The organism is Microcoleus sp. S28C3 (assembly GCF_036700785.1).
Taxonomy (GTDB): Bacteria; Cyanobacteriota; Cyanobacteriia; order Cyanobacteriales; family Microcoleaceae; genus Microcoleus; species Microcoleus asticus.
Window position 1 is genome coordinate 1 of the sequence record NZ_JAUBPO010000037.1, and the last position, 57671, is coordinate 57671.

Sequence of the window (57671 nt, forward strand, 5' to 3'; positions counted from 1 at the left end):
GGAATCTCTCTCTAAATTCACCATAATTTCTACTCAGCTCCTTCTGAGTAAATTTGTGCTTAGTCTAAACTCCAGTTACTACTGACTGATGAATCTAATTGTCGTCATCCGATTGTATAAATCCGGGGCGGTGCGAACAATTTTTCTCAGGAGTTCATCCGTCACCCAAAAGACGACGGGAAAGGAAAATGTTTTGCTGAATTCGCTGCATAGTAGGTTGGTAGAAACGAGCAATCTATCGATCGCCTGCACTGATTCCAAACCGAGGATCATTAAAGCTGTAGGCTGTTCCCCATCTAGTTCTGCTGCTATTGTCCTGTAGAGAGTTGTTGCCGATTCGGGCAAAAACAGTTGCCGCGGTTTGACGGCACAAGTTGCTTGCAGCCGATCGACTATTTGCTGCCGCAAAGCCAGCGAGTTGCAGTGGACTAAAACGAAAGAAAAGTAACCTTGGGAAAGACGGAGTGCCCGCATTAAAGTTGAGAACGACCGCTCGTTATATTTAGCTGAGTCGTACTTAGCTGCATCGTCTTTAGCTGTATTTTCTGAGCTTTTGTGGACCATAAATTGCAGGTCTTTCATCTAGTTTTATAGATTTTCTAGATTAAATGCTATTTCTAAATAAAATGTGAAAATGTTTTTTTGTAGTAAAAACATTTTGGTTACTATAGCACGGTTTTAAATTAATATCAATAGTTCGATCGACTAATTTGGTCCCGGCCGCTCAAAAAGCCGCCTTCGACCGTACAACCAAAGTAGAGCAGAAGGCAGGAGGCAGAAGGAAGAAGGAATATTTCGCAACGGTTTCAGCAATTAAGAAGGTTCTAAATGTCGGGCGCTGTTGTTAGATTAAATGTAATTAAACATACAAAAAAATTACCGGGAATTCTCAGCCAGCGGCAAAGTAAACCAAAAAGTTGCCCCTGCACCTGGACTGCTAATTACCCCAATTTCCCCGCCGTGAGCGCCAATAATTTGTCGGCAAAGATATAGACCCAAACCCAAACCAAGGGAGTGTCGGGATTGATAACCCCTAACGTAGAGGTCAAAAAGATATTCGCACTGTTCCGGCAATATTCCCACCCCGTCATCTTCAACGGTACAGTAAATCATGCTACTTGGAGAATTAGGGATTGGGGATTGATAATTAGGGATTGGGGATTGTGGAGTGGTAATCGGTAATTTGTCGGTGTCTTGTTTTGCTTGTTTTTGATTTACAATTAATTTTTCCGCCTTGATTACTTGAGCGGAAACCGTTAAATTCAGTCCGGGCAGATTGTGTTTTAAAGCATTAGAAATTAAATTATAAAACACACGCCTTAACTGAGTAGTGTCAGCATTCACGGCGGGAAAATCATCTGGTACCAAATTTTTAAAATTAGCTTGAGCCTCATTCATTAAAGGCTCCAAATCGGCCGCAGCAGCTTCAACGACCCCCCTCAAATCAACCCGATCGCAGTGCAAAACAAAACCGCGCAATTCCCCAGCGTGAACTTCCAAAAGCGAATTTATCAACCGCAACTGCTGCTCGCTACCTTGAATCATCCGCTCCAAAACAGAACGGGGAATTGCGATCGAATCCCCAGTTTTCGTCTGCCAATTTTTCAGCACCATTAACATTCCCGCTACCGGGTTTCGCAAGTCGTGAGAAAGAGCGTGGATAAACAGCCGCAGCGATTCTTGTGCCTGTTTGCGCTGCGTGATATCCTCAATTAAACCCTCATAATAAAGCAGAGAGCCGCTGTTGTCCCGTACCGCCCGCGCCTTCTCGGAAATCCAGACAATACTGCCGTCTGAGCGGTAAATTTTAGATTCAAAATCGGATACTATCCCGCTTTCCTCGATCGATCGCAAAAACTCATTTCTGCGAGCCGGATCGACGTACAACTGCCGCTCAATATCAGTAAACTTTGCCGTCACTTCTTCCGGGGAATCGCAGCCGTAAATCCTCGCCAAAGCTGGATTTGCAGTAATATAACGGCCATCGGGAGTGCTTTGAAAAATCCCCTCGCCCGCATTCTCAAAAATGCTGCGGTACTTCGCCTCCGCCTCTTCCAACTGCTGGTAAGCAGATTCCAACTCGCGCCTGGTACTAAACTCTTTCCGTTGCAGACATTCGTACCAATAAACCGACAAATCGCAAATCAAACAAAACCAAAACAAATATAAGTACAACCCGGTCAACTTAAAAGGAGTATACTTAGCAAAACTTAGATTTAAAACCAAATTTATCCCGACGTGGCAACACAAAACGCCGAGTTGAGAAATCAGGTGGAGGCGCCAGCGGACGGGCATCAGCGTAGCTTGGATCAGAAACGCTAAAATCCAGGTAAAAATTGGTAATTCCCCGGCTTGTGCGACAGCTAGCCCAAGCTGTACAACCACCGTCAGCGACCACGAAAAACCCAAAAACAGCAAACCGGGATAGCGCTGTCCGAAGGAGGTCTTTTGCAACACAAAACAGGTCAACAAACCCAATTCTACAGCAGCACTCGTGTACAAATAAACACTTTTAAACTCCTGGCGAGCGAAGAATCTTTCGCCCAGAAAATAGACCGTTATTGTGAAGGCAAAAAAGATGGCAATTCCGACAGCAGGGCGCAGCCGTTCTCGGAGGAAGCGATCGCGCCACACCTCGTAAACCGTTGACGCCTGAACTGATTTTGCATTGCCCAAATAGCTCATACCATTTTAGATTTTAAATTTTAGATTTTAGAGTGGGAAAGAGGGATCGTCCGAGTTGACAGCAGGTAGCGAAAACCAGAAAGTCGAGCCTTCTCCGGGAGTGCTTTCGACGCCGATGGAGCCGCCGTGAGCTTTGATAATTTGCTTGGAGAGGTACAGTCCCAAACCCAGCCCTGTTAATTGTCGGCTATTAGGGTCTTGAACGTAAAGTTCAAACAGAGATTCCCGCTGTTTGGCGCTGATTCCCACTCCATTATCTGTTACAGTACAGCGAACCATTTTTACGGTGACTCCGGGCAATTTGCTGCCGATATTGCCAATTTGGCCCTGATAGCGGGGCATTTTGCAACTGCCGTCGAGGTTGAATTTGGCCAGGGTTTCCTGATTTTTCTGGGTGGTATCGCACATCCTAGGACGATCGCCCGCAGCAGATATCCCGTTAGCGATACAGCGGGCAAGCGGATTATTGGGCGAGGTTAAAGCCTGGGAATTTCCTTCATAACTTAGCGCTGTTTCAACTGCAATTACCTCGGCTTTAAAAGTTATATTGACTCCCGGAGGATTGTGTTTAATAGCATTAGTCAACAGATTTTCTAGCACTCGCTGCAAGTGTTGGCGATCGGCATTGACTTGTGGTAAATCCGCCGGGATTTCCTGAGTCAAAGTTGCTTGATTTTTGGCCAGCATCGGTTCTAAATCGGCAATAAGGGCTGAAGCTAAAGACGGCAAATGCAGCGGTACAGTATTGATAACAATACCTTTGACCTCGCTAGCGTGAGCGTCGAGCAGGGCATTAACCATAGTCAACTGGTGTTCGCTGGCCTGAACGATGCGCTGCAAAATCGATCGAGAAACCGGAACATCTTGTAGAGATTCTGAGGGCGATTTGTTGAGCAAATTTTTTAGCAGTATTAACATTCCCATAACTGGAGTGCGGAGATTGTGAGAAACTGCGTGCAAAAATAGGTCTTTCAGGCGGTTGCTTTCTTGCAGTTCGTGCATTTTTTGCTGTAGTTGGCGGGTGCGTTCCTCCACTTGAGATTCCAAGTTGGCATTGAGATCTTTAACCTGCTGCAAAAGTTGGGCTTGCTGGAGAGCGATCGCCACTTGGGTAGCGAGTTTTTCCAACAAATCAATTTCAAATTCCTGCCACTGGCGGGGCCCCGAGCACTGGTTGACGGCCAAGATCCCGAACAATTGATCCCCCAGAAAGATCGGCACATTTAACGTCGCGCGAATTTGATAGTCGCTGTACAATTGGCCAATTGGAACGCTGAGTTGAACGCTAGCAGTATCGGAGATAGCTCGGACGCGGTTGTTAGCATAAAAAGTTCTCTGGGTTTCGAGGTGATTCTCGTCAGCGAGTGCCCACCCCAAAAGAGAACGGCATTGGGCATCCACAGACTCGGCCACAACCTTACCGTACACCGGGCTAGGAAGATGTACCCCCTCCACGTCCATAATACCGATGAAAGCGCGGTCTGCCTTGAAAAATTGCCGGACTTCGGCAACAGTAGTGTTGAGAATTTCTTCGATGTTGAGGGAGTGGCGAATTCGCAGGGCGATTTCTGAGAGCAAGCGATCGCGATCGGAGGACGCCCGCAAAGCCTCTTCCGCGCTGTGGCGTTCGGTAACGTCTTGGACTGTGGCGGCGATCGCCCCTGACTCAATTGCCGACTGTTCGCAGACAGTGCGTTCGGACCCATCTGCCAGCACAATTCGGTAGTTAATGCAATAGGCTTGGCGCTCAAACATAGCTTGGCGCTGCGATCGCGCCACCAATTCTCGGTCTTCTGGATGTACCGCCTGCAAAAAAACTTCTGGTGTGGGTTTGACAGTTCCCGGAGCAAAACCCAAGAGGCGGTAAAGTTCGTTTGACCACAGCAATTCGATATTGGATATATCATGTTCTGCGGATTCTTCGCAGTTGTCAGTTGCTGTGAGGGCGGCGCAATTTAAATCCCAATTTCCCAAGTGAGCGATGCGCTGAGCGTTGGCTAAACTAGCTTCGCGATCGCGAAGCATGGCGGCTGTGCGGCGCACCTCCACCAGCGCTTGCTGGCGTTCTGCTACGGCGGCGGCCAACATCAGAGCCACAAGGGCGATCGTACCGGTAAAAGCTTGTAAAAACAAAACTGCCTGTTTGAGATTATCGCTTTTGGCCAAAAACGGGCCGCCTCCCTGTACTGCTCCCCAAATCGCGATGCAAGAGACGATCGAATAAGCAAAAATAGCTCCCGCCGGTTGAAACCGCAGGGCTGCCCAAACTATTAGAGGAAAAGGCAGATACTCCAGCGGATACTGAGCGATCGCCGCCTGTGTTTTTGAGCAAAAAAACAGCCAGCTCACGCTCAGCAATAGAGTCAGCCACAGCGCTATTTCTGAATAATTAATAATTAAAAATATTAGATTATAACGGTTTTCAGTTGCAGAAAATGTGTGTCTGCGATTACTAATTGGTAGTTGATTATTCTGTCTGTTAAAAAATGCGATAAAAGTTGAAATAATGCGGGATTTTATTGGAAATTTAAAACTGTTAACGGCGTGGTTCAAAGTCAGCAGCACGGGCGTCACGATCAAAATTCCCATCCCGTCTCCGAGCCACGTAGTCCACCAGTTCTGAGAGAAATTGCTCCACTGATCCCAACCAAAAATGCACGTTCCCAAGTTGCCGAGGGTAGAGCCGATGAAAGTAGACCCGATGACAGCGCCGGCCACCAAACCCAGAACATCTCGCAGTCGATCGAGTTTGGTAGAAAATCCGCTCTCCCTCAGCAAAGCCTCTCCAGCCAGCGCTTGCAAGGTGACACTAAATGCCGATGTGACAATGACGGCGGACGGTATACTGGCGGTAGAGTTTAACAGCACCGAACCGAGGGCAATTCCCGGCCACATCCGTCGCCCTTGCAGTAGCAGCGCCGCTAGAGCAATACCGGCAGGCGGCCACACGGGGGAGGCTTCGGCTTTTACCAGCCCCAGCATCGACGCTGCGAGTTTTCCGGTAACAAAGTAGGTCAGAGCCAGGATACCGGCGTAGAGAAGCGGTCGAGTGCGGCGGTTGAGCAGTTTCATGTTTAGATGCGATCTAATCCTCCATTCCTAGTTTTTAATTTAGGCTGCTTTGGGGCGATCGTGCTTCCTCCTGGCGACTCACCTGACTGGGGGAGTGGGGAGTAGACTGTTGACTGTTGACTGTTGACTGTTGACTGTTATTCGTAGCAGCTACCCACTAACTAATGACTACTGACTAATGACTACTGACTACTGACTACTGACTACTGACTACTGACTAATGACTTCTTAAAATCCAAAACTCCGTTTGCCATCCGGCTTAACAGTAAGCCAATTGGTCTTTGCCATTGCCAATTGTTCCTCAGAAACTGTAGCGTTGGTAAGATTCGCCCCGCACAAATTTGCTCCCCGCAAATTCGCCTTAGCCAAATAAGCCCCCGTCAAGTCAGCACCTCGGAAATCCGCGCCTTCAAAATTGGCAGTGCTGCAATAAGCCTCAGTCAAGTTAGCATCTCGCAAATTCGCCTTAATTAACCTCGCGTGACCCAAATTTGCCCCCGACAAATCCGCTGCTTGCAAATTAGCCTTCACCAACCTGGCCTGATAAAAATTCCCCCCCGCTAGCTGCAATTTTTGCAGTTGCAGGCCAGACAGTTCGCAGTCAGCAAAATCGCGCTTGCCTTTAAAATATGCCGCTCGCAAGCTGTTGGTGTCCCACTTAACAACAGCTTTCGTTACCTTTGGCCCTGCTAAATTGTCGCTGGAAGGTGCAACCGTTCCGAAAGTTCTGCCGGACTCAGCCAGAGTTCGGGAAACTCTGGGCTGCATCCCCGTGTTCCCGGATTGGCTAAAGGAAGTTCTACCAATGCGGCTTTGGTTCGATCGTAAATCTTGATTGATTTTGTTCTGAGGCGGTGACCACGAAGAACCCGCGTCATTAAATATTGTCGGTTCTTCAACGGTACGAGAAGAGCCGTTAAATTGAGTTGCCAAACCGTCCATCAGAGTTGGGTCTTCAAATTGGCCCGAGAGAGCTCTGAGGACATCTGCTGCCGATTGGAAGCGGTGTCCAACCATCGGCTTGAGCATTTTTTCGAGAATCCGTGCAAAATTTGGGCTTACCTGAACGTGGGGCTGCCAAACAATTTCGCCAGTTACTCCATCAAAATCTAAATCCTTGGGCGACTTTCCTGTGAGCAAGTACAAGCAAGTCATGCCCACAGCGTAGATGTCGCTGGCAAATATCGGCCGCAGTGCCATTTGTTCCGGGGGAGCGAAACTAAATGTGCCGACTGAAAATTTCGTGTTGGCGCTTTGGTCAGCAGGGTCTAATAATATTGTTTGGCTGACTTGATCTTTTACCGCTCCGAAGTCAATCAGAACTAAGTGGCTGTCTTGAACTCGGCGAATAATATTTGCGGGTTTGATGTCTCTGTGAATTACTCCTTGGCTGTGGATATATTGCACTACTGGCAGAATTTCTAATAGAAAATTTTTAACGTCCGATTCGTTGAAACGGCCTGACTGCTTGACTTCTTGTTTCAAAGTCGAGCCTTTAACATACTCTTGAACTAAGTAAAATTGCTGTTCGGTTTCAAAATAGTCTAGCAGCCTCGGTACTTGCGGGTGGTCGCCCAGTTGGCCGAGGGTTTTCGCTTCTCGCTTGAATAATTCCCGCGCCATTTCTAAAACTCGCGGCGACGAACTACTGGGTCGCAGTTGCTTAACCACGCAACTCGGTTGACCGGGCAATGATATGTCTTTTGCCAGAAATGTAGCTCCAAAACCTCCTTGTCCTAAAGGTTCAGTGACTCGGTAGCGAGCGCGCAGCAATAACCGCGCACCGCAAGTCTGACACTGAAGAATAGAGTCAGCAGGGTTTTGAGGATGGGGACAGCCCGGATTTACGCAGTAGCTCATGTTAATTGAGTTTGCCTATGTTTTTCTGATTTTGCCAGCGTCGCTTGACTGCACAAATTGCCTGTTCCTGCTTCTGGTAGAAATACTGATCTATCAGTTGTCGGATGGCCGTGCGTCCGGTTGCGAATTGGAATTGCACCTAAGTCTTTTAGGCAGATATCTTTTCCCTATTTTGATTATCTAGCTGCTGTGAGTTTTTTCTGTGGATGATCCTTGAAAATAGTTTAAAGACTTGCTAAATTTGTCCTTTTTTGTGTAAAGTCTTCCTACACTTAGGTGAGCTTTCAAGAGTCCGGACAGTTTTTAGTTAGTAATCTGACACCCTCGATTTTCCGTTGGTAGCGAACTTGCCGAATCGCCTTGAAACCCTTATTCTAAGGTTGGCAATCAAAAACTGTCCGAAATATAGATCTTTGCACTGTGAGATATTTCTAGCATACCTCATTATCTGAATGAGAATGTTACTAATCGCCCCAGCAGCCATCAACATAAGTGACCGATCGCTCGTTTTTGCTTATGTATACCACAAAACTATTGACAAAATTAAATTATTATGGTAATAAAGGCTTTGCCGAATCAATTCTGTGACTGCACAGTCGAAGCCTGCCGGCGCAGACTAATGACTAATAACTACCGAGCACTGACAACTAACTACTGACTAAATTATGCGTATTTCTCTAAACTGGCTGCGGGAATTGGTGGATGTGTCGATATCCCCGGAAGAATTAGCCGAAACCCTGACAATGGCCGGGTTTGAAGTCGAAGATATCGAAGACCGCCGCCCTTGGGCAAGCGGTGTAGTTTTGGGCAAAATCATCGCCTGCGAACAGCATCCGAATGCAGACAAATTGAGAGTTTGTCAAGTGGATGTCGGCTCTTCACAAGCTTTGAATATTGTTTGCGGCGCACCCAACGCTAGAGCAGACATTTACGTGCCTGTCGCTGTTGTCGGAACTTTTCTGCCGACTATTGATTTAAAGATTAAACCTGCTAAATTGCGGGGCGTTCCTTCCGAAGGAATGATTTGTTCTCTGGCAGAATTGGGACTGGCTAAAGAGTCAGCAGGCATTCACATTTTCGAGTTAGAAAATCCCGAATTGGGCAGCGATATTCGCCCGCTTTTGGGTTTAGACGACGTGATTTTAGACTTGACAGCAACTGCCAACCGTGCTGACGCTTTGAGCATGGTGGGCGTGGCGCGGGAGGTGGCGGCGCTGACTGGGGCGAGTTTGAGAATTCCCGAAGCGAATGGTGTGGCGATTCAGGGCAAAGAAAGTCCTGCTTTGGCAGTAGAAATATCGGAACCGCAAGGATGCCCGATTTACATCGGCACGGCAATTGAAGGTGTGAAAATTGCTGCTTCTCCAGCTTGGTTGCAGCAGCGGTTGCAGGCGGCGGGAGTGCGGCCGATTAATAATGTGGTTGACGTGACTAATTACATTTTGCTGGAATGGGGCCAGCCGCTGCACGCTTTCGATCGCGATCGCCTACAATCTTTCACCGGTACTCAAGATATCAGCATCGGCGTCCGCTTTGCTTCATCAGGGGAATCCTTCAAAACTTTGGACGGACAAAACCGCAATTTGCAAGCTCAAAATCTGTTAATTACTGCTAGCGACAAACCTGTTGCCTTAGCTGGGGTAATGGGCGGCGAAGATACGGAAGTTCACGAAGGAACGCAAAATTTAGTTTTAGAAGCAGCGATTTTTGACCAGGCAACGATTCGCCGTTCTGCGCGCGCTCAAGGCTTGCGGAGCGAGGCATCGATCCGCTACGAACGGGGGGTGAATCAGGCGGCTTTGACGACTGCTTGCAACCGCGCTGTAGCTTTAATTTTGGAGTTGGCTGGAGGCGCTGCGACGGTTCAGAAAACGGCGAGTTCGGGCGATGATTTGAGTTTTTCGCGATCGCTCGAATTGCGTTTAGACCGAGTAAATCTGGTTTTGGGCCAGTTGAAAAGAGGAGAAACGGGCGGTTCTAAATATCTGGAACCGGAAGAGGTGAAAAACATTCTCACAGCCTTGGGATGCGAAGTTGTTCCAACGGAAAAAGAACGGGTGTTTGGGATAACAGTTCCTCCTTACCGCTACCGCGATTTAGAAAGGGAAATCGATTTAATTGAAGAAGTTGCCCGACTCCACGGTTATGACAATTTCTGCGATACTTTGCCCAGCAAAACGGAACCCGGTTATCTGTCACCAGAATATGCGGCAATTCGGAATGTGCGATCGGCTTTTCGGGCGGCCGGGTTGACGGAACTGATGCACTATTCTTTGGTGAAAACTGAGGGAGACAATCAGGTGGTGCTGGCGAATCCGCTGTTTGTGGAGTATTCGGCTTTGCGGACTGAGATGCTGTCGGGTTTGATTGATGCTTTCGGGTACAATTTGGAACAGGGAAATGGGGCGCTAAACGGTTTTGAAGTCGGCCGCATTTTCTGGAAAGATGGGGATGCAATGAAGGAAGCCGATGCAGTTGCGGGAATTATCGGCGGCGATCCGACTGTGTGGAAATGGCAGCAGTCCGGGCGCGATCGACCTTTGAGTTGGTTTGAGGCAAAAGGTATTTTGGAAAGCGCATTTCAAGAGTTGGGTTTGTCGGTGGAATATCAAAGCGATTCCTCGAATACACGCTTGCATCCGGGCCGCACTGCTGCGTTATCGTTAAACGGGAAACATTTAGGAGTTTTTGGACAGTTGCACCCGCAATTGCAGCAAGAAAAGGATTTGCCTGAGCAAGTTTACGTGTTTCAATTAGATTTAGCGGTGCTGTTAACTGAATTAGGGCGATCGAGCATTTCGACTCGCAAGTTTGCGGGTTATTCGAGTTTCCCCGCTTCTGACAGAGATATTGCATTTTTCGCGCCTGTAGAGGTTGCGGTGGTTGAGATGCAGAGTGCGATGAAAAAGGCGGCGGGTAGTTTGCTGGATTCGGTGGAACTGTTCGACGAATATCGGGGCGACAACGTACCGGCGGGCCAGCGGAGTTTGGCTTTTCGGTTAGTTTACCGCGCGGGCGATCGAACTTTGAGCGAAACCGATGTCGAACCGGCACAACAAAAAGTGCGCGATGTTTTAGTTGAAAAATTCGGCGTTAGTTTGAGAAGCTAAAATAGACCGCTACTCACCAAGGTCGGCCGGCAGGGAATGAATTCCCTGCCGGACTCAGAGAAAAAGCGTTAAATTGACACCAATGGTCGCAACATATCCCCAACCATAAAGGAAATATCGGGAAAATGCAAAGGAGAAATGCTCGCATCATCCCCAAGAACTACTATACTTTGATAACCATCCTGACTCGGCTCTCGAAATACGTGAAGTTGCCGATTACTAACATCCAAAACCCAATAATCAGCAATTCCAGACTGAGCATAAATAGTCGCTTTAATCCCCAAATCAGTTCTCAGTGTGGTATCAGCAACTTCAATAATTAGATAAACTTCAGAAGGAGTTGGGTGATACTCTTCATAGTAAAGTGGATCTGGTACAACTACAGCAATATCAGGTTCAGGTTCCGAGAAATTATTTAACCGAACTGGATCTTGCAGTCGCACCAAAACTCGATTTCCCAAACGATTCTCTAGTAACTTCTCTGTGCGTTTCACCGCTGCACCATGTGCTGTTCCTTTTGCTGCCATCTTTACTATTTGTCCTGCCAATAATTCTACTCGTTCGTCTTCCTCAAAAATACCAATTTCTGCCATGCGGTGATACTCTTGAACCGTCAACAAACGAAGGTCTAATAAAGTCATAGCAATCTTCTCCTATCTAAGAATCATCTCTGTTTACCCTCTTCCTCTGCGCCCTCTGCGACCTCTGCGGCTCATTAATCTTATTCTTAAAATTTTCGTTAAATCCTCTTACTCTTATTGTACAATAACTTTTAAACAAATTTATCTGAGGCTCAAAATCGTGACCAAATATGTGATGTGGGGAAGTTACTGCGAAGACGTTATCGAAAAACGCGCTCCGTTTCGAGACGCTCATTTAGCCGGATTGGCTAAGCAGAAGGAATCGGGTGTGTTAAGTACGATCGGGCCTACAAAAGATTTAACTAAAATTTTTGCAATTTACGAAGCCGAAGACGAGGCGGCTGTGCGACAATTGGTTGAAACCGATCCTTATTGGGTAAATGGGGTTTGGACAGAATACGACGTGAAAGAGTGGATTCAAGCTTTTTGAAGGGGTTAACAGGGTGAACATCTTAAGATTGGATGACAACGATTTAGTTCCAGTAGACTATGGCGATTTGCTGGACAAGATTTTAGAAATTTTGCAGGCAAAAAATCCGTTTAATATATCAGATGATCGCCGCCGTCTGATCGTCGATATTGATGCCATTGCTGCTGATGTTGCAAAAATGCAAGTGCGGACCCCCTTGGGTTCCTTTGAACGTCAAGCAGATGCTGCTACGGTTAATTTTCCGCCGCAAGTTGAGGAGCATTTTGGCGATCGAGTCAGGCAGATTAAAGAGTGTTTGCGGCAGCACTTAGGAGCCAAATTGCCACAAAATGCTTCTCTAGAAAACTTTGTTGCCAGCTTAATTACTCCTTTAAATTCACCCTCTTTTCGGGGAAGCGGTCAAGAGTTAGGTTTTAAATACGATTTTGGCAAACGCCACACTTCTTTAGAAAAAGAAAAGCTAACTTTGCAACGCCTCGATTCTGACAGCCACGCGACTTTAAAACTGCATAAATTGACGATTGGTGTGCGAAACACCGATATTTTTAAACAACAGCTAAAGGACGCTTTGGAAAACTACATTAGGGAAAATGCCGAGAATAGCGACGATAGGCAAGAACTTAACCATCGTCTTGATGAGATGGTTAAAAATCCAGACTCAGATTTTCACAAATTGATCCGACTGGTAGACAAAGAAACCCTCGGAAAACTTAATAAAGAAGCGAAAATTAGTTATTTGGAGTATCTGCTAGAACACATCCGTGCTAGCAGTACAGATAGTAGAGGCATCATCTATTTAGAAGACTTGATTCGTCGCCTCAGATTACTAGAAAAATATATCAACGATAGCAGTAAAACCGATGGCGAATACGAAGTAAGTTATGCAGGATTTCGATTTAATTACAGAGAGATTTTTGCCAGAGCAGAAGTTTTAGATGCACTGCCAATTATTCCAATTGTAGAAGGGAACTTAGGAGAAAGCACCGACACTCCTCAAAGCGAACGTAAGTTTATCTTTGGTCTCAAAATCAAATTTAACAACCCAGTTCAAGCCCGCGGCGGAAAAGAAGCATTTGAATATTATCTGAATCTACTAAACCCAGATAGTGAAGAACACCAAGCAGCAATTGGGGAAGATTCCATAGATTCAATTACCGAAACCTTCGCCCGCAAGGTGTTAAGAATAGCCTTGCTGTACTATTTTGTGTTTGCTTCTCGCCACGATCCGCTAGCACAAAACTACGACGCTGAAGCTGAACTAAATCATCACCCGATCGCAATTTTTGAACAAAGAGTATTACCAATCCTACAAGGTTCTGACGACGAAGCAAAAAGAGAGCTATTTCGTAACTTCATCGAAGGGTTTAAGAAGTTTAATATTAGACACAAAATCAGCCATCTCAAAAAAATGCTGAAAGGCTTTCTGGAACGGCAGACAATTTTACCCAGTCGAACAGAAACGCGACACGTAACCCTCAAAATGGGTCTGTTAGAAAACATTGACAATATGAGGAATGGTAAATTTTTCAATGATATTATGGAGCGAAACTACAAGCAAACACTCCATTATATTGCCGTCGAACCGCCCACTGTCAGCGCCACAGCCATTTGTCAGTTACCAGTTAATATTACCATTGAAGATGTCCGCTATTTCCCTACTGATGAACGCCAAACTTTCAGCATGGAATATAATATCGAAGGTGTCGATGTTTTACCTGTACTTTCTGCACCTAAAGCCCAGCGTTCTAGAGACATCTACAAAGACCATTTTAATACCAAATTAGTCTTGTTTCCCTATGACGACAAACGACTAGAGAGTGGCGATAAAGGGTTACAATTGGCGGCGGCTTTTGTCTATAAGTTTACCATGTTGTTGCTGTCTTATATCTGTATGAGAATACTACTAGAAAATAAGGCAGAAAACTTGTTTATTCCGATGGCGAGGCTCCACGAAGGCGACCCTAAACACCCTTCGCCATCTGAAGAATTTATGGCTAAACTTTCCAAAACATTATCTCACATTTTGAGTGAAAAACACCGCTCAACTTCTCAAGGATTTCGGATTAGAGAAAGAGTAGATGGTTTTCGTGTCCGTAACGGTTTGAGTTCAATGTATTCCATCCTTCCTAAAAAGTTTCGCTTTGACAATGTGCAGCTATCTCCCGAGTTGGATAAGTTAGCAATTATTGTCGTCTCCAGTCGGGATAGCGATGCCAGAAGAGGTAATCAAAACCGCTTCCAAAGACAAGCCAGCTTAATCGGAGAAGTTGTCGGAATTAACCGCCTAGATGACACCACAATTCAAGTCGAAATGCTGAAAACTTTTTCTGAGAATTACAGTGTCAGTCGCCTTTATACTGAACCTGTAATTCTTGAAGATGTCATGAGTCAGCTTTATCAGCAAGGATATCGGAATTTTGCATACATTTCCCAAGCACCTTACATGAGTACGCTGCACATTACCAAGACTGATGAAGATGAAGAAATGTCTTTCATGTCAAAAAAATTACTCCGAACTTTGAAGGGAGAGCGCCGAGATATCAAAATTTATCCGATGTTTTTTGATAAATACTATGTCCGCAGTTTCCTAGGTGATAAAGGAAAATCTTTTTACATTCAAGATACAATGGAACTGGAAAGCTTGTCTGCCAAAGGTAATCAGCAAGCTGTGATGTTTTTTAACTTGTTTAACGGGATTAAAGTCAAGCAGCCCGGAGAAAAAAACTTTTACAACGGCGTGATTTCCTACTCGACACTGTTGCATATATACGACGGCATTCTAGATGACCAAGACCTTCACCAAGGTTTGATATATGAGGGTGAAATTAAAGATACTTTGCTGCATTATCTAACAATTTTCCACTTTTCTAGGTATGAAGCTCTCCACAATATTAGTTTAAAACTTGATCCCTACGAGCGGATTATCGGAGATGATTCGGTTGGTGCTTTATCTATTTTTCCTCATGCAGGCGGGAATGCTAAGTTTAACTCGCTGGCTTTTTTGAATAAAGTAAGAGAAGTATTAAATGTCACTAAGGGAAGTACACAATTATGATCGGTGAAGATTTTGGACGGCTGTTTGAGGTGGGATTCAATATCGGGATTCTGGCATATATTCAGCGGGAAAATTTAAGTCACAATTTTGGGGATTCCTACCGTCTCGATTTGCAGAGGCTCAAATTGCCAAAGATGACGGCGGAAATCGTTAGGGAAGCCAATCTTCTGGCTAGTTTAGATGCTGAAATCGTTGAAAAATGGAGTTTGTTCTTTGTCCAAAAAGGTTTTTTGGGTGGGTTGAATTTTTTCCGGGAGTACGTCAACTCTACTGGCTGGAATTTGCAGCGGTTGAAAATTGTTTATTGTCAGTGCAGTTTTAGTGATGCTAACAGTATCAGAACCTATAACAAGGGTGATAAAGAAGCGTTTAAAGAGTTATTGTCTCAGTTGACACCTGCCCAACTTAGTTTATCAGATGAGGAGATTAACTCGTACATCCGCCGCTACTCGAAAAAGGGTGAGTTTTTGCAGGCTGATACGCTGATGCTGTTACAGTATGGAAATGATTTTAGAATTCTCTGCGTTGATTTGTCTGTGTTTTCTCCGACGCTAGCTCCAAAAACGGAGGATATCAATGAAATAGAGGTGATACGCAAATATTTGATGAGAGAAATTAGCTATTTGCGATCGAAAAGTGTGTTTTCTAATCTGCGGATGGATACCAGCACTTTAGGTGTGGATTTCTCGGAGGATTTAAAACGCTTTTTTACAGCTTTTAAGTATAAGGATAAGGAAAGCGCTAAGCTGATTCAGGCGGGTAGCTACGCTCACAGCTTCTATGGATTTTTGCAACAAACAGGTATAATTTCAAGTGATGCTGAGGTTTTGTTTAATGTGGTTGGTTATGGCGATCGCAATATTAGCACAATTTCCCTACGCACGGACAAACTTAAGCTGTTAGCAACTTGTTCTGAAATTTACAAAAATGAATCTAGGAAGCAAGAAATCAGCGATGCTCGCAGCGAAGTTTTGGATGTGATTCAACTCAACGCGGCTCGCAGTTTCAAAGAAGGCAGAAAATTTGTCGATTCTCTGTTAGGAATTGGGAAAAATGCCACTGAACCTGTATGTCATACAGAGAAAATCGAGAATTTTGTTAATTCAATCGATATTATATCAGATAAACTGGCAGATGAATTGCAAATTGCTCGCGGTTTGCATTTGAGGAATGCTCACGCTGAATTGATTGTGAAAGCGCTTCAATCTGATGAAACTTATATCTTTTTGACGGGGAATCCGGGAATTGGGAAAACAACTGCGATCGCCAATTTTCTGAAAACCCATATTAATGACGGTTTCTTATTCTTATACGTCAGTCCCCGCAAGCAAGTAAACTTGGATATTATAGAAAAATTCCAAGATAAAAATACTGGTTTGCTGTGCGACGATCGTCTATTCTGTATTAACACAAACTCCGATGTTATCGCCAGCTATTCGGGAAAGCGTACAGTCAAGTATAGCTCGAATAGCCGCAAGGAAAACTTTGCACAAAAAACGGTTAATTTTCTCAAAGACAATCCAGAAAATCAGGCAAAAGAATACCACCAGCAACAAATTACCAGAAAAAATGAAACTGTAATTGAACCAGCTAGCCTCAAAACTATGGGAGTGCTAAATAGCATTTGCAATGGAATTTATAGCCTAATCAACTGTCAAACTTCTAATAATATTGTAGCTACGGTTTCCATCCAATCTTTGAGAATGAAAGAAAATCGACAAAGTACCCTAGATTATTTAGAACAGATATTTCAAGATACTTATAACAAACGGGATAAACAAGTCATCTCCACCAAGATGCAAGAAATATCCAGCCGCATCAAACATATCTTCATTATGATCGATGAAATCACCGGAGATGACGGTGGTGTTCAGTTTTTAGCCGGAATTGCCAACATGGTTAAAAATCATGAGTTGCACAAGCCACAGCACGGTTTTAATACTAAAATTATTGTAGCAGATGCTTCGATTGTTGACTCGGATGTGGTTAAACAACACCTTGAAAACACATCTCAAGAACCGGATAAAATCTATTTCAAAAAATTAGCTAAAAATTCGGATGTCATTGAACCTTTACAAGTCACTCCTTTTGAATTTAAACGGCTACCTGCAACGATAATCAATGCCAATTCCTACCCCGCCCGCAGTTTAGAGATAACTTACAAGGTATTTGTAGAAACTGTTAAATACAATGAAAATGCGTCTTTAAAGGAGGATAATGATTTAGTAAAACGGGTACAGTCTGAAATAATTCAGGATATCAATCAGCGATTGGTGGAACCTGGTGTCGAACAAATTATAGTCTATATTCAGAATAAGCGAAGATTGGCAGAATTGATTGATAAAATTCAAAAAGAACGAGAATTTAATCAGTTTGAAGATTATCTGGAAATTCACGCGAATATCTCGGAACAGGAGAAAGCAAAAATACAGGAGTGCAAAGATACAGCTAAGGTAATCTTTATGACTGCATCGGGAAGTCGCGGCTTATCTTTCCCGAAAACTAAGCACATTTTAGTTGATATTCCGCGCTTCCAGATTGAAAAAAATCTGATGGAAGTGATACAGGTGATTTATCGGGGACGCGGCGAAGATAAACATGGTAAAACCCTTGACGGTGAAGACAAGCAGTTGGTTTTTTACGTGTCTGATACAGCAGTTTATTACGCTGATGATGCGGAACTTTCCCTACAAGAAAGCAAATTGAGTTTGTTGAATTTACTGCTAATTCTGAAGACTGCGGTGATGACGCGAATTGTCGGGTACGGGAATTTAGGTAGGGAAAAGTTTTTGATGATTCCGATTGGTGGTAAGTCGGTTTCTGCGGTGGGGGATACTTTTAGTAACAAGATGGCTTCTCTAATTAAAACGCTCAAGAGCGAAAGCATCCGAGGAAATAGGTTGCTAAAGGAGGTTTATACGAGTTTAGAAGAGCTTTTGGGTCGTGGGGAGTTTGTTTTGAGAAATTCTGATAACTCTCGTTACAAGGGCAATTCCTACCTGGAAATGCGGGATGATTTTAACAAGAAGTTTTTGGATAAGTGCAATCCGTTAGATGGTTTGCTGAGTTATGATAATTTAGAGAGTGGTTATATTTGCGGTTGTTTGTTGGTAGTGCCTTTAGCTAAGCAAAATTTGCTGGAAAAATACCAGATGCGGCTACGCGAACAAATTCAGAAGTGTGTAGATAATCAGTTGTTGCAAAAAATGTATCGGATCAGAGATAGCGAGTCGTACCCGGAGAATGTACGATCGGCAATTAGAGGAGGTGCGATCGAGTTATTGCAATTTCTCAACAGCGATGTGGAGAAAACTCAGTATTTTGAAGAGCAGAGTCAGCAGTTCGATCGCTATTATGCCATACCCCTGTTTGCTTTTGTCAGCGGGGAGGAGATGCAGGAGTATTTGGCTGACAGCCAACTGGAAGAACCGGAAGACAGGCGGTTTCGGGATATTTTGTCGGCTTATGTGCGATCGATCTACCCTGTAGATAGTGTAATGCCGATCGGGCACAAGTATCAAGATTTCCCATTTATTGTGTTTAGAAGCTACAGTTTAGAGCAAAGTAGAGAAAAGATTTTTACAGATAAATATCTTTTAAGTTCCAACGAGTTAAACGTGCTTAATTTAATTTTGTCGAAGCAGGTAAACTGAAACTTGTAGGTGCTTCAGACCATTTTAGATTTTAGATTTTAGATTGTAGATTGGGAATGAATGAAAACTATCGGGGTTTGGAGTTTACCTACAGTTGCATTCTTGTTGGAAACTGGTATCAGTTGGCTATCATATCGTTTCCGGTGCCACCGGAATTATATAGAGGAGACGGCACTGCCGTGTCCCTACCTGAATTAATTGTAGGGACACGGCACTGCCGTCTCCAAGTCTGTGGGTAATATTAATTCCCATGCTACCGGATTTGATATTACGCTCCCTAATTGCTACTTGCTAACTTCAAACGGCGTGTATTTGCCCCCCAAAGCTTCGACGATGGCGCGAGTATTAGCCGACATCATTTTCACATAAGAATCGCCCTCGCTTCCTGCCGCCCCAATCGAATCCGAATAAAGTTGCTGCGCTGCCAATTTCACCCCCGCTTCCTCCGCCACTGTTCTAATCAGTTGCGGGTTAATTGTAGTCTCGGCAAAAATAGCAGGAACTCCTGCCGCTTTCACCGATTCTACTAACTTTTGCACCGTTTGAGCGCTGGGCTGTTCCTCCGTACTAATCCCGATCAAACTGCCCGCACTTCCCAATCCGTAGGCGCGGCTGTAATATTGAAAAGCATCGTGAGTTGTTACTAATTCGCGCTTATTTTCGGGAATAGTTTTAATCTCTTGTTCGATCCAAATATCCAAACGTTTTAACTCTTCAGTAAGTTTCACAGCATTCTGCGTAAACTTCTCCCGATCTTCCGGCGACAGTTCGATTAGCGCATCCCGAATCGCTTCCACCATTTGAACTACATTTTCCACATTTCCCCAAACGTGCGGATCGGGTACGGTATTGCCTTCTTTATTCAGTAGCAAAGGCTTGACAACTTCGCCCACTGCTAATTTCCGCGCCTTAATTCCGGCGGCATTCATCATCCTAATTAATCCCGGTTCCAAATTGTAACCGTTATACAAAATTAAGTTAGCTTGTTCTAAAGCTTGAGAATCTTTTGGCACCGGTTCGTAAACGTGAGGATCGGTTCCCGGCTGCAAAATTCCTGTTAGCTGAATTTCGCCTCCCGCTACTCGATCGGTCAAATCTTCAATAATTGTGCTGGTAGCAACTACCTTGGGTTTAGCATCTGCCTCTGGAGAGAGGCGATCGCCCTGGGTTTGAGCGCAACTAAATAAACCCACAGTCAAAATGCCGCAGGCAATAGTTCTAATCAAAAATACCTTGGACTTTTGCAATCCAGGGCCGGCGGTTTCAATCCCCGACTCACGGCTAAACTCTCCTTTATAAAGTTGCTTCACAATTGCCGTCGGTTTTAACTCACATCTTGCACCATTCTCAATAGCCCTTCTCTGGGCGGACAGGATGCCCACCCCACAAGAAAACTCACTCTTCGCTTCACAGGCATCTTCCCTGTTATTGAAAATGGTGGATATCAGTTTTAACCTACTTGAGATTTTCGCCGCCAAACCTATGGTTTGAGGGGTTTCTAGCTTGCACTGCCGCATTATCTACCTCTCCTGCGTTCCAGATTATTCCTATTTACCGATGATTTCATATTCTTTTCATTTTTACAGTAAACTTAATAAAAAGGAGATAGACTCACCGCCATGAATACCGCCGCCTTGCCCAACGAGACTCCTTGGTCTCAAATGGTTTGCCACCTCAAAGACAGCGCTACCGACACTGAAATTATCACTGTTAAGCACTTAGCAGTAAACTACCGCACGGTAGAAGCACTCAGAGATATCAATCTTTCTGTCAAACCGGGAAGGCTGACGGGTATTATTGGCCCCAACGGTGCCGGCAAAAGCACGCTGATCAAAGCAATGTTGGGCTTAATTCCCGCTGTTCGCGGCACTGTTACCTGGGGCGAAGAAGCGATCGCCGATCGACTCGAAACAGTAGCCTACGTGCCGCAGCGATCGCAAATTGACTGGAACTATCCGGCCACCGTTTGGGATGTCGTGATGATGGGAAGAGTCAGAAAAGCCGGATGGTTTCGCCGCTTCTCGGCAGCTAGCCGCCGCACCGCTGCCGATGCCTTAGAAAGAGTAGGCATGAGTGCTTACAAAGACAGACCGATCGGACAACTTTCCGGCGGACAGCAACAGCGAGTATTTCTAGCTAGAGCCTTAGCCCAAGAAGCCGCTATTTTCTGCTTTGACGAGCCGTTTGTCGGCGTTGACCAAAAAACTCAAAATATCATTTTTGACATTTTCCACCAACTAGCAAATGCCGGAAAAATCGTCTTAGTAGTCAACCACGACTTAGGCGAATCAATCACAAATTTTGACGATTTAATTTTGCTAAATACAGAATTGATTGCCGCTGGTTCCCGCCAAGAAGTGCTAACCCAAGAAAACCTTTACCGCGCCTACGGCGGACAAGTAATGTTCTTTGCCGGACAAGCAGCTTAATTAGCCAGCAGTCAATCGATTTTAGATTTTAGATTTTAGATTTTAGATTGACCCCACGGATAAATGCGGGGGCTTGAGGATTTTCGATTTTCGATTTTGGATTGATTCCACGGATAAATCGGGGGCTTGTACAATCAATAAATTCTTGGTCAAAAAGCCGATTTTTTCCTAGATACTTTGCTGCAAAACTCACGAGTTTGAGTCTTAACCGGGGTTTTTTTGCCTAATGCCTGACTGAGTTTCAATCCCGTCGCAGAGGTGGCGATTGCTGGGATTTGCGATCGGATTTGTCTGAAAATAATTGCGGGCGACATTGCAGCCCTGCACCAGCAAATCGTCAAGATTGAGATTCCACAGCATCACCGTACCGTCAGCACTAGCACTTGCGATCGCCTTGCCGTCTGGACTAAAACTCGCACTCCAAACAGCATCTTTGTTACCTTTTAAAGTTTTGAGCAATGTACCGTCAATATTCCACAGCCTCACCATTTTGTCTGTGCTTGCAGATAGCAACATTTGGCTGTCGGGACTAAAGCTGATATTTGTCAATCCACTTGTATGCTTTAAAATACTGAGCGGTGTGCCGTCTTTGCTCCAAATTCTCGCAGTTCCCCCAGCACTTCCCGCCGCCAGCATTGCTCCGTCTGGACTGAAAGTTACACTCATAATTTTATCACTTTCAATCTGTAAAGTTCGGAACAATTTGATATCGGTGCTTGCTTCGATTGACTCCTGTTTTTGCAACTTTTCATTAATCTTGCTCAAACTCCAAAGTTTAACAGTGCCATCAGTGCCAGCCGCAGCAATTATCTGACCGTCTGGGCTAAAACTCGTGCTGGTGATCCAACCTCGCTCTACTTGAAAACTTGACAATTCTTCACCGTTGATTTTCCATAGTTTCACAGTTCCATCGACACTGGCTGAAGCAATAATATTACCATCTCGACTAAAAGAGACACTTGTTACTTGACCGCTGTGTCCTTTTAAATTATGAATTAATTTGCCATTCTTTTGCCAAATTTTGATAGTTTTGTCGTCGCTGGCTGAGACAATGAGCTGACCGCTAGGATTGAAGATGGCATTTCTAATTTTATCAGTATGGCCAGCTAATGTTGCTTGCAAAGTTCCCTTAGTTTGCCAAAGTTTGATATAATTATCATCGGTAGCCGTCACAATTGTTTGACTGTCGGGACTGAAACTCGCGAAAGCAAGGGTACTGGCTTGACTCTGCAAGCGGCAGCGTTCCCGAAAGGTGTAAACTGCCTGTTCGAGGGCGATCGCCACTCGCATCTGAATGTCTGAACTCACTCCGAGCGATCCTTTCATTTCTGTAACAGCTCTGATGCTTTCTAGCAAAGCTTCCTCTTTTTTATCCGCAGCCAAGAGCGTTTCTGATAGCAAACTGAGAGTGAGAATTTTGTTGTTTCTTTCTTCGATTGACGGTTTAACCCAAAAGGCTGCTATCAGAATTAATATTAGTATTGTTGCTGCTCCTGTAACTGTTTGCACTCTCAGTTGTTGCTCGCGCCAAAGTTTAATTGCAATCACTTTTTTCTGCTTTTGTGCTTCGCTTAGTTCCTCTAATAACTTTTTTTCGCGACGCAGTTGTTCTATTTCAGCTTGATTCTGTTTTTCTTGACAGCGGAATTTCGCAAATTCCGCTTCTTGACTCGCATTTAAAAATTGATAATCTTGGGTGCTCAAGCTTTTATTTGCCGCCCACAGTCGCGCATCTTCCAGTGCTTGACCGCGCAACAAGCGAGATTCGTCTTGACAATTTGTAGCTATCCATGCTGTTAGGGATTCAGCATAGGGGCGCAAGTCGCCGAGTGCTTTTTCTACCCAGTTTTGGTTGAATATAGCTGCGTAAATGCCGTTAGATACGGTTAATTTTCCGGCTCTTTTTACTACTAATCCGCTCAGCCGCAATTCTGTTTCTTCGGAAGTATCATCCGCCCAGATTCCCGCGCCCCCCCTTAACAAGGGTAATTCTGGCATTTCATCCCCCGTTTTTAAGGGTGGGTGGGGGGGTTCAAAGGGTTGCAATATTTTTTGATATAATCCTAATAACCTGCTGGCGCGGTGCTGACTTCTGAGAAGGCGATCGCGAATTGTTTTGATGTGTACTGGTTCATCGGACGATTCCCAATTATCAATAATATGAGATTGCACGATATCGCGAATTAATAATTGATGTGTAGTAAAAATTTCAGTTTTGCTTTCATCCGTTGAATCTGATATAATAGAAGCCGACGCTAAGCTTTTTACACTGTGCAAAATCAGCTTGCAAAGCTTTTGAGTCAGAAATGGTTGCCCTCCAGTCCAGTCCAAAATCTCTTTTAAAACCTCTTGAGGATTGTCTACTTTTCCCTCAAACCCTTTTGCTAAAGGCAGAGCTTCCTGTAAATTAAAACCGTGCAATTCAATAGCTAAACCGATATTAAAGGGCGTGCGAGTTGCATCGCTAATTAAATCCGATGGCGTAGCCACTCCCAGTAAAGCAAATGTAATGCGCTGGTATTCTGAATTGTGAGCGCGTTTATTGTAACAACATCTAATTAATGCAAAGAAATCGTCTAGCGGTTCTTGGAAACTCAGAACGCTATCAATTTCATCAATGAAAATTACTAGGTTTTGAGAAATTTTAACCAGCAGCAATTCTTCAATTAACTCTCCTAAGCGCTGCACCGGCGACATCAACTCTCTCTCCCGCCACCAACTCATAAACTCGACTGGGTTAAACAGGTTGAAACTGCACAAAAGTTTGTAAGCGACCCCGCCGTACCACTTATCTAGAGAGACTTGCTGGTTGCCAATGTCCGAAAGGTCGATCGTAGCACAGGCAATACCATCAGCCGAGAGTTTTTGTACAGTTCGCACCAGCAAACTAGATTTGCCCATTTGTCGGGAATTGAGCACGTAACAAAACTCTCCGGCTTTGAGGGCTTGATAAAGTTCTGAGTCAGCTTGTCGCACTACATAAGTAGGTGCATTTTGCGGGAGACTGCCGCCGATTTGGTATTGGTACTCCACTGTCATTATCTTGCTTCTAGTTAGATTATTTAGTCACTTCTATTGTGCCTTTACCGCAAGCAATCTTACCATTTTCATAGGTGGGTTCTGCTGGTTTAATTGTACCGGGAAAATCAGCTCTGCACAATATGGAGGTTGTAGTTATTTCCTCTTTAGCAGCATTTGGCTCAAAGTTTTTAGCAGGAACCAGAAAAACACCGCCGACATAACTTTTAAGTTGTTTATCCTTGGATACTCCATAACCAAATGCTGCTTTCTTAGTGGCGCGAACTGAATACTTGTAATTTGTTGTCTCTGTTTTAATGCCAATTTCCAAAGCCTTAACAGAACTGGAAAAAGCACTTTTTTCTGCAAAATAGGCTTGCTGACCTCGGCTCATAGAGCCAACATACTGTTTTGCTTCTGAAATCATGGGTTTATTGCTAGCATTCAGAAATGATGGCAGAGCGATCGCGCCCATTACTCCAATGCCCATTAAAAGTAATAAGCATCCGCAACCGTTATAAGTTGAATTACTAATACTTGATTCTTGATATTTAGTCATGGCTTTGTCTGGTTAAAGGGTATATACAAGGCGAATTAAAGTCGGCGAGGCAGAGCCTCTGGATCTGCGTTACCAGGCAGATCCTGGTAACGAGGAAAATGAGGCAATACTAATCCTTAAGCTCGCAGGTGTTCTACTTCTTTACGGCTAATGGATGTTGGCTTAATCACTTTACTGCCGATCGCAAAATCGCGCAATTCCACTCTCGTAAACTTCACACCCCAAGGATCTGTCGTTGTATCCAACTCCTCCACTAAAGCATTATTGATTTCATTGCGAGCCGTGTAAAGTTCCTCCAGAGCTAATGTCGCAATGTGAGTCCGAATTGAAAGAATCAGCATATTTAACATCGCTTCCTTGAGATTCTGCACCTTGTACGAAGCTTTTTCTAAGTCAATTATGCGCCAGTACACAATAAATTCAACGGTGACGGCAACCCGATCGCGCGTCGTGCATTCTTGCGGTGACAGTCTTAAAATTTGCTCGCGCAGAGTTTGTTTATAGGCCACTGTTTCGACAAAGGGAATCAAAAATGTCAAACCAGGTTCGAGTTTCTTGCGATCGTACTTTCCGAAAATTTCAACTAAAGCCTCATCTCCTTGACGGACGATTTTGACGCTGTTGGCTAAGGATACTCCGGTGATTGCAAACAACACCATCAAAAAATACTGATACATAGTGAATCTCCTGGTAATTTTAAGCTGTGAACTAAAGATGAATTGAGGTGGCTGCCAATGTTTAGCCGTTGATGTGAATTAATCTGTCAGGTACAACAATCAGCGTGTTTCCTTCGCGGCGCAAAACGTAAACTTTTTGTCGGGGTGCGATCGCCCCTTGGGAATCTTCATTGCGAGCTTTCCACGAAGCCCCTTCATAAATCACCATTCCGGTTTCTCCGGGGAAAATTTCGGAGATTGTTGTCGCTTCGGTTGCTTCGGGAATGACAAACTTTTTGCGAACAATGAAAATTGGTCGAATCCAGATGCTCAGCGCGAGGGCTATCCCCATCCAGTAGAAGATTTGCCAGTCAAAATCTTCATACATTATGTTCGCCCAACTAAACTGAAATGCTACAGATCCTCTCCACAAAATAAAGGATTCAATTAAAGCAGAAGCTCCCATCATTAGCAGGTAAAACCTGTATTTTTGGGGCTGAGTTTTGATGATTAATAGCTCGATTGCACTAAGCAAAACTCCAATCAGCAGCCAGAATAGGGGCGGGGTGAAGGCGAAACCTGGTTGATTAGTGGCTGACGCCAGCGGCAAAATTAGGATAGAATACACAATGCTTTTACCTCGTTTTGATGGATTCAACCTTGTTATTTCTAATCTAATCAGGTGGGTATTTGAGTTGGCGACTGAGTTATTTGAAAATTCATCGACTTTTCATCGACTTTTCATCGACTTTAGGGACGGTTGGCATTTATGATGGTTTCAGTGTCTTGATTGTGATAAGCAATGCCACGATCGCTAAGGGTGCGCGAAGAGTGCATTCGCGCAGTTAAATCCTGTCTCCTGAGAAATGGCTTTCCCAGTCAGAAAATCCTGGCTGAGGATTTAGGGATGGCCCAATCTACAGTCAGCCATTTTCTGAATGGCAAACCTGTGGATTATGCCAATTTCATCGAAATTTGTCGCGGATTGGGGCAGGAATGGCGCGATTTAGCCGATTTTGAGGCGCAATCAGAGCCAGAGGAGGTACTGCTTGTGAGGGCAAAAGTGGCGATCGTCTTCGAGGACTTCGCCAACGCCCGATCGACCTCACACAACACCCTTTCCCAGCAGTTACACCAAGCTTTGAGTGCGGCAGGCTACGAAGTCTTTTTTATTAACAACAGCAGCGACTCAGGCTCATGTTTAAAGCGTTGCGATTATTTGCTGTTGCTGATTTCCGAAGAATCTGCCGCTAGCGAAATGGTATTGGAACAAGTGCAGCTAGCCAAGGAATTGCACAATTTAACTGCTCATAAACCCGCAATATTACCGATTTTAGTTGAATTAAATACACCGCTTTCTTTTGATTTACTCAGCTATTTAGCAGGAGTTCAGCCCTGGCTTTGGCGCGGTACTGGCGACTTATCAAAGTTATTATCAGAAATTTTAAATATCATCAAAGAAGGTCGCACATCGTTAACTGCCGACCATGAATTAGCTGTACAGTGGAACGCAATTAGTAGCACAAAAAAGTCAATAATTCAACCCCTGCCAGCCGCGCCGCCAGAATTGCCCGGAGGACAAGTTGAAATAGCTTCTCGTTTTTATATCGATCGCCCTCCGATCGAATCCCGCTGTTACGAGACGATCGCCCAGCCGGGAGCGCTGATCCGCATAAAAGCACCCAGACAAATGGGCAAAACTTCTTTGATGGCGAGGATTTTGCATCATGCAGAAATGCAAGGTTCTCGCACGGTAGCGCTGAGTTTTCAGCTAGCAAATAGAAGAATATTCGCTAATTCAGATACATTCTTGCAGTGGTTTTGTGCTAGCATCGGTCAAGAGTTAGGAATGCTGGATCAGTTGCCGAAGTGTTGGGAATTAGCGGATTTGATTGGCAGCAATCAGTGCTGTAAGGCTTATTTTGAACAGTATTTGCTGTCAGAATCCTCAAAACCTCTGACGTTAGGTTTGGATGAGAGCGATCGCCTGTTTGAATCGCCGGAAATTGCTGACGACTTTTTTGGGTTATTGCGAGCTTTACACGAAGAAGCAAAACGGCGAGATATTTGGAAAAAATTTCGTTTGATTGTGGTGCATTCGACAGAAGTGTATATCCCGCTGGATGTGAATAAATCGCCGTTTAATGTGGGTTTACCGATAGAATTGCTGGAGTTTGATTCGCAGCAAGTGCAAGACTTAGCAGCGCGACACGGAATCAATTGGAGCGCTACAGAAGTTGCAGACATGATGGCGCTAGTGGGAGGACATCCTTATTTAGTGCGGCTGGCGATGTATCGCATTGCCCGTCAAGATGTGACTTTAAATCACTTGCTGAAATCGGCGACAACCGAGGCAGGAATTTACAGCGATCATTTGCGCAGGCATTTGTGGAATTTAGAAAAATATCCAGAATTAATCGAGGCGATGAGACAGGTTTCGAGTGTGCAAAAGCCAGTCAGATTGAGGCTAGAATTGGCGTTTAAATTAAACAGTATGGGATTGGTGAAACAGGAGGGCAATTATTGCAGTGCGAGATGCAGTTTGTATGAGGAGTATTTTCGCGATCGCCTAGGTTGATAGTCTTAGGTTGTACCAGTCTCAAGAACGGGCAAGCTGCCCGTTCCACAAGAAAATTTAGTTTTTCAAGAACGGGCAAGATACCCGTTCCACAAGAAAATGGAGTTTCTGTGGAACGGGCATCTTGCCCGTTGCTAAACAGGTGATTGAGAAGGAAGCCTGAGATAAGTTAATACCATTTTCCATAAACGTTGTTACCTTTACTCACAAGTTGAAAGGGTATGAGACGGTAGCGGTCAAATCTCTATCAATGGAAGGGTGTATACGGCTGACTGATTCGCTATCTTGAAAGTAATTAGCCAGAATCCTCAGCAATCTGCAACGGTTGGCTGTTTGGGCAGGCAGCACAATAATTAGAGTTAGCATAACTTAATTCCATGCAAAATACGGCAGATTTACTCCCCAAAATAGACTCGCCGAGTCTTCCCAAAAAGCAACCGGCACCCCCAAATTACGAAGCAGCCGATCGGCAATTTGTCAATTTGCTAGAAGTCGAGGATTTAGACAAGACGGTGGCGGCAAAACCGTTACTTGTTAGCGATTTTGAAAGCGCGATCGCCTACGCAATTCAAGCAGCTTACCAACAGGAACCGGGCGATGAGGCCGCTCACCGCTTCTTGCAGCGCGTGCTTTACCGCATCAACCGCCTCAACTTGTTTTGGTACGACGATTTGCGCCGCTACAACAACGAGCGATCGCACTATTTGCGTTCCGTGCGCGAGCGCATTGAGGAACCTTGGCAGCAGTGGGAACTGGCGCAAATCGACGTTGCAGCGCTGCAAAAATTGCCTGATGTCAAGCAAGCCCTGCGCGATCGCGCGGCCGCCGATGTCGATCCTCCGCTAACCGATCTCGATCGCTACCAGCGAGAACAGATGACTGAAGAGGGATACAGACACCTGCTGGCGATCGCCTCTTTCGACGGTTTAGTGGAAGCCAGCCGCCTTTCTCGCATCCTCGGCGGTGCCGGCAACGAAATTCAGTCAACGCTGACGCGGGTGCTGATCGAAGAATACGGCGGCGGTCGTCTCCCCCGCAAGCACTCGACCTTTTTTGCTCAAATGCTGGCAGAATTCGACATGAGTACGGAACCGGAAGCGTACTTCGATTTAGTGCCTTGGGAAGTGCTCGCAAGCATCAATCACAACTTTCTGCTGACGGAACGCAAGCGCCATTTTCTGCGTTACAACGGCGGACTCACTTATTTTGAGGTGGCGGGGCCCGTCGCTTACCGCAATTATTTAGCTGCCGCCCAGCGTTTGGGCCTCTCGCAGGCTGCGATGGGTTATTGGGAACTGCACATCAAAGAAGATGAGCGTCACGGCCGCTGGATGTTGGATGAAGTGGCGATCCCGCTGGTTGATAGATACCCGCAGGAGGCGTGGGAGCTGGTGTTGGGGTACGATCAGGAGAAGTCGATCGGCGATCGGGCTGCGGCTGCTGTGGTGCGATCCATCCAAGCCACAGAACGGAATTAACAGCTATCTAGGGTGCATCATTCTTTGATGCACCCTAGATATTGCAGCGTTTTCAATAAGGCTTTTAGGAACAGGCAAGATGCCTGTTCCACAAAGAGTGTATTTCTTGTGGAACAGGCATCTTGCCTGTTGCTGACAATGGTGCAACATCTCAGATGCACCCTACCAGCGATGTATTTTAAAATGCTGTCATTAACTGAATTAGCTCGATCGACAAATCTCTTTGCGACTTTTCCTGTTTCTTAAACAAAACTCCAGCCAGCAGATAGATATTTTCCGAATAAAAAGCCATGCCCTGTTCTCGCAGACTGGCGATCGCGCTTTTCACCTTGGGTTCCGAACTATAATAGCCAAAAGTTAAAGGTGCAATCTCAAAATTTGCAACCGAGTAGCCTCGATCCAAGGCATAATCGATCAAACCCACAGGATTAGAATAGCTAGAAACCATCAGCAAAACTTCATCGCAGCCCAAAGATAAAAGTTTCTTAGCAATTGTAGAACCATCACTCCCGCCGTGCAACAGCGGCTGGTAAATCTTATCATCCACCGCAGGCAAGTAAGGGGGATTTGAGATTACACAATCCGCCGACTCGTATAAAGGCGAATCAAAAAAAGAGCAATTGTTGACCGTGTATTGTTCGCTCAGTTCATATTCCTTAATTTGAGACTGAGCAATTTTCCAAGCTACATTATTTAGCTCAAATCCCTGTATTGTGCCATCAAAATCAGTTCTCAGCAAAGACTTAATAACAGGACTTCCCTCTCCTGAACCAAACTCTACGATAAGTCGAGAATTGTCGCTGGCATTTAACACTAAAGTTTCCAAGCAGTGCGCGTAAAAATCAGATTCTTCCGGGCAGTGGAATACCTGTTTCAGAGGATGGGATGAAGTGAGCATAAATTCTGTAACAAAGTTGACTATTTTCAAAGTATCGAATAAGTAATATTCCAGCAATCTGTCGCAAGAGCTATTTTATAATTTTTTATAATCGAACTCTTCCGGTTTTACATTGAAATTAAATAACTCTTACTGCCGATATATGGTCAAATTTACAAAATTAATCCGTTTGGCAGATAGCAATTATCTTAATATCGATTACTCTTGAAATAGTAGGTAAATAAGCCACTAATTATTAATTTTAATAGTGTCAAACATGACCTTGTTAAATTATTCAGTTCCGCCTCTTCGACACAAACAAATTAACGCCGTTTAGGATTTATAAGGGTTTTGGCACGTTCAGTTTCCCCTTGGCAAAGAGCGATTTTATTCAAAATTTTACACTTGCCTCGATCGAGCTTGCCTGCTGTCGATCTTGGTCTTAATACCGATCTTCGGCACAGCACAATTTTTTCCTGTGAGTTGGATGCTGCAAGCAGGTTTGCGGTCCACACTCAGCCTCGTAGGTGCAGCAGATTTGGTAAGCTGGACATACTATTGGGTTAAAATAGAACGCCTGACTTGGGTGCTTTACGGTTGGGTAATACTGATGTTATTAGCATTGCTGCTAACCGACTCGACCATTTTTTTGAGCTGGGGAAAAGTGTTGATGACTCTCTCTCCCCTGTGGTTGGGAATGAGCGGAATCGGCTATTTTTGGACGGGATGGGCAGTGCGATCGCGCGCTTTTAGCTGCAACTTTTTTTCATTTATCTGGCATTTTGCTTTTCCCTTAAACTGGCGGTTGGTATGTCCTATTTACGGGAGCTGTAAAGGTATTTAGCTTGCTCGTTTTAGCGGAATTGGAATGGGATATGCGTCAGCCGATTAACACCCTGCATTAACTTCTGTACGACCGCGATTCCCACAGCTATCAACGTCAAGCATTAACCACAAGTGATGACGGCTTTGCTAATGACTGATAATATCATGCCCGCTAGAATAACCTCACTGCAATTGGTTGGTAGTGAGGAATCTTCGTTCTCATCAAAAATTGAGGAAGGAAGCCCTCACTACACCGCATATAGGGGTTATGTTAGCGGACACGATATTACTAATGGCTGATAACTAATTGCCACCAGACTGTACAGATTTGCGAGTTTGGTTAGTATCGTCGCCCTTGTGATGCCACGTGCCACCTTCGCCTTGAACATATTCAGATTTTACGCTGTTCCAAGCCACGCGAGTAGCAGCATCTTGGCTCATTCCATCTTCGCTAGCGCTCTTAAAAGCAGCCTGAAAAATATGCTGCGCTCCTTCGGGTAGTTCTTGTGCTTCTGAAGGTAGGGTATCAAATTGTTGTTCTGGCATAATGGTTTCCTATTATCAAACATAAATTCTATCTTATATACTCCAAGCAACTACCTTCCTCTCTCTAAAAGCAAGTTTAAGATTGCATTTTTATCAGTCCGAAGGCAGATGTAATATTGAATGATTGTGAAAAAATAACGCAATTTGATTGCCGTTGCTGGTTCAGCGCGATTTGGCTAATTTCCCTGCTCAAACAGCCATTAATCTGACTTCGGCTTTTTTACTTGCGAATTTAGAAAATACGTCAGCGCAGCGATTACTAAAGCGATACCCGCTCCCAAGGGAAAGATGTTTGTCGCGCCGTTCCATTTAACTACCTCCGAGAGAAACAATACACTCAACACTACTACAATCACGCTAGTGAGTTTGGTTTTTAGGTCGTCGATTGTGTGAATCTCCAGCCAGTGTGGTACTTTGATGCGCTCGTCAATAAACAGCTCGTAAAGTCCGAGTGCAGTAATGTAAAATACTGTGGCGAGGAGAAACAAATCTACAACTTCGATGCAAGACAGAATCAGTTGTTTCGAGTTTTCGCTGGAAACCGCTACTGTAGCTGTGTAGCCGATGGTAATGACCGTTTCCAGGGCACCGTACATCAAAAGCGTCACAGACGCTGCAAAACAACCGAGTACAGCGATTAACATTAGATAGCGACTTCTGGCAAGAATTCGATGCAGCATAGTTGATGTCTCCTTGGAAAATGTGTTAGAGAACAAGCGCTCTCTGGCATAGTTTTGGCTTTACTATATCAGAGTTTGCCCGATCGCACTCACAAGCAATTCTGACGAGTGCGCCGCCGCTGGTTAATTTAATGTCGCCCGGGTTGGACTCGGATATCCCTCAGTTCGCCTGCCTGTTTTACGCAAGTCAAAACCCAGTCAAAAGCTTTGCTGTTGCAGGGTTGTAGGCGGTCTGGGACTATGAGCGACAGGTCGGGCTTTTTGAGATAATTTAGTTTCCTGGGAAAGTTTGAGCGGTATTCTGCGAGTGCCCAAATTGCCAGCAGCAAGTTAAGGAAAAATAGCGATCAAAAAATTTTTAAACTAACTCATCTGGCGGAGCGCTAAGCCAAAATTGACGGAGATAAAATCAAGAATTTCTGCCTCAAAGCACCAGCAGCAGGGGAAAATTTATAGGAAGAGCCGCGCGCTTGTCTGAGAAACCCGCTTGATTGGTATATGTCTCGTTACTCAACCCAAAATTTTTCAGATAAACCCGGTTTATATCCCCCGCGTGCAAGTTTTGATTTAGCTAGTCGGCCGCCCAATCAGATATCATCTACCACCTGAAATAAAACGCCATTTTGCCAAATGTTCCTAAAGATGAATGGCGCACTTGAAGGATACGTAATAGCTTATAAACTATTAACGCTGCGGTCTAATGTATCAGGGAAAAATAATAGAGGAAACGGGACTAAATTGGCTCCATTACCTTCATTATCCCGCAGCAAAGGTTAGAAAAGTTGCACGTTACGCTGTCAAGTTGACCCTGCGGTTTTGGCATCAGAAGCGATCGCAGGACTCTACACAAAAGCAAGCATTACCATGAAATCTTCTAAGTTGTTGAAAGTTGTTTTAGCAAGCGCTTGTACTTTAGGTTTAGCAACGGTTTCGTTAGCAGTGCCTGCTTCAGCCCAGTCGGGAGCCGGCGGTGCTGGTGGCGGTACTGGCGGCGGTGCTGGGGGCGGTACTGGCGGCGGTACTGGCACAAGCGGTACTGGCACAAGCGGTACCACCGGTACGACTGGCACAAGCGGTACCACCGGTACGACTGGCACAAGCGGTACCACCGGTACGACTGGCACGGGTACAACCGGTACAACTGGTACGGGTACAAGCGGTACAAGCGGTTTGAGTGGCACCGACACAACGGGTACAACGGGTACAACGGGTACAACGGGTACGAGTGGCACGGGTACGAGTGGCACGGGTACAAGCGGTACAAGCGGTACGAGTGGCACGGGTACAAGCGGTACAAGCGGTACGACTGGTACGGGTACAAGCGGTACAAGCGGTACAAGCGGTACGACTGGTACGGGTACAAGCGGTACAAGCGGTACGACTGGTACGACTGGCACGGGTACAACGGGTACAACGGGTACAACGGGTACAACGGGTACGAGTGGCACGGATACAACGGGTACGAGTGGCACGGGTACAAGCGGTACAAGCGGTACGACTGGTACGGGTACAACGGGTACAAGCGGTACGAGTGGCACTGGCACAAGCGGTACAAGCGGTACAAGCGGTACGACTGGTACGGACACAACGGGTACAAGCGGTTCAACTGGTACAAGTGGCACTGGTACAAGCGGTACGACTGGTACGGGTACAAGCGGTACAAGCGGTACGACTGGTACGGGTACAACGGGTACAACAGGTACGGACACAACGGGTACAACCGGTACAACGGGTACAACCGGTACAACAGGTACAGACACAACGGGTACAACGGGTACGAGTGGCACTGGTACAACGGGTACAACGGGTACGAGTGGCACTGGTACAACGGGTACAACCGGTACAACCGGTACTACATCGACGCCGGCTGATACTAATTCTGGAGTTTTGAGTGCTCGGCGCGATAGCCCCAACAATTTGGGGTGGCTGGGAGCCTTGGGCGCGTTTGGTTTGATCAACTTGTTTCGGAAAGGCAGTACACCGTCCCATCGCTAGTTTCGGGCGATGCCCTACGGGATAGCTTCGCTTTACGTAATTTTGAAAACTTAGAGGCTTAGAAATTCATGACTTCACTTAATCGCAAAAATTTGTTCAAAAAATTGGTTACTGTTGCCGGAATTGCCGGTGTGAGTTCCTTGATAGCTGTGCCAGGATTCGCAGAATTAAATCGCCAGACTCACGGCTTCAGCCAGTCGGGCGATCGAGTTTTCGATCTTGCTCAAAACGATTCCAACAATCTTAATCCTCCTGACGCTCCTGTTAGCGATCCCAACAACAATAACAGTCCCGGCGGTGGTTCTCCCAACAGTCCAAATACCCCCAGCAACAATAATCCGGGCCGTTCTCCCAACAGTCCAAATACCCCCAGCAACAACAATCCGGGCCGTTCTCCCAACAGTCCAAATACCCCCAGCAACAACAGTCCCGACGGTAGTTCTCCCAACAGCCCAAATACCCCCAGCAACAACAGTCCCGACGGTAGTTCTCCCAACAGCCCAAATACCCCCAGCAACAACAATCCGGGCCGTTCTCCCAACAGTCCAAGAGGTGGCGAAACTTCGCCTAATTCTCTCAGCAGCAGAGACAGAACCTTTGTCATGCAAGCAGGTCAACTTGGTATGCTGGAAGTGGAGCTCGGCAGATTAGCAGTCCAACGCGGTTCTAGTGCTGGTGTGAAACAATACGGGCAAGAAATGGTAGAGGAACACACTCGGGCCAATCAAGAACTGATGCAGTTAACAAGGCAAAAGGATGTAGAACTGCCAGCCGATATGAGTACCCAGAACACAGCTTTGATGGATCGACTTTCGGGACTCTCCGGTAGAAGTTTTGACACTGCTTACAAGCAAGCGATGATCGACAGCCACAATCAGGCTATTGCTCTGTTTCAGGCTCAATCTCAACAGGGACAAGATCCCGACTTGAAGGCTTGGGCTACCCAGAAGTTGCCGAACCTTCAGGCGCACTTGCAAATGGTTAACCAAATGTTGGCAGATACCAGCCAGCCATAATATTAAGTAGAAGAGGTAGAGTCCGATCGCCTAAAACGCGATCGGACTCTACCTTTTGTATTCCGAGAGGGAAGAGCAATAAATTCTTTTAAACCCTATAATTTTTCAGAACAATGGAAGATTTTCTCCGCAGCTTGTTGGGCAACAATATTACAGCAACCTGGCTGTTATTAATCGTAGGGTCTTGCTGGATTGCTTACATACCCGGTCGCCTGAGAAATTAAAAATTATCAATTAAAACTTCAAAATTAAGTAGGTAGGCGCAAATAAGCCTTAGCGTGCAACAGACCTATTGTAAGATGCCTCAAACCCTCAGATTTTCTACCGTATTTCATGCGAACTCTCCGGGGCACCCTACCACATAGTCTAAATTAATCATTTTTTAACAGACAGGCGTTCCATCCCCGATCGCGGAAACAAAAAAGTGCGATCGGGGGATTTATTCAAACAACAAAAAATTAGTTAATCCTGAGTGTCCACAAAAACACTCACAGCCGCCACAGCGATTAGCATTTCATCATTTTTATCATTCAGAGAGGCGATCGCCCTGCCTGCCACAATCATGCCCCCTTGTTCGACAATCAGAGTTTTGCTGCCAAAAGGTAGCACCGCCAACACCTCCTCGGCGCGCACTTGTTCCGGGTAAGGAACGGCCACCTTAACCTCAACAATCATCTGATTGGGGTCGCTCAAACCTGCCACTTCCCAGACGCCTAGGAGAGCATTATTGGCGATCGCATTCCGTACAGCCCTTGCACAGGCTACAGTCGGTTCCTGCCCGTGCTGGTCTATACCCATCCCCATTTCAATGATGAAACATTTGCGTGCCATAGTTGCCCTTTGGTTGATTTTTGTTTGTAGTCGATCGCACTTTTCCCCAAAACAATTATCAACCAAACAGACCGCTCTTGATATTATTTTATAAATAGATATAACCAGATAATAATCCCAGTAAAAAAAACAATGCAACTGTGCGCGATCCAAACTTATATCGAATCAGTCATTTCCAATTCTTCAATTCTTTAATCTCAAATCTAAAATGGTATAACTTATGGTAATATAACCAAATTCACCATTCCTCGCGGACTGCAAAACTCATCGCCAGCTTGAATCATGGATAGTTTTCTGCCAATTGCCTACTTTCAAAACCAATTTCTCCCATTTACCGACGCCAAAATTTCCATAGCCACCCACGCACTGCACTACGGAACCGGAGTTTTAGGCGGGTTGCGGGGAATTCCCGACCCCCAAAATGCCGATCGAATCTTGCTATTTAGATTAGACCGCCACTGCCAAAGATTAAGTCAAAGTGCCAGCTTCCTCCACTGCGATTTGCCAGCCAGCAAAATCCAACAAATAATTATTGATTTTGTCCAGAAAAACCAGCCCACAAAATCATTTTATATCCGCCCTTTCGTCTACACATCCAGTTTAGGAATTGCCCCCCGACTGCACAACGTAGAAACCGACTTTTTTGTTTACGGATTAGAACTCTCAGACTATTTGCCCAAACAAGGAGTCAACTGTAGAATAAGCTCTTGGTACCGCCAAGAAGACCGCAGTTTGCCCTTAAGAGGTAAAATTAGCGGTGCTTACATCACCTCAGCTTTAGCCAAAACAGAAGCAGTAGAATCCGGCTTCGACGAAGCAATAATGATGAACACTCAGGGAAAAGTCAGCGAAGCTTCAGGAATGAACATATTTGTCGCCAGAAACGGTAAATTAATTACTCCCGGTTTCGAGCAAGATATTCTCGAAGGAATTACCAGAGACAGCGTTATAACTATAGCCAGAGACTTAGGAATAGAAGTAACAGAAAGACCAGTTGATAGATCGGAACTGTTGATTGCAGACGAGATTTTCCTCTGCGGAACCGCAGCCAAAATTACGCCAATTAACCGAGTAGAAAACTATCAATTGCCCAAAAACCGACCCATCACCGAAAAGATTTTGGACAAACTAACCGGGATTATCGAAAATCGCGACAGCAAGTATAAAGACTGGGTATTTCCGATCGATCTTAATTAACCGAAAATACCTGTCCTCGTAGAAGCGAGTTTACTCGTTACCAGGCAGAGCCTGGTAAAGCAGATAAGGAAGCTCTGCATCCACATTTCATGGCAGCCATTCGAGGCAGAGCCTCTGGATATCGGTTCCCAGGCAGAGAGAGCCTAAGAACCAGTTGTTGTGGAGCAGGCATCTTGCCTGCTTCCTGCTAGGAACTACCCGCACAAAACAGCAGCGTGATGCCGAATGTGCTCCTCCATAAAACTAGCTATAAAATAATAGCTGTGATCGTAACCTTCCTGCATCCTTAAAGTTAGTGGCTGTCCCGCTTTTGCACAAGCTTCCGCGAACACTTCCGGCAACAACTGCCCGTCAGTAAGAAACGAATCAGCCGTCCCGCAGTCAATCAGAATCGGGCGGTTATATGGTGCTGCCACAACCAATTCGCTAGCATCCCAAGCCCTCCAAATCTCTTGGTCGCTGCCGAGGTAGTTTGCAAAAGCTTTTTGTCCCCAAGGGCAGCGCATTGGCGCGGAAATAGGCGCAAAAGCGGAAACTGAAAGATAGCGATCGCCATTTTTCAAAGCGCAAATTAACGCCCCGTGTCCGCCCATCGAATGACCGAAAATTCCCTTTTTTTCCGGTAGCGCTGGAAAATTTTCGGCGATTAAATTCGGCAATTCATCAACCACATAACTGTACATTCGATAGTGAGCATTCCAAGGTGCGACTGTCGCATCAACATAAAAACCCGCACCACTTCCTAAATCCCAATCGTCATCTTCGCCAGGAATGCCAGTCTGGCGCGGGCTAGTGTCGGGCGCAACCAACATTAACCCGTATTTTGCCGCAAATTGTTGCGCTCCCGCTTTTGCCATAAAGTTCTCTTCCGTGCAGGTTAAACCTGATAGAAAATACAAAACTGGTACGGGTTGAGATAAAGCTTGGGGCGGCTGATAAACGGCGAATTTCATCTCGCTGTTGCAAGCGGAGGATTGATGACTGTAAAAGCCTAGTTGGCCGCCGAAACTTTTATATTCTTTTTGCAGTTTTAGGGATTCAGAGAGCATAATTGGAAATTGGGAATTAATCTGTATTACATCCGTTACAAAATCCGTTGCCGAACTTCTTCCTCAAAAAGTCAAAACTGTGCGAATTACTTCGCCTTTGTGCATTAAATCAAAAGCTTCGTTAATTTGTTCAATCGGCATTACCCGAGATACCAAACTATCAATATCAATTTTACCGTCCATGTACCAATCAACAATCTTAGGAACATCAGTTCTGCCTTTGGCCCCCCCGAAAGCCGTACCTTTCCAGACTCTGCCAGTTACTAGCTGAAACGGGCGGGTACTAATTTCTTGACCGGCTCCCGCTACGCCGACAATTACGCTCACGCCCCAACCTTTGTGGCAACATTCCAAAGCTTGACGCATCACATTAATGTTGCCGATACATTCAAAACTGTAATCAGCTCCACCTTTGGTTAAATCTACCAAATAAGGCACTAAATCGCCTTCGACTTCGCGGGGATTGACAAAGTGAGTCATGCCGAATTTTTCCGCCATCTCTCGCTTGTTGGGATTCATGTCTACGCCGACAATCATGTTAGCTCCCACCATTCGAGCCGCTTGAATTACATTCAAACCCACGCCGCCCAAACCGAAAACTACCACATTAGAACCAGGCTCTACTTTCGCAGTATTTATGACAGCGCCGATGCCAGTTGTTACGCCGCAACCGATCAAACAAACTTTATCAAAAGGAGCATCTTCGCGAATTTTTGCTACTGCAATTTCCGGCAATACTGTATAATTAGCGAAGGTAGAAGTTCCCATGTAATGGTAAAGTTTCTGTCCGTCTATAGAAAACCTGCTCGTGCCGTCGGGCATCACTCCCTGGCCTTGAGTTACGCGAATTGCTTGACAGAGATTAGTTTTGCCGCTCAAACAATATTCGCAGTTGCGGCATTCGGGAGTGTATAGAGGAATTACTCGATCGCCCACTTTGACACTCGTTACTCCCGCCCCAACTTCTGCGACTATCCCGGCTCCCTCGTGGCCTAAGATAGCAGGAAACAAACCTTCAGGATCGGCGCCGGAAAGAGTGTAAGCGTCAGTGTGACAAACACCAGTGGCTTTAATTTCCACCAACACCTCTCCAGCCTGCGGCCCATCTAGATCAACCGTTTCAATGCTCAAAGGTTTGCCGGCACTGCGAGCAACTGCTGCTTTTACTTTCATGCTTTCCCCCTGCGATCGATTTGTCAACAGACCAGTAAATATGTATTGTATTACTTAATCTCAAAATTCAGCAAATCTATGACAAAATTAATTGTAATTACCGGAGTCAGTCGCGGTCTTGGTCTTGCCCTGACCGAAAAGTTTATTGAATTGGGACATACAGTTTTGGGATGCGCCCGTTCTTCCGAAGCAGTGGAAAAGCTCAACCAAAAATATAGTTCGCCCCACAATTTTACTTGTTTGGATGTCGCCAACGACGATCGCGTAAAAGCTTGGGCAACAGAAATGCTGGCCAACTACTCGCCGCCAGATTTGCTGATTAACAATGCAGGTGTAACCAATCATCTCGCCCCTCTTTGGAATGTTAGTAACGAAGAATTTTCGCAGGTAATTGATGTTAATATTAAAGGTACTGCTAATGTAATTCGTCACTTTGTCCCGGCAATGATTGCTCGAAAAAGCGGCATAATTGTCAACTTGAGTTCTGGTTGGGGAAGGTCAACTTCGCCGGAAGTTGCGCCCTATTGTGCTTCTAAGTGGGCGATAGAAGGACTTACGCGATCGCTCGCTCAAGAATTGCCCGGAGGTATGGCGGCGGTTCCTTTGAATCCGGGGATAATCCATACGGATATGCTGGAAATTTCTTTCGGAGAAAATGCGGCAAGTTACACGTCAGTCAAAGCATGGGTGCAAAAAGCAGTTCCTTTTTTGCTGAAGTTGAAACCTTCAGATAATGGAAAGCCGCTGACCGTTCCTGGATAATACAGCAACCATTGCAGAATTTGCGAACATCTCTCTTTTCTTTTCCTCTGCGCTCTCTGCGGTTCATTAAAAAATTCAAAAATGAAATAAAATTGCTATATTCCCAAATCACAACTCTTTCCCCAAATAGCTACTGTGAACTTGCCGCTAACCTCCCCGTCGCAAACCGAAACCCGCAAAGCAGACCACCTGCGGATCTGCCTCGAAGAAGACGTACAATTTCGCGAAACTACCAGCGGCCTCGAACGCTACCGTTTTGCTCACTGCTGTTTGCCAGAACTCGATCGCACTGAAATCGATTTAACCTCCACATTTCTCGGCAAAAAACTAGCCGTTCCCCTGCTAATTTCCTCGATGACCGGCGGCACAGAATTAGCCCAGACAATCAATTATCGCCTCGCGGATGTTGCTCAAGAATACAAACTGGCAATGGGAGTCGGTTCCCAGCGAATCATCGTAGAAAAACCTCAACTAGCTCCTACATTTGCCGTCCGGCGCCGCGCTCCAGATATTCTGCTATTTGCCAATATCGGAGCAGTTCAATTAAACTACAGTTACGGTTGGGAAGAGTGCCAAAAAATTGTTGATATTATCGAAGCAGATGCCCTAATTTTGCACCTCAATCCGCTGCAAGAGTGCGTTCAAACCGAAGGCGATACTAACTTTAAAGGACTGCTAGATAAAATCGCCAAATTGTGCGATAAATTACCAGTACCAGTTATTGCTAAAGAAGTCGGCAACGGTATTTCAGGGAACATGGCAAAGAAATTGCTCGCCGCGGGAGTAAGTGCGATCGACATTGCCGGGGCCGGAGGCACTTCTTGGGCAAAAATAGAAGGAAAGCGAGCTAAAGATAGCAAGCAGCGCAGGTTGGGCGCAACCTTTGCCGACTGGGGAATACCGACAGCCGAGTGCATTGTCAGCACCCGCGCCGTAGCGCCGGATGTTCCTCTGATTGCCTCTGGAGGCTTGCAGAATGGGTTGGATGCAGCGAAGGCTCTCGCCCTCGGCGCGGATATTGCGGGACTGGCGCGGCCGTTTCTAGAAGCCGCAGCGGAATCGGAATCAGCCGCAGGCGTTCTAGCTGAGGTTTTAATTGCAGAAATCGCCACCGTGATGTTCTGTACGGGCTGCGCTAACTTGGATGAGTTAAAATATTCTGGGGTTTTGGAAAGGTTAAGATAAAAGTGAGTCAGCAGTCAGCAGTCATTAGTCAACAGTCATTAGTCGTTAGCTAATAACTAACGACAGCAGAAAAGTGCTAAATCCTACTTGCAGTAATGACCAATAATATCGTTTCCGCCGACATCGGAATAATATTTTTCCGAGTGCAGTGCGAGCGGGACACTTCACGCTCGGTATCATTCAGCTCTAACCTGATTTGATATAACTAATAACTAATGACTGATGACTAATGACTAATTACCAATAACCAATAACCAATTATCTAATGAAAGATTTCCTAAAATATACCTGTGCAAGTTTGCTGGGAACCTTCCTCGGATTGTTGCTGCTGGGCAGCATCGGATTAGGGGGACTGGTACTGCTAATTGCTCTGGCGGCATCGTCGTCTAAAGATTCAGGCCCGCAAGTTAAAGATAAGTCTGTATTGGTATTAGACCTTTCTTTAAATATCACTGACAGCAAACCTAGCCGCAGCACTAGCGCGGCGATTGAAGAAGTGCTTTCGGAGGATTCCGGCGATACAGTGACGCTGCGGACTGTTTTAGACGCGATCGAATCTGCGAAGAAAGACCCGAAAATAGTGGGCATTTATCTCGAAGGCAGCTCAGATTCGAGCAGCAGCGGGTTTGCCAATCTCAAAGAAGTTCGATCGGCATTGCAGCGTTTCCGAGATGCCAAAAAACCCATTTTTGCTTACCAGATGGACTGGAGCGAGCGAGATTATTACCTCGGTTCCGTTGCTAATACAATTGCAATCAATCCTTACGGGGCTTTGGAACTCAACGGTTTTAGCAGTCAGGCAATGTTTTTCACCGGTGCTTTGGAGAAATACGGTTTGGGAGTTCAAGTGACTCGTGTGGGCAAATACAAGTCAGCCGTTGAGCCGTTTTTGCTCACAAAAATGAGTCCCGAAAATCGCCAGCAAACTCAAAAGTTGCTGGGAGATATGTGGGGAGAATACCTGAAAACTGTCGGGCCGAACCGTAAAGTGACCGTTCCCCAACTGCAAGCGGTTGCAGATAAGGGCGGAACTTTGATGGCTGACGAAGCTCTCAAAAGCAAGTTAGTTGATAAAGTTGTATACTTTGACGAAATTGCGAGCGAACTTAAAAAACTGACAGGAACCGATCGCGAACACAAATCTTTCAAGCAAATTAGTTTGAAAAACTACGCCAGAATTGCTGATGATAAAAACTCAACTCGCGCTGACAAGAAAAACCAAATTGCTATACTTTACGCCGAGGGAGAGATTGTAGACGGAGAAGGGGGCCCGACTCAAGTAGGAGGCGATCGCATCGCTCAAGAAATGCGGAAAATCAGAGAAGATGACGACGTAAAAGCAGTAGTTTTGCGGGTCAACAGTCCCGGAGGCAGCGCGACGGCGGCCGAAGTCATCGGGCGCGAAGTTATGCTGACGGGGAAAAAGAAACCAGTTATCGTTTCGATGGGCAATTTAGCAGCTTCCGGCGGCTATTGGATTGCAATGGGTTCCAGCCGCATTTTTGCCGAACCGAATACGATTACGGGTTCTATCGGCGTTTTTGGAATGCTGTTCAACGCCCAAAAGTTGGCAGCTAACAACGGTCTGACTTGGGACGTTGTGAAAACCGGCCGCTTTGCGGATACTAACACGGTTTCCCGCCCGAAAAATCCTCAAGAATTGGCGAATATTCAGAGAATAGTCGATCGCATTTACGATCGATTTATTACTAAAGTAGCCGACTCCCGCAAACTGCCGAAAAACAAGGTACAAGAAATTGCTCAAGGCAGGGTGTGGTCTGGTACGGCCGCGAAACAGTTGGGTTTAGTCGATGAAATTGGCGGCCTTGAAGATGCAGTCAAAGAGGCGGCTAAGCAAGCTAAACTCGGCGACAATTGGCAGTTGGAAGAATATCCAAAACGCCGCAGTTTCGAGGAGCGAATTTTGGAAAGACTTTCAGGCGTTCGCGTTTTGAAACCAGCCACCAAACTCGACCCACTGACTGCTGAAGTTAAGAAAATGCAGGATGAATTGGCTGCGATCGGGTCGATGAACGACCCGCAGGGGATTTATGTTCGCTTGCCTTTCAATTTGCGGATTGATTAATTAATTGATACCAAATCCTGGATTTTTACCCCTTTATTCTTCAGTCCCCCTCTGCTCGCACTGAGATGTTGCACCATTCTCAATAAGCCTTTTGCGGGCGGGATCTCCTGCCCACCCCACAACAAAACTCCGTCTTTGTGGAACAGGCCCGAAAGCCTGTTAAGCGAGAATGGTGCAAGAGGTGATCTCTGACGAAAGTTTGACTCTTGAACCGTTTCAACCGCTGAGTGCGATCGCGGTTTTTAACGCGAATTTGGTATGAGTAGGCTGAAGCACCCTACAAACCACTGAAAAACCCGGTTTCTTCTAGAAACCGGGTTTATGAATACCCTAAAAGTCGATCGACTGGGAATTGGCAATATTTGTTATGCAGCACGCTGAGTTAACAATCCCCAGATGAAAAGTACCACGATCGCACCGATGACTGCAAAAGCTATGCTGGGTAGAGTCAATGCTCCGAAGGAAGCTCCCGCGCTCGTCCCCACGAAGACTTGACCTAAATAACCTCCCACCAGCGCGCCGATAATTCCTAAAACTGTTGTGGCAATAAAGCCGCCGCCTTGAGTTCCCGGATAAATGGCTTTGGCGATCGCACCGGCAATCAGTCCTAAAACAATCCAAGCAATAATTCCCATTTCCGTTTCTCCTGAATGCTTAACTTTTCTCGTTCTCTGTCTTATGTTCTTAGAATAACAACTGCTATCCCGTCCTTACCTCTACCGTAGGGAAGAATCGAAAGTGGTAGGATTTCTGAGGAATCGTCCGAGTTTGAGGCTTTTTAATACCTCAAAAGAGTTAACCCACTTTTTCTAGGGAAGAAAGGTACTTATGCTCAAGGCAAAAAGGAAATAGGAGAATTTTTTCTGGGACTTTTTGTGTTTTACTGGTAAAAAAATTACAATAATTTTGTGAAACGAGGAAAGTTTGCGCCCGATGGATCTGACTCTGTGCATGATTGTGAAGAATGAAGAGGCAACACTGTCGCGGACTTTGGACAGCGTTAAGGGTGTTGTGGACGAAATAGTGGTGGTGGATACGGGATCGGGCGATCGCACCCGTGAAGTCGCCCGAGGATATGGCGCGAGGGTTTATGACTTTGAATGGTGCGACGACTTCGCAGCGGCGCGCAACGAGTGTCTGAAGCACGCCCAGGGCGACTGGATTTTGGTGTTGGATGCCGACGAGGTTTTGGTACCGCAGATTTTACCTCAAATTAAGGAGGGCATTCAGAGCGATCGGCTGCTCCTAATAAATCTCATCCGCCAAGAAATCGGTGCCTCTCAATCTCCCTATTCCCTAGTGTCTCGATTGTTTCGCAATCGCCCCGACATCCGATTTTCTCGCCCTTATCACGCAATGGTAGACGACAGCGTGGCTGAGATTTTGCACAGGGAACCAACATGGAAAATAGCTTCTCTCCCCAATGTGGCAATTTGGCACTCTGGTTATCAAAAAGATGCGATCGCAGCAAAAAGTAAATTCCAAAAAGCTCAAGCAGCAATGGAACGCTACATCGCTTATTATCCAAACGATGCTTATGCTTGTAGCAAATTAGGCGCTTTGTATGTAGAAATAGGGCAAATTGGGCGGGGAATAGATTTATTAACTAGGGGCTTGGCTGCGGCGGCAATTGATGATTCTATTGTTTACGAACTCAACTATCATTTGGGAATTGCTTATCGCCAACAGCAGCAATTTGTTAAAGCCAAAGAACACTATCAAGCGGCAATTAATACAGACGTTATTCCGGCGCTAAAGTTGGGCGCTTACAATAATTTGGGCAATTTGCTCAAAGATGAAGGAGATTTGAAATTTGCTGAAAAAGCTTATAAAGCAGCTTTAAAAATTGACCCCAGTTTTGCCACAGGGCACTACAATTTAGGACTGACGTTGAAGGCAGCCGGAAATTTAGCAGATGCGATCGCCTATTACCGACAAGCGATTAAAATCGCTCCCGAACACGCCGAAGCTCATCAAAACTTGGCAGTAGCGCTGCTGAAAATTGGCAAAATGCCAGAGAGTTTAGCCGAATTCAAAAGAGCGATCGCCCTTCACGAACAGCGCCGCCCCTTTGAAGCAGAACGCCTGCGCCGGGGACTGCAAGAAATGGGTTTGATGTAACTGAAATTATGGCTTTTATGGGCGGGCAGGATGCCCACCCCACAATCAAATTCTCGGATTGTGGAACAGCCCGGAAAGCCTGTTCTTTAAAAAGATTCCAAGATATGAGATGCGAGCAAAATCAAGCAATTATCTCTACTTTGCCGCTATCCAAATCGTAGCGGCCCCCAACAACTTTAAGCTTGCCCGCTTTGACTGCTTCAGCTAAAATAGGCGACGAGGATTGTAACTTATTTACATTGATTTTCACATTAGCTCTGACTGCGTTATCCCAGGCATCGCCTTGGACACCTATTGTGGTATCAACTGCGGGTTTAATCGCCGCCACCAAAGTGCTAATGTGACCCGGCACAGCTTTGCCATCTAAAGCTGCTTTAACAGCACCGCAGCGTTCGTGACCCAGAATTACTAATAGCGGCACGCCTAATTCTACTGCGGCATATTCCATATTGCCGAGAACCACATCGTCGAGAAAATTTCCAGCTACTCGGATATCAAACAAATCCCCCAATCCTTGGTCGAAAATAATTTCGGGCGCAACCCGCGAATCAGAACAAGCCAGGATGGTTGCAAACGGATGTTGACCCTCTGCTACTTCTACAATTCGCGATCGAGCTTGGTCGGGAAATGTCCGTGTTTGCTCAATGTAGCGTTGATTCCCCTCCATCAATTTCTTGAGAGCACCGTCGGGAGTAATCTCAGAGATTGCTTCTGCCTTTGCGGGTTGAGCTTGCAAAAGCGCAGGTGCAAAGCTTGCCGTCAGTATCCCTGCACCAGCCTTTAACATTAAATTGCGCCGCGAAATCATATCTCTTCTTCCGCTTTCTGTCATTGCTTGCAACTCGGTTTAATTTTGGGTGTTTTATAGCATAAGATATACCACAAGCTGAACCCTATTTCTTTACTTTTTTTTTACAAGTAGCTACAGCAAAATTTAAACTTAAAAAATCAAAAAATTTGGCCCTTTCTATTTCAGATTTTATTTCCTAAAGGCAACTGCGGTCATCCTTCTGCAGGCAGGGGATGCTAAAATGTATCTCAAACCAATACTTCAGACAGTTTTTGATTGCCAACCGTAGAAAAAGGGTTTCAAGGCGATTCGGCAAGTTCGCTACCAACGGAAAATCGCGGGTTTCAGACTACGAACTAAAAACAGTCGGGACTATTGTAAAACTACAATTATTTATCAATGGATCGAAATGTCTTACGTCGCCAGTATCCATATCTATCCGGTCAAGTCCCTTGACGGCATAGCTGTCAATCAAGCAACTATTCTTGCCAGCGGAGCTCTAGAAGGCGATCGCTCTTTTGCAATCTGCGATGAAGCAGGAGAACTTGTTAACACTAAGCGCAACAGCGGAGTCCATTTTCTGCGCTTATCCTTTGACATCCAAAAGAGAATGGCCGGTCTGAAAATACAAGACACCGAACAAGAAATTTTTTTTCATGTAGATAGAGAACGCCCAGGGATAGAATATTGGTTGAGCAACTACTTCGGTTTCCCCGTCAAGTTAATGGAAAACTTGCTGACAGGCTTTCCCGACGATACCGCTGCGCCCGGGCCAAGCATAATAAGTACCGAAACAATTGCCGAAGTTGCATCTTGGTTTCCGAGAGTTTCCGTTAACGAAATGCGCCATCGCTTGCGAGCTAATATTGAAATAGGAGATGTCCCGGCTTTTTGGGAAGACCAACTTTTCCCAGAAGCCAATGAATTAGTGACGTTGAAAATAGGGACTGTAATATTTGAAGCTATTAATCTCGGTCACCCCTGTATCCGATGTCCGCCATATTATGCCCCGAAAGCAACCGATACAAATTTTCAAAATCTACTAAAAGCCAAGCAGGAGGAAATCATGCCTGATTTGGTAAAGAGAGGGTCTTTAAATCACTTTAATCGACTGATAGTTAGTATGCGAGTCTCGGGTCAAGCAGCCGGAAAAATATTACACATAGGAGACGAAGTTCAAATTAGTAGCGCCAGCAAATCCCTCTTTAATACCATTCCTGATTAGTTGTATGGCACGAGTCCGATCAAGCCGGTGGCAACTCCAAAGTAAGCTGACCCAACACACCCGTTCTAAAATCGTTTAACATTTGCCGCGCCGTTCGTTCGACATCTCCTTTATACTTGTCTTTTGCTACCTCGTGCAAATAATCTTCACCATTACTAGAGGCTGCATCTAATTTATACCTGGATTTGAAACCAGATAGTGATATCAACGTCTCATCAGCCGCCTCCAGCCCTTGGAGCAAATCTACCATCGCTGCCGCTACTACCTGATTGTCGTAAGCTGCCTCGCCAATATCTTCGCAAATAGCTAATTTTATGGCATTTTCTTGATTGTTAATGCGAGTTGGGATGACTCCGGGGGCGTCTAATAATTCAATTTCGTCAGAAATGCGAATCCATCGGAGCGATTTAGTTACTCCTGCTCTGCGGGCACTGTCCACCACTCTCCGCCCTAACAGGCGATTAATTAAAGCAGATTTTCCGACATTTGGAAAGCCCATCACCACTGCGCGGACTGGACGGGGCAGCATACCTCGATCGAACCTTCTTTTATTTAGCTGCACCCCAGCATTCTGCACGGCATCCGCCACAGCGTCTACTCCTTGACCGTGCTCGGCATTAGTAAAATACGCAGTTTCCCCCTGGGCCTCAAACCATGTTTCCCACGCCTCGCGCGCGCGAGGCGCAATCATATCCATGCGGTTGATGACCAATACTCGCGCCTTGCCGCCCACCCAACTCGGCATTTGGGGGTGGTAAGTAGCTAATGGAATGCGGGCATCTCGGACTTCGAGCACCACATCTACCCGCTTTAGCTGTTCTTTTAATGCCCGTTCAGCTTTGGCAATGTGACCGGGATACCAGTGAATTTTCATAATAGGAAGGAAGAAGGAAGAAGGAAGAAGGAAGAAGGAAGAGGGAAGAATCAAGAAATAATCAGGGAACGGATGAGTATAACGGATTTAAGGGCACGAAGGAAGGAGGGAATCAGGAAAATGGCAGAAGTAAGCTGTTGGGCATCTAACTTACACTACTGGAAATAAGTAATAAGAAAGAGTTTTCTTTCTTCCTTCTTCCTTCTTCCTTCTTCCTTCTTCCTTCCTTCCTTAAGGCACAATCAACACTGCACAAGGAGACAGATTGATCACCCGATTGGTAACGCTGTCAGACGCCCCATCATCGGTTAAACCCATCCCCCGACAGCCCATCACAATCAAATCGGCCCCAATTTCGTCAGCCACATCACAAATCGTGAAAGCCGGTTTGCCTTCTCGCTCAATGATTTCAGCTTCGATTCCCTGCTGGGAAAACATCAATTGGGCCTCAGACAGCAGTTTGGCGACTGCTTCCGGGGAACTCATCACCTCTGACGGTGGGGTGGCACCCTCCTCGGCTGGGGGTTCGACTACCGAAAGAATAACTAAACGAGAAGTGTAGGTTTTCACAATATTGACAACCTTTTCCGCGGCTTCGCGGGCTTCTCGGCTTTGATCGACAGGAAATAAGACAGTCTTGAACATAGTGCGCATCTCCCGGACGCGGACTCCGATAAAATGTTTACGTTGAGCCAATCAGTGCCGTTTGTTTCATCTTCCGTTTTTTGTACGGACGCGGTTGAATGCGTCCGAGGCCCCAAGTGCAAGTGACAAGTGCCGCCATTTCAACGGAATTAGACAAAAACACACATATTAGGAGGTTAATCCTGTGACCAAAAAAACTGTAGCAAATTTATCGGCATCGGACTTATCGGGCAAACGGGTATTGGTGCGGGCGGACTTTAACGTGCCGCTCGACAACGGCAATATCACCGATGATACTCGCATCCGGGCTGCTCTGCCGACAATTCAAGATTTAGCGTCCAAGGGTGCTAAGGTCATTTTGTGCAGCCACTTCGGGCGTCCCAAGGGTGTGACGGAGAAGTTGCGCTTGACGCCGGTTGCTAAAAGGCTGTCGGAATTGTTGGGCAAAGAGGTCAAAAAGACTGACGACTGCATCGGCGATGAAGTCGCTGCTACAGTCGAGGCGATGCAAGATGGCGATGTGCTTTTGCTGGAAAATGTGCGCTTCTACCCAGAGGAGGAGGCAAACGACCCAGAATTTGCTAAGAAGTTAGCTTCTGTGGCCGATTTGTATGTCAATGATGCTTTTGGTACGGCTCACCGGGCTCACGCTTCTACTGAGGGCGTTACTAAGTATCTGAGTCCTTCTGTCGCTGGGTTTTTGATGGAGAAGGAACTGCAATATCTCGGCAGTGCGATCGACAATCCCCAGCGTCCTTTAGCTGCTATTATCGGCGGTTCTAAGGTTTCTAGCAAGATTGGAGTCATTGAAAAACTGCTCGAAAAGTGCGACAAACTGCTGTTGGGCGGCGGCATGGTTTTCACGTTCTACAAAGCTCGCGGCTTGAACGTTGGCAAGTCTTTGGTGGAAGATGACAAGCTGGAACTGGCTAAGTCTTTGGAAGAGAAGGCGAAGGAACGGGGAGTTACTTTTCTGTTACCTACTGATGTGGTAGTTGCTGATAAGTTTGATGCGGCGGCTAACACTCAAACTGTTCCTGTAGAAAGCATCCCGGAAGGTTGGATGGGTTTGGATATCGGCCCGGATTCAGTAAAAACTTTCCAAGATGCTTTGGCCGATTGCAAAACGGTAATCTGGAACGGGCCGATGGGCGTGTTTGAGATGGAGAAGTTTGCTGCTGGAACTGAAGGTATTGCTCATTCTTTGGCTGGACTTACTAAAACTGGTACTACCACTATTATCGGTGGGGGTGACTCGGTGGCGGCTGTGGAACAGTTGAATTTAGGCGAACAAATGAGCCACATTTCCACTGGTGGCGGTGCTAGTTTGGAACTGCTCGAAGGTAAGGAATTGCCTGGTGTTGCTGCTTTAGATGAGGCTTAATTAAGTTAAGTAGGGCGGGCAAAGCCCGCCTTGCTGCAAGCAGGTCTAAATCATTGGCTGAGAATCTGTTTTTTGGGGATTTACCGCAGAGGGCGCAGAGAACGCAGAGCAAGAGAAAAGAGAGAAGGACATGGGTTTAAATTCTACAGTTTGCTAGTATAATTAATCCGAAGTAGCAGTGAGGTTTGTTTGTGAAACTTAAAATCTTGGCAACTGTAACGGCAAGTTTAGCTTTGTTTTGGCTGGCAGCTCCCGTTAAAGCTCAAAATCCAGATCATGTCAGGCAATTGCTGGAAAGTAATGAATGCGAAGGCTGTGACTTGAGAAATGCTGATTTATTCAAGGCTAGCTTGTACAGAGCTAATTTAAGAGGAGCAGATTTAAGCGGCGCAAATCTCTATGAAGCTAATTTGTTAGAAGCGGATTTAAGTGATGCTAATTTGTCTAATGCTAATTTAATCAACGCCGAGATGTACGGTGCTGAATTGAATGGTGCTAATCTGCGAAATGCGGATTTGTCTAATGCTTTTTTGGGGCGAGCGAATCTGACGAGTGCTGATTTGCGCGGTGCTAAACTTTTTAATGCGAATCTGGGTGAAGCTTATCTGTTACAAGCTAATTTGTCGAATGCCGATTTGAGGCGATCGCTGCTGTTTAGGGTTAATTTAAACCGTGCAAATTTAAGCGGAGCGGATATGTCTTTCGCGGATGTGCGCGATACTAATTTGCAGAATGCTATTTTGTCAAATACTCGGCTTCCGAGGGCTCAATTGAGCGGTACAAATATCGATGCGGCTAATAACGTGCGCCAGGCTGATTTGGAACGTGCCAACTTACGGGGTACAAATTTGGGACCGGGGGTTTGCGTGATAACTAATTTTCCTTATTGTGTTTTGAATTTGGAATAATCGGCCCGCTGAGTGCGTCAGCCGCGATTAATGTGGCAGCTACGGGAGTTTTTGACTGGCTGCCGCGCCCTAGGTTTATATCATGTCCGCCTAAATGCCAGTCATTGCAAAGTTTACGACAGCAGACGCAAGCAATCTTAAGCCCCTGGGATTGCTTGACTTCGCTTCGTTCCGTTCTCTTGGGAGATATCGTAAGTAATTTGCCGGACATTATCAGAGCTGAGCTAAGTTTGGGGTGGTTTGTATCCGTTTTCTAGGGCAAATCTCACAAGCTGAGCCCGATTTTCTAGCTGTAATTTGCTGAAAATGCTGCCTAAATGAGCTTGCACAGTCCGGGGGCTAATAAACAGCCGATCGCTAATTTGTTTGTTAGTATAACCCTGAATAACTTCCCAAAAAACTCTTTCCTCGGCTGGTGTTAAAGGCAAAGGTGCAGGTGCTGGCAATACTGCCACAACTTTTGGCTCCACCGCCCTAGCGCTAGAAGTTTGAAGGAGTCGCACAATCTCGGCGTGAATGCGGTGAGAGCGCTCTAACTGCGCCTTCACCTTAGCTAAGATTTCTTCAGAATGAAAAGGTTTTACCAGATAATCGTCAGCCCCGATCGAGTGACCTTCAACTTTTGACTCAATCTCGCCTTGACCTGACAAAAATATAAACGGCACCAACTGTCCCAAACGTGTAGTTCGCAAGCGGCGGCAAAACTCAAACCCGTCCATTTCGGGCATCATGACATCTGAAATTACCAAATCTGGGGGGGCATTCTCAAAAATCGAGAGCGCCTCAAGCCCGGAATTAGCGCATTCAACCCCGTATCCCTGGCTTTCGAGGTACATTGCTAAGACTATTTGACAGTCTGCTTCGTCGTCAACTACTAATATTCTTTCCATGAAAGGCTTGCACCAAATCCAGTTGGACAGTTCTTGAAACTGCGGCTCCCAAAGTAGGAACTTCAATTAGTTTACCTGCTGGAACTTGATAAAAGCTCGCAATTTCAAAACGCCACAATTGCTCCAATAGTCGAATTACGGGCGCGATCGCATAAAATGGGAAGAAGTTAAGGAATGTTGGGCTAAAATTTCCTTCTTAAATTCATCTCTCCAAAAAAGCTACAACTTTTTATTATAAAACGTCAACTTTTATGCATAAAATACAAGGTAAAAAAAAGAATTTTTTTGTATTATACACAAATCTTGGTGATACTTAAACTATTCCTAGACCCGACATTGAAAGGTTTTTAGATTTTTCTGGTTCGGACACAGGTACAAAAGGGACAACGCGAGCAGGTGCTGCTGGGGGCTGCGCGAAGAAACCCGGGTCGGCAACCAACATACTTTCAATTATCGCTGCTGGTTCGGGGCGGCTGAACAGATACCCCTGCATGATATCGCACTGATGTTGTTTCAAAAAATCTAGTTCTGCTTCTGTTTCTACTCCCTCAGCAATTACTGTCATATTCAAACTATGACCCAGTAAAATTACTGCTGTAGTAATAGCAGCATTTTGAGTATCTTCATTGGCATTACGGACGAAAATTCGATCGATCTTTAAACTGTCAAAAGCAAATTGCTTGAGATATCCTAAAGTAGCGTAACCGGTGCCGAAGTCGTCAATAGCAATCCGAATTCCTAGAGCTTTAAGTTGGTTTAAAGTAGCGCCTGCTACTGTCGCATTTTCTACCAAAGCGCTTTCGGTCATTTCTAATTCTAAATTAGCAGGCTCCAAGCCTGTAGTTTCCAATATTTGCACGATTCGCGCCTTGAGTTCCGGGTCAGACAACTGCCGAGCCGACAAGTTTACTGATATTGTAAAGGGCGAAAACCCTGCAGCCAGCCAACTAGCGGCTTGAGCGCAAGCTGAAAGCAGTACCCACTCGCCAATCTGAATAATTAAACCTGTTTCTTCTGCTAAGGGAATAAATTCGCAGGGAGAAATTATACCTCGATCGGGATTTTGCCAGCGCACTAAAGCTTCGGCGCCGATAACTTTGCCGGTAGCAATATTCACCTGGGGCTGATAGTATACCTGAAACTCACCTTGTGCCAAAGCATGGCGCAGCAAAGCTTCGAGAGCAAACTTTTCAGGAGATAGAGTCGTAACCTTGGTCGAGTCGTTAACTAAATCTTTGAGTCTGGCTTCTGCTTGGTGAAGCGCGACTGTCAACGGTTGAGTAATAGTTTGCCGTTTCAAGACGCGAGAAGCAATGGCTCCCAGCAATTCAGCCTTGGTAAACGGTTTTGTCAGGTAATCGTCTGCCCCCAAATCCATCCCCCGACGAAAATCCGTTTTGTCACTTTGAGCCGTGAGGAAAATAAATGGAATTGTTGCAGCTAGCGAGTTTTGCCGCAGAGTCCGCAACACGTCATAACCGTCGAGTTCCGGCATCTGCACGTCGCACAAAATTAAATCAGGTATCTCCGAAAGTGCCATCTGCACCCCAGCTCGACCGTTTTCGGCCGCAATGACCCGGTAGCTGTGAGATTCCAGGAGTTGCAGAAGAGTTTCCCGGATTAATTCGTCGTCTTCAATCACCAAAATTTTGAGCATGATAATTAGATAACAGATGGCACTATATATCTGAACCTGACTAACTTTAGCATACTCAAACTAACGAATTAGTAATTCGGCCAATTAGCCAATAAATAATTAGCCAAATGGCTGAATTTTTTCCCTCGGTTCTTAAGTCACAATAAAATAACTGCCCAAATAGGGAAGAGTTCGATATCTTTCAATAGCATAAAAATGCTGCGCCCGACTCGTTTGATAAACTTTTCTTATTAAATAACTGTAGTTTCTCATAAAAGAATGCCACTAACACTGTCACTGCGCGGATAGCCGCAATCACTCAGGCAATTACTTATATGATGTCCGGTTAATTGCTCATAATTAGCCCGTGTTTGTAATTAGGACTTTGGTTTCCTCTCGATGGATGAATCAGGAGGCTGCCTCCTGGCCCCAAAAACGGATACTTGCCAACAGCAACAGTCGTGGAGAGATCAAACTTTTAGACCCTAGTTTAAGCTCCCAGATTCAGATTTATCTGTGAAGTAAATCTAAAATCTAAAATCTAAAATCTAAAATCTAAAATCTAAAATCGACTGACCGAGATCTTAATTATGGTTGTATAACTGGACATCATATTATGCACTGTTTTAATTCACAGGCTTAGTGGAATTCGCGCAATATTTTTCATCTACAATTGCAGAAGTGATACTGACAGCCTGCATAGATGACGGAATGATTAGGTCTTGCGGAACTACCACCGTCTTTTTACAAACAAGCTCGCTACTGCCTACAGAGGCAAAGTTCCAAGCATAAAATTCGGGAGTGCTGACTGTCGCATTGGCTGGATGTAAACCTAGTGCAGTCACCAATACTAATCCTAAAGTTACTAAAGCTACGATCGCGAATCTCAGCATATTCTTTGTTTGAAACGGAAAACTTACGTGATTGGTATTACCTTATTATTGCCTGGGTCGATCGAGAGCGTCAATCGATTTTAGATTTTAGATTTTAGATTTTAGATTTTAGATTGACCCCACGGATAAATTCGGGGGGCAAGTTTCATCGGATACAGGTTTTTTATTTCTGGACGGATGAATCCGGGGGCTTGTATCCTGGATGCTTTCGGTCAATAGCAGTTATTCGGCAGTCAGGTTCAACTCGTAAGCGATCGGCTCGGATGCCTGAGAAACGACCACGAATTCATAATAACCAGCATCATCGAGCAATCCCGACCAACTAAGCCCCTCTGCGTCTTCCAACAAAGCTCGCGCGCCCTTGGTCCGCCCCGGAGTATAAATTGACAGTAGAGTAGATTTGCGCGGTGCTTGCAAATTCACGCGCAAAGTTTGATTTTGAGCGAACCGGGCAATGTAAGCTTTCCCTTCTCCGGGTTTGAGATTGCCTGTGAGGCTTTTGCTGTTCGATCGGCGGTCAAATTCAACGCTTTCGACAGTGGCTCCAGCTTGCAAAGATGCGAGGGCGTCGGCGGTAATTGCTTGCCAAATTTGTCCGATCGGCAAACCGATGATATTGCGATCGCGCGGCTGTTGTGGAAACCAATAAAAGAACTTAGCATCAGCCAAATCGTACAGAGCCCGACTGCTCAAATTCAGCTTGTTAACCTCAGTTTTCCAGCGATCGATATCGGCGGTGTCGTAACTGCCCAACCGCGCTCTAGCGTCGCTGCTGAGATTTTCCAGCTTGTCGAGCAACTCGTCGCCGATTTTCTGCCACCTTTCGCGCCACTGGCGATCGTCATCGCCTTCTTTTAACAGCCGTCCGCCCAATTCCGGGTATTTGGCATAAAAAGTCTCGTCCACAAGGTTGACGTAACCGCTATAGAATCGATCGTCAATTTTGAGCTTTACAAAGCGATCTTGCAAAGCATCTTCTTGCTGCTGCTTCGGGCTCGGACTCTGGGGAATTTTCTGCACTTTGGATTGCAGATTTAACAAATAATTGCCCGCAAACCAGCCAACTCCCCCCATACTTGAGAGCACCGCCACCACGAACAAAACCATTTTCCAAGCAGGCATCTTTTGCTGATTGCCAATACCAGCTCGCACCGGAGTTCCCGGCAGCTTTGGCGCGGGGGCGGGCACTGGTATAGGCGAGAGATCCGGCGGCTGCGTGGGTCCAAAATCCGGGGCTGGTGGAAAAGGTGGCTGTAAAGGCGGATTGCCGGAGAGAGCCAGCATTACCTCGCGAGCCGAGGAGTAACGCTGGCTCGGCTGTTGAGCAAGCATTTTATCTAGCACCAGGGACAAATTCGGAGACAGAGAACATTCCGCCCGCCAGTTCCAATTGAGCGTCTGGCTGTCGAGCAACTGATGCGGTTCCTTCCCCGTCAGCAACACTAAAACCGTCGCCGCCAGAGCGTACAAATCGCTTTGGGGATAGACGATTCCCATTTGCATTTGTTCGACGGGAGCATAGCCGAGCTTGCCGATGCGAGTCGCGGGGGCGGGAGTGCCGTTAGCCTCAGCGAACAGAGACTCTACGGTGGCGGCAAGTTGTTTTACTCCGCCGAAGTCGATCAGCACCGGCATCCCGTCAGAACTCCGCAGAATCAGGTTGTCCGGGGAGATGTCGCGGTGAATCACTCCTAAAGAGTGAATGTATTCGAGCACGGGCAAAATCTGCAGCAGCAGTTGATTGATTTCTGCCTCGATGAATCGCAAACCCTGACGCTTGCGGGCGTCGAGCAAAAAGCGGTAAGTTTGACCGGGAACGTAGTCTTGAACGAGAAATAGGTAGCCTCGATCGCTGATACTGACGCGGAAGAGTTCGCGGAAGCGCGGGATTTGATTGTGTTGCAGCTTGTAGAGCACTCCCGCTTCCCGCTCGAACAGTTCCTCGGATTTTTGTAAAGCGTAACTTCCGTGTACTTGGGGCGCAAATTCTTTTAAAACGCAGGGTTCGTTAAATCGGTGGGCATCTTCAGCGAGGTAGGTGCGTCCGAAGCCTCCGTGTCCCAATTCGCGGACGATGCGGTAGTGGTTGTTGAGAGTTATGCCGGGGTAGATGGGATTGTTCATTGGAACTTGCTGCGTCGGATTTTCACGCTTGACTGAGACTGAGGATTTTGGGCGATCGCTGAATTAATCTTGACATAGTGTGTCAGTGTTGATTAGTCGATCGGCAGCTTGCCTATCCCCTGTGGTTATTGTTAAAAAAGGGGTTTCGTGGTATTGAAGTTTATCCACTGCGCCATCTTTTCGATTCGATCGACCTCAAAATGTGTTCAAATTTTTAGTGTCCAGCCCAATGTGCGATCGGGTCGTTAGCGCTACTAATTGAATCTTGAGCGATCGAGGTGCAAAATACCCATTTTAAGGAGCAAATCATGCAGCCAGAACAGCGTCAGCGAGCAATTGGGGCGTTTGAAGAGTTTTTGAGGGCGCCGCTTGAGGAACGATTGCAACACCAGCAGAATCGAGTTGCCGAATGCGGGGCGATCGCGCTTTTTCAAAAAGTCGCGGCCACAGTACCAGCTTACCAGACTTTCCTAGCTGGACTCAACATCAATCCCGCCTCAATTAAAACCTTTGAAGACTTCCAAAAATTGCCGCTAATTACCAAAGAGAATTATTTACGCTGTCACCCGCTACCTCAGTTGTGCTACCAGGGCAAATTAGAAACTTGCGATTTCATTGCTGTTTCATCGGGTTCGACAGGAAACCCGACATTTTGGCCGCGTTTTATCAGCGACGAGTTGCAAATAGCCGCTCGTTTTGAACAAATATTTCACGACAGTTTTTCCGCCGATACTC

General features: G+C 45.8%; 44 protein-coding genes (1 of these 44 running past the window's edge). 20 read left to right on the forward strand and 24 right to left on the reverse strand.

Going from position 1 to position 57671, the window contains the following annotated elements; translation table 11 throughout:
- Window positions 1–78: 78 nt before the first annotated feature.
- The 4 genes from QUA13_RS13275 to QUA13_RS13290 form a co-directional block, all read right to left on the reverse strand.
- Window positions 79–582 carry a hypothetical protein gene (locus QUA13_RS13275; protein WP_333199069.1) on the reverse strand — a complete coding sequence of 168 codons (504 nt, stop codon included), beginning with the start codon at window positions 580–582 and terminating at the stop codon, window positions 79–81.
- 294 nt (window positions 583–876) lie between these two features.
- Window positions 877–2685, reverse strand: a complete 1809-nt coding sequence (locus QUA13_RS13280) for a PAS domain-containing sensor histidine kinase (protein WP_333199071.1) — start codon at window positions 2683–2685, stop codon at window positions 877–879.
- A 27-nt stretch (window positions 2686–2712) separates the two neighbouring features.
- On the reverse strand, window positions 2713–5757 hold the full coding sequence (locus QUA13_RS13285) for an MASE1 domain-containing protein (RefSeq protein WP_333199074.1): 3045 nt from the start codon (window positions 5755–5757) through the stop codon (window positions 2713–2715).
- A gap of 228 nt (window positions 5758–5985) precedes the next feature.
- Window positions 5986–7617, reverse strand: a complete 1632-nt coding sequence (locus tag QUA13_RS13290; protein ID WP_333189426.1) for a serine/threonine-protein kinase — start codon at window positions 7615–7617, stop codon at window positions 5986–5988.
- A 665-nt stretch (window positions 7618–8282) separates the two neighbouring features.
- Here QUA13_RS13290 and pheT point away from each other — a divergent pair.
- Window positions 8283–10727, forward strand: a complete 2445-nt coding sequence (pheT, locus tag QUA13_RS13295) for a phenylalanine--tRNA ligase subunit beta (protein WP_333199076.1) — start codon at window positions 8283–8285, stop codon at window positions 10725–10727.
- Window positions 10728–10795: 68 nt separating this feature from the next.
- Here pheT and QUA13_RS13300 read toward each other — a convergent pair whose 3' ends face one another.
- Complete coding sequence (locus QUA13_RS13300) at window positions 10796–11368, reverse strand: Uma2 family endonuclease (RefSeq protein WP_333199078.1); 573 nt, start codon at window positions 11366–11368, stop codon at window positions 10796–10798.
- Window positions 11369–11528: 160 nt separating this feature from the next.
- Here QUA13_RS13300 and QUA13_RS13305 point away from each other — a divergent pair, with 160 nt between their 5' ends.
- The 3 genes from QUA13_RS13305 to QUA13_RS13315 are packed head-to-tail and all read left to right on the forward strand — an operon-like array spanning window position 11529 to window position 18506.
- Window positions 11529–11798 carry a YciI family protein gene (locus QUA13_RS13305; RefSeq protein WP_333199081.1) on the forward strand — a complete coding sequence of 90 codons (270 nt, stop codon included), beginning with the start codon at window positions 11529–11531 and terminating at the stop codon, window positions 11796–11798.
- 13 nt (window positions 11799–11811) lie between these two features.
- Window positions 11812–14853 (forward strand): hypothetical protein, encoded by a 3042-nt coding sequence (locus QUA13_RS13310; protein WP_333199082.1) that lies wholly within the window; start codon window positions 11812–11814, stop codon window positions 14851–14853.
- Window positions 14850–18506 carry a helicase gene (locus QUA13_RS13315; RefSeq protein WP_333199085.1) on the forward strand — a complete coding sequence of 1219 codons (3657 nt, stop codon included), beginning with the start codon at window positions 14850–14852 and terminating at the stop codon, window positions 18504–18506. Before QUA13_RS13310 ends, QUA13_RS13315 begins: the two co-directional genes overlap by 4 nt.
- 284 nt (window positions 18507–18790) lie before the next feature.
- Here the strand turns inward: QUA13_RS13315 and QUA13_RS13320 are convergent, their stop codons facing one another.
- The gene (locus tag QUA13_RS13320) at window positions 18791–20023 is read right to left on the reverse strand and encodes a metal ABC transporter substrate-binding protein (protein WP_445242711.1); all 1233 of its coding nucleotides are present in this window, start codon (window positions 20021–20023) and stop codon (window positions 18791–18793) included.
- 102 nt (window positions 20024–20125) lie between these two features.
- On the opposite strand from QUA13_RS13320, the gene QUA13_RS13325 reads away from it, so the two are divergent.
- Window positions 20126–20935: a metal ABC transporter ATP-binding protein gene (locus QUA13_RS13325; protein ID WP_333199087.1), complete on the forward strand. Its 810-nt coding sequence runs from the start codon at window positions 20126–20128 to the stop codon at window positions 20933–20935.
- A 204-nt stretch (window positions 20936–21139) separates the two neighbouring features.
- On the opposite strand, the gene QUA13_RS13330 is transcribed toward QUA13_RS13325, so the two are convergent.
- The 4 genes from QUA13_RS13330 to QUA13_RS13345 form a co-directional block, all read right to left on the reverse strand.
- Window positions 21140–23974 (reverse strand): AAA-like domain-containing protein, encoded by a 2835-nt coding sequence (locus QUA13_RS13330; protein ID WP_333199089.1) that lies wholly within the window; start codon window positions 23972–23974, stop codon window positions 21140–21142.
- Between the two features lie 19 nt (window positions 23975–23993).
- Window positions 23994–24512, reverse strand: coding sequence for a type IV pilin-like G/H family protein (locus QUA13_RS13335; protein ID WP_333199091.1), 519 nt, complete (start codon window positions 24510–24512; stop codon window positions 23994–23996).
- Window positions 24513–24628: 116 nt separating this feature from the next.
- Window positions 24629–25189 carry an SPFH domain-containing protein gene (locus tag QUA13_RS13340; protein WP_333199093.1) on the reverse strand — a complete coding sequence of 187 codons (561 nt, stop codon included), beginning with the start codon at window positions 25187–25189 and terminating at the stop codon, window positions 24629–24631.
- A 61-nt stretch (window positions 25190–25250) separates the two neighbouring features.
- Window positions 25251–25796: an NfeD family protein gene (locus QUA13_RS13345; RefSeq protein WP_333199095.1), complete on the reverse strand. Its 546-nt coding sequence runs from the start codon at window positions 25794–25796 to the stop codon at window positions 25251–25253.
- A 174-nt stretch (window positions 25797–25970) separates the two neighbouring features.
- Between QUA13_RS13345 and QUA13_RS13350 the strand changes: the two genes are divergently transcribed.
- Together QUA13_RS13350 and QUA13_RS13355 are read left to right on the forward strand one after the other, a co-directional pair.
- Complete coding sequence (locus QUA13_RS13350; protein WP_333199097.1) at window positions 25971–27746, forward strand: AAA-like domain-containing protein; 1776 nt, start codon at window positions 25971–25973, stop codon at window positions 27744–27746.
- A 377-nt stretch (window positions 27747–28123) separates the two neighbouring features.
- Window positions 28124–29224, forward strand: coding sequence for an iron-containing redox enzyme family protein (locus QUA13_RS13355; protein WP_333199099.1), 1101 nt, complete (start codon window positions 28124–28126; stop codon window positions 29222–29224).
- A 178-nt stretch (window positions 29225–29402) separates the two neighbouring features.
- Here QUA13_RS13355 and QUA13_RS13360 read toward each other — a convergent pair whose 3' ends face one another.
- On the reverse strand, window positions 29403–30122 hold the full coding sequence (locus QUA13_RS13360; protein WP_333199101.1) for an SAM-dependent methyltransferase: 720 nt from the start codon (window positions 30120–30122) through the stop codon (window positions 29403–29405).
- Window positions 30123–30579: 457 nt separating this feature from the next.
- Here QUA13_RS13360 and QUA13_RS13365 point away from each other — a divergent pair, with 457 nt between their 5' ends.
- Window positions 30580–30945 (forward strand): hypothetical protein, encoded by a 366-nt coding sequence (locus QUA13_RS13365; RefSeq protein ID WP_333199103.1) that lies wholly within the window; start codon window positions 30580–30582, stop codon window positions 30943–30945.
- Between the two features lie 284 nt (window positions 30946–31229).
- On the opposite strand, the gene QUA13_RS13370 is transcribed toward QUA13_RS13365, so the two are convergent.
- Both QUA13_RS13370 and QUA13_RS13375 read right to left on the reverse strand, forming a co-directional pair.
- Window positions 31230–31472, reverse strand: coding sequence for a ChaB family protein (locus tag QUA13_RS13370; RefSeq protein ID WP_333189083.1), 243 nt, complete (start codon window positions 31470–31472; stop codon window positions 31230–31232).
- A gap of 200 nt (window positions 31473–31672) precedes the next feature.
- Window positions 31673–32152 carry a YqhA family protein gene (locus QUA13_RS13375; protein WP_333199106.1) on the reverse strand — a complete coding sequence of 160 codons (480 nt, stop codon included), beginning with the start codon at window positions 32150–32152 and terminating at the stop codon, window positions 31673–31675.
- A gap of 864 nt (window positions 32153–33016) precedes the next feature.
- Here QUA13_RS13375 and QUA13_RS13380 point away from each other — a divergent pair.
- Window positions 33017–34147, forward strand: coding sequence for a hypothetical protein (locus QUA13_RS13380; protein WP_333199108.1), 1131 nt, complete (start codon window positions 33017–33019; stop codon window positions 34145–34147).
- 68 nt (window positions 34148–34215) lie between these two features.
- Window positions 34216–35163 (forward strand): DUF4142 domain-containing protein, encoded by a 948-nt coding sequence (locus tag QUA13_RS13385; RefSeq protein WP_333199110.1) that lies wholly within the window; start codon window positions 34216–34218, stop codon window positions 35161–35163.
- Between the two features lie 462 nt (window positions 35164–35625).
- On the opposite strand, the gene QUA13_RS13390 is transcribed toward QUA13_RS13385, so the two are convergent.
- Entirely contained in the window at window positions 35626–35994 is a 369-nt protein-coding gene (locus tag QUA13_RS13390; RefSeq protein ID WP_333189080.1) for a Lin0512 family protein, read from the reverse strand.
- Window positions 35995–36276: 282 nt separating this feature from the next.
- On the opposite strand from QUA13_RS13390, the gene QUA13_RS13395 reads away from it, so the two are divergent.
- Complete coding sequence (locus QUA13_RS13395) at window positions 36277–37191, forward strand: branched-chain amino acid transaminase (protein WP_172193086.1); 915 nt, start codon at window positions 36277–36279, stop codon at window positions 37189–37191.
- Between the two features lie 194 nt (window positions 37192–37385).
- Here QUA13_RS13395 and fghA read toward each other — a convergent pair whose 3' ends face one another.
- Entirely contained in the window at window positions 37386–38240 is an 855-nt protein-coding gene (gene fghA / locus QUA13_RS13400; RefSeq protein WP_333199112.1) for an S-formylglutathione hydrolase, read from the reverse strand.
- A gap of 63 nt (window positions 38241–38303) precedes the next feature.
- On the reverse strand, window positions 38304–39413 hold the full coding sequence (locus QUA13_RS13405; protein ID WP_333199114.1) for an S-(hydroxymethyl)glutathione dehydrogenase/class III alcohol dehydrogenase: 1110 nt from the start codon (window positions 39411–39413) through the stop codon (window positions 38304–38306).
- 78 nt (window positions 39414–39491) lie between these two features.
- Here QUA13_RS13405 and QUA13_RS13410 point away from each other — a divergent pair, with 78 nt between their 5' ends.
- The 3 genes from QUA13_RS13410 to sppA all read left to right on the forward strand — a co-directional run bounded on the left by QUA13_RS13410 (window position 39492) and on the right by sppA (window position 43446).
- Entirely contained in the window at window positions 39492–40175 is a 684-nt protein-coding gene (locus tag QUA13_RS13410) for an SDR family oxidoreductase (RefSeq protein ID WP_333199117.1), read from the forward strand.
- 135 nt (window positions 40176–40310) lie between these two features.
- On the forward strand, window positions 40311–41360 hold the full coding sequence (fni, locus tag QUA13_RS13415; RefSeq protein WP_333199120.1) for a type 2 isopentenyl-diphosphate Delta-isomerase: 1050 nt from the start codon (window positions 40311–40313) through the stop codon (window positions 41358–41360).
- A 265-nt stretch (window positions 41361–41625) separates the two neighbouring features.
- Complete coding sequence (gene sppA, locus QUA13_RS13420; protein ID WP_333199122.1) at window positions 41626–43446, forward strand: signal peptide peptidase SppA; 1821 nt, start codon at window positions 41626–41628, stop codon at window positions 43444–43446.
- Window positions 43447–43811: 365 nt separating this feature from the next.
- On the opposite strand, the gene QUA13_RS13425 is transcribed toward sppA, so the two are convergent.
- Complete coding sequence (locus QUA13_RS13425; protein ID WP_332984696.1) at window positions 43812–44081, reverse strand: GlsB/YeaQ/YmgE family stress response membrane protein; 270 nt, start codon at window positions 44079–44081, stop codon at window positions 43812–43814.
- A 298-nt stretch (window positions 44082–44379) separates the two neighbouring features.
- On the opposite strand from QUA13_RS13425, the gene QUA13_RS13430 reads away from it, so the two are divergent.
- Window positions 44380–45567: a glycosyltransferase gene (locus tag QUA13_RS13430; protein ID WP_333199125.1), complete on the forward strand. Its 1188-nt coding sequence runs from the start codon at window positions 44380–44382 to the stop codon at window positions 45565–45567.
- A gap of 121 nt (window positions 45568–45688) precedes the next feature.
- Here QUA13_RS13430 and QUA13_RS13435 read toward each other — a convergent pair whose 3' ends face one another.
- Window positions 45689–46399 carry a carbonic anhydrase gene (locus QUA13_RS13435; RefSeq protein ID WP_333199127.1) on the reverse strand — a complete coding sequence of 237 codons (711 nt, stop codon included), beginning with the start codon at window positions 46397–46399 and terminating at the stop codon, window positions 45689–45691.
- A 367-nt stretch (window positions 46400–46766) separates the two neighbouring features.
- Between QUA13_RS13435 and QUA13_RS13440 the strand changes: the two genes are divergently transcribed.
- Window positions 46767–47582 (forward strand): MOSC N-terminal beta barrel domain-containing protein, encoded by an 816-nt coding sequence (locus QUA13_RS13440; protein ID WP_333199129.1) that lies wholly within the window; start codon window positions 46767–46769, stop codon window positions 47580–47582.
- A gap of 19 nt (window positions 47583–47601) precedes the next feature.
- Here QUA13_RS13440 and ylqF read toward each other — a convergent pair whose 3' ends face one another.
- Window positions 47602–48456, reverse strand: a complete 855-nt coding sequence (ylqF, locus tag QUA13_RS13445; protein ID WP_172187808.1) for a ribosome biogenesis GTPase YlqF — start codon at window positions 48454–48456, stop codon at window positions 47602–47604.
- On the opposite strand from ylqF, the gene QUA13_RS13450 reads away from it, so the two are divergent.
- On the forward strand, window positions 48445–48624 hold the full coding sequence (locus tag QUA13_RS13450; protein WP_333199131.1) for a hypothetical protein: 180 nt from the start codon (window positions 48445–48447) through the stop codon (window positions 48622–48624). The genes ylqF and QUA13_RS13450 overlap by 12 nt on opposite strands.
- 63 nt (window positions 48625–48687) lie before the next feature.
- Here QUA13_RS13450 and QUA13_RS13455 read toward each other — a convergent pair whose 3' ends face one another.
- Window positions 48688–49101: a universal stress protein gene (locus QUA13_RS13455; protein WP_172187804.1), complete on the reverse strand. Its 414-nt coding sequence runs from the start codon at window positions 49099–49101 to the stop codon at window positions 48688–48690.
- A 184-nt stretch (window positions 49102–49285) separates the two neighbouring features.
- Between QUA13_RS13455 and QUA13_RS13460 the strand changes: the two genes are divergently transcribed.
- Complete coding sequence (locus QUA13_RS13460) at window positions 49286–50485, forward strand: phosphoglycerate kinase (RefSeq protein WP_172187802.1); 1200 nt, start codon at window positions 49286–49288, stop codon at window positions 50483–50485.
- A 191-nt stretch (window positions 50486–50676) separates the two neighbouring features.
- The gene (locus QUA13_RS13465; protein WP_172187799.1) at window positions 50677–51393 is read left to right on the forward strand and encodes a pentapeptide repeat-containing protein; all 717 of its coding nucleotides are present in this window, start codon (window positions 50677–50679) and stop codon (window positions 51391–51393) included.
- A gap of 224 nt (window positions 51394–51617) precedes the next feature.
- On the opposite strand, the gene QUA13_RS13470 is transcribed toward QUA13_RS13465, so the two are convergent.
- The 4 genes from QUA13_RS13470 to QUA13_RS13485 all read right to left on the reverse strand — a co-directional run bounded on the left by QUA13_RS13470 (window position 51618) and on the right by QUA13_RS13485 (window position 56936).
- A complete protein-coding gene (locus QUA13_RS13470) occupies window positions 51618–52283 on the reverse strand; it encodes a response regulator (protein WP_333199145.1) in 666 nt (221 codons plus the stop codon).
- Window positions 52284–52596: 313 nt separating this feature from the next.
- Window positions 52597–53940 (reverse strand): EAL domain-containing response regulator, encoded by a 1344-nt coding sequence (locus tag QUA13_RS13475; protein WP_172187797.1) that lies wholly within the window; start codon window positions 53938–53940, stop codon window positions 52597–52599.
- Between the two features lie 605 nt (window positions 53941–54545).
- Window positions 54546–54812 (reverse strand): hypothetical protein, encoded by a 267-nt coding sequence (locus QUA13_RS13480; protein WP_172187795.1) that lies wholly within the window; start codon window positions 54810–54812, stop codon window positions 54546–54548.
- 222 nt (window positions 54813–55034) lie between these two features.
- A complete protein-coding gene (locus QUA13_RS13485) occupies window positions 55035–56936 on the reverse strand; it encodes a serine/threonine-protein kinase (protein WP_333199135.1) in 1902 nt (633 codons plus the stop codon).
- A 308-nt stretch (window positions 56937–57244) separates the two neighbouring features.
- On the opposite strand from QUA13_RS13485, the gene QUA13_RS13490 reads away from it, so the two are divergent.
- Window positions 57245–57671 carry the 5' portion of a phenylacetate--CoA ligase family protein gene (locus tag QUA13_RS13490; protein WP_333199138.1) on the forward strand. It continues 1103 nt past the right edge of the window, so 427 of the gene's 1530 nt are visible here — the first part of the coding sequence; it begins with the start codon at window positions 57245–57247; its stop codon lies off the right edge, out of view.

Coding starts and splice junctions, on each gene's coding strand:
- sppA (WP_333199122.1), top strand. CDS start 41,626: ATGAAAGATTTCCTAAAATATACCTGTGCAAGTTTGCTGGGAACCTTC.
- QUA13_RS13410 (WP_333199117.1), top strand. CDS start 39,492: ATGACAAAATTAATTGTAATTACCGGAGTCAGTCGCGGTCTTGGTCTT.
- QUA13_RS13325 (WP_333199087.1), top strand. CDS start 20,126: ATGAATACCGCCGCCTTGCCCAACGAGACTCCTTGGTCTCAAATGGTT.
- QUA13_RS13395 (WP_172193086.1), top strand. CDS start 36,277: ATGGATAGTTTTCTGCCAATTGCCTACTTTCAAAACCAATTTCTCCCA.
- QUA13_RS13475 (WP_172187797.1), bottom strand. CDS start 53,940: ATGCTCAAAATTTTGGTGATTGAAGACGACGAATTAATCCGGGAAACT.
- QUA13_RS13315 (WP_333199085.1), top strand. CDS start 14,850: ATGATCGGTGAAGATTTTGGACGGCTGTTTGAGGTGGGATTCAATATC.
- QUA13_RS13320 (WP_445242711.1), bottom strand. CDS start 20,023: ATGCGGCAGTGCAAGCTAGAAACCCCTCAAACCATAGGTTTGGCGGCG.
- QUA13_RS13440 (WP_333199129.1), top strand. CDS start 46,767: ATGTCTTACGTCGCCAGTATCCATATCTATCCGGTCAAGTCCCTTGAC.
- fghA (WP_333199112.1), bottom strand. CDS start 38,240: ATGCTCTCTGAATCCCTAAAACTGCAAAAAGAATATAAAAGTTTCGGC.
- QUA13_RS13275 (WP_333199069.1), bottom strand. CDS start 582: ATGAAAGACCTGCAATTTATGGTCCACAAAAGCTCAGAAAATACAGCT.
- QUA13_RS13375 (WP_333199106.1), bottom strand. CDS start 32,152: ATGCTGCATCGAATTCTTGCCAGAAGTCGCTATCTAATGTTAATCGCT.
- QUA13_RS13380 (WP_333199108.1), top strand. CDS start 33,017: ATGAAATCTTCTAAGTTGTTGAAAGTTGTTTTAGCAAGCGCTTGTACT.
- QUA13_RS13355 (WP_333199099.1), top strand. CDS start 28,124: ATGCAAAATACGGCAGATTTACTCCCCAAAATAGACTCGCCGAGTCTT.
- QUA13_RS13280 (WP_333199071.1), bottom strand. CDS start 2,685: ATGAGCTATTTGGGCAATGCAAAATCAGTTCAGGCGTCAACGGTTTAC.
- QUA13_RS13290 (WP_333189426.1), bottom strand. CDS start 7,617: ATGAGCTACTGCGTAAATCCGGGCTGTCCCCATCCTCAAAACCCTGCT.
- QUA13_RS13425 (WP_332984696.1), bottom strand. CDS start 44,081: ATGGGAATTATTGCTTGGATTGTTTTAGGACTGATTGCCGGTGCGATC.
- QUA13_RS13300 (WP_333199078.1), bottom strand. CDS start 11,368: ATGACTTTATTAGACCTTCGTTTGTTGACGGTTCAAGAGTATCACCGC.
- QUA13_RS13335 (WP_333199091.1), bottom strand. CDS start 24,512: ATGACTAAATATCAAGAATCAAGTATTAGTAATTCAACTTATAACGGT.
- QUA13_RS13430 (WP_333199125.1), top strand. CDS start 44,380: ATGGATCTGACTCTGTGCATGATTGTGAAGAATGAAGAGGCAACACTG.
- QUA13_RS13360 (WP_333199101.1), bottom strand. CDS start 30,122: ATGCTCACTTCATCCCATCCTCTGAAACAGGTATTCCACTGCCCGGAA.
- QUA13_RS13370 (WP_333189083.1), bottom strand. CDS start 31,472: ATGCCAGAACAACAATTTGATACCCTACCTTCAGAAGCACAAGAACTA.
- pheT (WP_333199076.1), top strand. CDS start 8,283: ATGCGTATTTCTCTAAACTGGCTGCGGGAATTGGTGGATGTGTCGATA.
- ylqF (WP_172187808.1), bottom strand. CDS start 48,456: ATGAAAATTCACTGGTATCCCGGTCACATTGCCAAAGCTGAACGGGCA.
- QUA13_RS13350 (WP_333199097.1), top strand. CDS start 25,971: ATGCCACGATCGCTAAGGGTGCGCGAAGAGTGCATTCGCGCAGTTAAA.
- QUA13_RS13485 (WP_333199135.1), bottom strand. CDS start 56,936: ATGAACAATCCCATCTACCCCGGCATAACTCTCAACAACCACTACCGC.
- QUA13_RS13340 (WP_333199093.1), bottom strand. CDS start 25,189: ATGTATCAGTATTTTTTGATGGTGTTGTTTGCAATCACCGGAGTATCC.
- QUA13_RS13455 (WP_172187804.1), bottom strand. CDS start 49,101: ATGTTCAAGACTGTCTTATTTCCTGTCGATCAAAGCCGAGAAGCCCGC.
- QUA13_RS13285 (WP_333199074.1), bottom strand. CDS start 5,757: ATGAAACTGCTCAACCGCCGCACTCGACCGCTTCTCTACGCCGGTATC.
- QUA13_RS13470 (WP_333199145.1), bottom strand. CDS start 52,283: ATGGAAAGAATATTAGTAGTTGACGACGAAGCAGACTGTCAAATAGTC.
- QUA13_RS13385 (WP_333199110.1), top strand. CDS start 34,216: ATGACTTCACTTAATCGCAAAAATTTGTTCAAAAAATTGGTTACTGTT.
- QUA13_RS13390 (WP_333189080.1), bottom strand. CDS start 35,994: ATGGCACGCAAATGTTTCATCATTGAAATGGGGATGGGTATAGACCAG.
- QUA13_RS13435 (WP_333199127.1), bottom strand. CDS start 46,399: ATGACAGAAAGCGGAAGAAGAGATATGATTTCGCGGCGCAATTTAATG.
- QUA13_RS13480 (WP_172187795.1), bottom strand. CDS start 54,812: ATGCTGAGATTCGCGATCGTAGCTTTAGTAACTTTAGGATTAGTATTG.
- QUA13_RS13405 (WP_333199114.1), bottom strand. CDS start 39,413: ATGAAAGTAAAAGCAGCAGTTGCTCGCAGTGCCGGCAAACCTTTGAGC.
- QUA13_RS13330 (WP_333199089.1), bottom strand. CDS start 23,974: ATGACAGTGGAGTACCAATACCAAATCGGCGGCAGTCTCCCGCAAAAT.